Annotated in this window: 55 protein-coding genes (2 of these 55 only partly in view); 27 read left to right on the top strand and 28 right to left on the bottom strand. The window is 68.7% G+C overall.

The genetic code is table 11. From position 1 onward, the window contains the following. Positions 1-2186, top strand: the 3' portion of a protein-coding gene (locus ACRWNM_RS29050) for a tetratricopeptide repeat protein (protein WP_431971297.1). The gene continues 451 nt to the left of window position 1, outside the view; 2186 of the gene's 2637 nt are visible here — the last part of the coding sequence; the start codon falls outside the window, past its left edge; it ends in the stop codon at positions 2184-2186. 329 nt (positions 2187-2515) lie between these two features. Further along, the gene (locus tag ACRWNM_RS29045) at positions 2516-2893 is read left to right on the top strand and encodes a hypothetical protein (RefSeq protein WP_431971296.1); all 378 of its coding nucleotides are present in this window, start codon (positions 2516-2518) and stop codon (positions 2891-2893) included. Positions 2894-2920: 27 nt separating this feature from the next. Here the strand turns inward: ACRWNM_RS29045 and ACRWNM_RS29040 are convergent, their stop codons facing one another. From ACRWNM_RS29040 to uraD, 4 genes are all read right to left on the bottom strand, one after another. After that, the gene (locus ACRWNM_RS29040; protein WP_431971295.1) at positions 2921-4291 is read right to left on the bottom strand and encodes an 8-oxoguanine deaminase; all 1371 of its coding nucleotides are present in this window, start codon (positions 4289-4291) and stop codon (positions 2921-2923) included. Beyond that, positions 4279-5184 (bottom strand): factor-independent urate hydroxylase, encoded by a 906-nt coding sequence (gene pucL, locus ACRWNM_RS29035; RefSeq protein ID WP_431971294.1) that lies wholly within the window; start codon positions 5182-5184, stop codon positions 4279-4281. The genes ACRWNM_RS29040 and pucL overlap by 13 nt, the downstream gene beginning before the upstream one ends. A gap of 2 nt (positions 5185-5186) precedes the next feature. Continuing rightward, on the bottom strand, positions 5187-5504 hold the full coding sequence (uraH, locus tag ACRWNM_RS29030) for a hydroxyisourate hydrolase (protein ID WP_431971293.1): 318 nt from the start codon (positions 5502-5504) through the stop codon (positions 5187-5189). 73 nt (positions 5505-5577) lie between these two features. After that, positions 5578-6081, bottom strand: coding sequence for a 2-oxo-4-hydroxy-4-carboxy-5-ureidoimidazoline decarboxylase (gene uraD / locus ACRWNM_RS29025; protein WP_431971292.1), 504 nt, complete (start codon positions 6079-6081; stop codon positions 5578-5580). Positions 6082-6285: 204 nt separating this feature from the next. On the opposite strand from uraD, the gene ACRWNM_RS29020 reads away from it, so the two are divergent. After that, a complete protein-coding gene (locus ACRWNM_RS29020; RefSeq protein ID WP_431971291.1) occupies positions 6286-6897 on the top strand; it encodes a nucleotidyltransferase family protein in 612 nt (203 codons plus the stop codon). A gap of 15 nt (positions 6898-6912) precedes the next feature. Further along, complete coding sequence (locus tag ACRWNM_RS29015; protein WP_431971290.1) at positions 6913-7953, top strand: XdhC family protein; 1041 nt, start codon at positions 6913-6915, stop codon at positions 7951-7953. A gap of 13 nt (positions 7954-7966) precedes the next feature. On the opposite strand, the gene ACRWNM_RS29010 is transcribed toward ACRWNM_RS29015, so the two are convergent. The 4 genes from ACRWNM_RS29010 to ACRWNM_RS28995 all read right to left on the bottom strand — a co-directional run bounded on the left by ACRWNM_RS29010 (position 7967) and on the right by ACRWNM_RS28995 (position 11512). After that, the gene (locus ACRWNM_RS29010) at positions 7967-9061 is read right to left on the bottom strand and encodes an ABC transporter substrate-binding protein (RefSeq protein ID WP_431971289.1); all 1095 of its coding nucleotides are present in this window, start codon (positions 9059-9061) and stop codon (positions 7967-7969) included. A gap of 68 nt (positions 9062-9129) precedes the next feature. Further along, complete coding sequence (locus ACRWNM_RS29005) at positions 9130-9927, bottom strand: ABC transporter permease (RefSeq protein WP_431971288.1); 798 nt, start codon at positions 9925-9927, stop codon at positions 9130-9132. Next, positions 9924-10670, bottom strand: coding sequence for an ABC transporter permease (locus tag ACRWNM_RS29000; RefSeq protein WP_431971287.1), 747 nt, complete (start codon positions 10668-10670; stop codon positions 9924-9926). Before ACRWNM_RS29000 ends, ACRWNM_RS29005 begins: the two co-directional genes overlap by 4 nt. Further along, positions 10667-11512 (bottom strand): ABC transporter ATP-binding protein, encoded by an 846-nt coding sequence (locus tag ACRWNM_RS28995; RefSeq protein ID WP_431971286.1) that lies wholly within the window; start codon positions 11510-11512, stop codon positions 10667-10669. Before ACRWNM_RS28995 ends, ACRWNM_RS29000 begins: the two co-directional genes overlap by 4 nt. A gap of 189 nt (positions 11513-11701) precedes the next feature. Here ACRWNM_RS28995 and pnuC point away from each other — a divergent pair, with 189 nt between their 5' ends. After that, entirely contained in the window at positions 11702-12442 is a 741-nt protein-coding gene (pnuC, locus tag ACRWNM_RS28990; RefSeq protein ID WP_431971285.1) for a nicotinamide riboside transporter PnuC, read from the top strand. Positions 12443-12481: 39 nt separating this feature from the next. Here pnuC and ACRWNM_RS28985 read toward each other — a convergent pair whose 3' ends face one another. From ACRWNM_RS28985 to ACRWNM_RS28960, 6 genes are all read right to left on the bottom strand, one after another. Then, complete coding sequence (locus tag ACRWNM_RS28985) at positions 12482-13273, bottom strand: DeoR/GlpR family DNA-binding transcription regulator (RefSeq protein WP_431971284.1); 792 nt, start codon at positions 13271-13273, stop codon at positions 12482-12484. A 284-nt stretch (positions 13274-13557) separates the two neighbouring features. Continuing rightward, the gene (locus ACRWNM_RS28980) at positions 13558-14211 is read right to left on the bottom strand and encodes a TetR/AcrR family transcriptional regulator (protein WP_431971283.1); all 654 of its coding nucleotides are present in this window, start codon (positions 14209-14211) and stop codon (positions 13558-13560) included. A 245-nt stretch (positions 14212-14456) separates the two neighbouring features. After that, a complete protein-coding gene (locus ACRWNM_RS28975; RefSeq protein WP_431971282.1) occupies positions 14457-15395 on the bottom strand; it encodes an extracellular catalytic domain type 1 short-chain-length polyhydroxyalkanoate depolymerase in 939 nt (312 codons plus the stop codon). Between the two features lie 35 nt (positions 15396-15430). Continuing rightward, positions 15431-16330, bottom strand: coding sequence for a carbohydrate ABC transporter permease (locus ACRWNM_RS28970; RefSeq protein WP_431971281.1), 900 nt, complete (start codon positions 16328-16330; stop codon positions 15431-15433). Next, positions 16327-17193 carry a carbohydrate ABC transporter permease gene (locus tag ACRWNM_RS28965; protein ID WP_431971280.1) on the bottom strand — a complete coding sequence of 289 codons (867 nt, stop codon included), beginning with the start codon at positions 17191-17193 and terminating at the stop codon, positions 16327-16329. The genes ACRWNM_RS28970 and ACRWNM_RS28965 overlap by 4 nt, the downstream gene beginning before the upstream one ends. A 16-nt stretch (positions 17194-17209) precedes the next feature. Further along, positions 17210-18454 (bottom strand): extracellular solute-binding protein, encoded by a 1245-nt coding sequence (locus tag ACRWNM_RS28960; protein WP_431971279.1) that lies wholly within the window; start codon positions 18452-18454, stop codon positions 17210-17212. A 126-nt stretch (positions 18455-18580) separates the two neighbouring features. Here ACRWNM_RS28960 and ACRWNM_RS28955 point away from each other — a divergent pair, with 126 nt between their 5' ends. From ACRWNM_RS28955 to ACRWNM_RS28935, 5 genes are all read left to right on the top strand, one after another. Then, complete coding sequence (locus ACRWNM_RS28955) at positions 18581-19525, top strand: SIS domain-containing protein (RefSeq protein WP_431971278.1); 945 nt, start codon at positions 18581-18583, stop codon at positions 19523-19525. Between the two features lie 85 nt (positions 19526-19610). Next, the gene (locus tag ACRWNM_RS28950; protein ID WP_431971277.1) at positions 19611-20588 is read left to right on the top strand and encodes an ROK family protein; all 978 of its coding nucleotides are present in this window, start codon (positions 19611-19613) and stop codon (positions 20586-20588) included. A 73-nt stretch (positions 20589-20661) separates the two neighbouring features. Continuing rightward, complete coding sequence (locus ACRWNM_RS28945) at positions 20662-21825, top strand: N-acetylglucosamine-6-phosphate deacetylase (protein ID WP_431971276.1); 1164 nt, start codon at positions 20662-20664, stop codon at positions 21823-21825. Further along, positions 21822-22775, top strand: a complete 954-nt coding sequence (locus ACRWNM_RS28940; RefSeq protein WP_431971275.1) for a 1-phosphofructokinase — start codon at positions 21822-21824, stop codon at positions 22773-22775. The genes ACRWNM_RS28945 and ACRWNM_RS28940 overlap by 4 nt, the downstream gene beginning before the upstream one ends. A 16-nt stretch (positions 22776-22791) precedes the next feature. After that, complete coding sequence (locus ACRWNM_RS28935; RefSeq protein WP_431971274.1) at positions 22792-23616, top strand: class II fructose-bisphosphate aldolase; 825 nt, start codon at positions 22792-22794, stop codon at positions 23614-23616. A 14-nt stretch (positions 23617-23630) separates the two neighbouring features. On the opposite strand, the gene ACRWNM_RS28930 is transcribed toward ACRWNM_RS28935, so the two are convergent. Then, on the bottom strand, positions 23631-24038 hold the full coding sequence (locus ACRWNM_RS28930; RefSeq protein WP_431971273.1) for a DUF4254 domain-containing protein: 408 nt from the start codon (positions 24036-24038) through the stop codon (positions 23631-23633). Between the two features lie 166 nt (positions 24039-24204). Then, complete coding sequence (locus ACRWNM_RS28925) at positions 24205-24495, bottom strand: hypothetical protein (protein ID WP_431971272.1); 291 nt, start codon at positions 24493-24495, stop codon at positions 24205-24207. Between the two features lie 190 nt (positions 24496-24685). Between ACRWNM_RS28925 and ACRWNM_RS28920 the strand changes: the two genes are divergently transcribed. Both ACRWNM_RS28920 and ACRWNM_RS28915 read left to right on the top strand, forming a co-directional pair. Continuing rightward, positions 24686-25546, top strand: coding sequence for a helix-turn-helix domain-containing protein (locus ACRWNM_RS28920; protein ID WP_431971271.1), 861 nt, complete (start codon positions 24686-24688; stop codon positions 25544-25546). 163 nt (positions 25547-25709) lie between these two features. Further along, positions 25710-25934, top strand: a complete 225-nt coding sequence (locus ACRWNM_RS28915; RefSeq protein ID WP_431971270.1) for a DUF397 domain-containing protein — start codon at positions 25710-25712, stop codon at positions 25932-25934. A gap of 241 nt (positions 25935-26175) precedes the next feature. Here ACRWNM_RS28915 and ACRWNM_RS28910 read toward each other — a convergent pair whose 3' ends face one another. From ACRWNM_RS28910 to ACRWNM_RS28890, 5 genes are all read right to left on the bottom strand, one after another. Then, positions 26176-26505 carry a DUF3349 domain-containing protein gene (locus tag ACRWNM_RS28910; protein ID WP_431971269.1) on the bottom strand — a complete coding sequence of 110 codons (330 nt, stop codon included), beginning with the start codon at positions 26503-26505 and terminating at the stop codon, positions 26176-26178. An 11-nt stretch (positions 26506-26516) separates the two neighbouring features. Then, a complete protein-coding gene (locus ACRWNM_RS28905; RefSeq protein ID WP_431971268.1) occupies positions 26517-26801 on the bottom strand; it encodes a hypothetical protein in 285 nt (94 codons plus the stop codon). 10 nt (positions 26802-26811) lie between these two features. Beyond that, positions 26812-28161, bottom strand: a complete 1350-nt coding sequence (locus tag ACRWNM_RS28900) for an inorganic phosphate transporter (protein ID WP_431971267.1) — start codon at positions 28159-28161, stop codon at positions 26812-26814. Between the two features lie 106 nt (positions 28162-28267). After that, complete coding sequence (locus ACRWNM_RS28895; RefSeq protein WP_431971266.1) at positions 28268-29503, bottom strand: lipase family protein; 1236 nt, start codon at positions 29501-29503, stop codon at positions 28268-28270. Between the two features lie 260 nt (positions 29504-29763). Continuing rightward, the gene (locus ACRWNM_RS28890; protein ID WP_431971265.1) at positions 29764-31338 is read right to left on the bottom strand and encodes an ATP-dependent DNA ligase; all 1575 of its coding nucleotides are present in this window, start codon (positions 31336-31338) and stop codon (positions 29764-29766) included. 92 nt (positions 31339-31430) lie between these two features. On the opposite strand from ACRWNM_RS28890, the gene ramB reads away from it, so the two are divergent. Next, positions 31431-32837: an acetate metabolism transcriptional regulator RamB gene (ramB, locus tag ACRWNM_RS28885; protein WP_431971264.1), complete on the top strand. Its 1407-nt coding sequence runs from the start codon at positions 31431-31433 to the stop codon at positions 32835-32837. A 180-nt stretch (positions 32838-33017) separates the two neighbouring features. Beyond that, the gene (locus tag ACRWNM_RS28880) at positions 33018-33647 is read left to right on the top strand and encodes a hypothetical protein (protein ID WP_431971263.1); all 630 of its coding nucleotides are present in this window, start codon (positions 33018-33020) and stop codon (positions 33645-33647) included. A 1406-nt stretch (positions 33648-35053) separates the two neighbouring features. Here the strand turns inward: ACRWNM_RS28880 and ACRWNM_RS28875 are convergent. After that, on the bottom strand, positions 35054-36880 hold the full coding sequence (locus ACRWNM_RS28875) for an acyl-CoA dehydrogenase (protein WP_431971262.1): 1827 nt from the start codon (positions 36878-36880) through the stop codon (positions 35054-35056). 484 nt (positions 36881-37364) lie between these two features. On the opposite strand from ACRWNM_RS28875, the gene urtA reads away from it, so the two are divergent. The 5 genes from urtA to urtE all read left to right on the top strand — a co-directional run bounded on the left by urtA (position 37365) and on the right by urtE (position 42287). Next, positions 37365-38636, top strand: a complete 1272-nt coding sequence (urtA, locus tag ACRWNM_RS28870) for an urea ABC transporter substrate-binding protein (RefSeq protein ID WP_431971261.1) — start codon at positions 37365-37367, stop codon at positions 38634-38636. A 76-nt stretch (positions 38637-38712) separates the two neighbouring features. Further along, a complete protein-coding gene (urtB, locus tag ACRWNM_RS28865; protein ID WP_431971260.1) occupies positions 38713-39597 on the top strand; it encodes an urea ABC transporter permease subunit UrtB in 885 nt (294 codons plus the stop codon). Next, positions 39594-40766 (top strand): urea ABC transporter permease subunit UrtC, encoded by a 1173-nt coding sequence (urtC, locus tag ACRWNM_RS28860; protein ID WP_431971259.1) that lies wholly within the window; start codon positions 39594-39596, stop codon positions 40764-40766. The genes urtB and urtC overlap by 4 nt, the downstream gene beginning before the upstream one ends. Beyond that, a complete protein-coding gene (gene urtD / locus ACRWNM_RS28855) occupies positions 40763-41602 on the top strand; it encodes an urea ABC transporter ATP-binding protein UrtD (RefSeq protein WP_431971258.1) in 840 nt (279 codons plus the stop codon). Before urtC ends, urtD begins: the two co-directional genes overlap by 4 nt. Next, a complete protein-coding gene (gene urtE / locus ACRWNM_RS28850) occupies positions 41595-42287 on the top strand; it encodes an urea ABC transporter ATP-binding subunit UrtE (protein WP_431971257.1) in 693 nt (230 codons plus the stop codon). The genes urtD and urtE overlap by 8 nt, the downstream gene beginning before the upstream one ends. Before the next feature lie 7 nt (positions 42288-42294). Here urtE and ACRWNM_RS28845 read toward each other — a convergent pair whose 3' ends face one another. Further along, positions 42295-43248: a nuclease-related domain-containing protein gene (locus ACRWNM_RS28845; RefSeq protein ID WP_431971256.1), complete on the bottom strand. Its 954-nt coding sequence runs from the start codon at positions 43246-43248 to the stop codon at positions 42295-42297. A 140-nt stretch (positions 43249-43388) separates the two neighbouring features. Here ACRWNM_RS28845 and ACRWNM_RS28840 point away from each other — a divergent pair, with 140 nt between their 5' ends. Next, positions 43389-43934: a carboxymuconolactone decarboxylase family protein gene (locus ACRWNM_RS28840; RefSeq protein WP_431971255.1), complete on the top strand. Its 546-nt coding sequence runs from the start codon at positions 43389-43391 to the stop codon at positions 43932-43934. Positions 43935-44254: 320 nt separating this feature from the next. After that, complete coding sequence (locus ACRWNM_RS28835; protein ID WP_431971254.1) at positions 44255-44632, top strand: VOC family protein; 378 nt, start codon at positions 44255-44257, stop codon at positions 44630-44632. A 61-nt stretch (positions 44633-44693) separates the two neighbouring features. Here the strand turns inward: ACRWNM_RS28835 and ACRWNM_RS28830 are convergent, their stop codons facing one another. Further along, positions 44694-45545, bottom strand: a complete 852-nt coding sequence (locus tag ACRWNM_RS28830; RefSeq protein WP_431971253.1) for an SDR family oxidoreductase — start codon at positions 45543-45545, stop codon at positions 44694-44696. Between the two features lie 99 nt (positions 45546-45644). Here ACRWNM_RS28830 and ACRWNM_RS28825 point away from each other — a divergent pair, with 99 nt between their 5' ends. Together ACRWNM_RS28825 and ACRWNM_RS28820 are read left to right on the top strand one after the other, a co-directional pair. Further along, a complete protein-coding gene (locus tag ACRWNM_RS28825) occupies positions 45645-46043 on the top strand; it encodes a winged helix-turn-helix transcriptional regulator (RefSeq protein ID WP_431971252.1) in 399 nt (132 codons plus the stop codon). Positions 46044-46090: 47 nt separating this feature from the next. Then, entirely contained in the window at positions 46091-46507 is a 417-nt protein-coding gene (locus ACRWNM_RS28820; protein WP_431971251.1) for a PPOX class F420-dependent oxidoreductase, read from the top strand. Between the two features lie 75 nt (positions 46508-46582). Here ACRWNM_RS28820 and ACRWNM_RS28815 read toward each other — a convergent pair whose 3' ends face one another. After that, positions 46583-47281 carry a polysaccharide deacetylase family protein gene (locus ACRWNM_RS28815; protein ID WP_431971250.1) on the bottom strand — a complete coding sequence of 233 codons (699 nt, stop codon included), beginning with the start codon at positions 47279-47281 and terminating at the stop codon, positions 46583-46585. A 236-nt stretch (positions 47282-47517) separates the two neighbouring features. After that, positions 47518-48918 (bottom strand): dihydrolipoyl dehydrogenase, encoded by a 1401-nt coding sequence (gene lpdA, locus ACRWNM_RS28810; RefSeq protein ID WP_431957818.1) that lies wholly within the window; start codon positions 48916-48918, stop codon positions 47518-47520. A 154-nt stretch (positions 48919-49072) separates the two neighbouring features. Here lpdA and ACRWNM_RS28805 point away from each other — a divergent pair, with 154 nt between their 5' ends. Both ACRWNM_RS28805 and ACRWNM_RS28800 read left to right on the top strand, forming a co-directional pair. Next, positions 49073-50122 carry an AraC family transcriptional regulator ligand-binding domain-containing protein gene (locus tag ACRWNM_RS28805; RefSeq protein ID WP_431971249.1) on the top strand — a complete coding sequence of 350 codons (1050 nt, stop codon included), beginning with the start codon at positions 49073-49075 and terminating at the stop codon, positions 50120-50122. A 289-nt stretch (positions 50123-50411) separates the two neighbouring features. Beyond that, complete coding sequence (locus ACRWNM_RS28800) at positions 50412-51446, top strand: NADP-dependent oxidoreductase (protein WP_431971248.1); 1035 nt, start codon at positions 50412-50414, stop codon at positions 51444-51446. Between the two features lie 56 nt (positions 51447-51502). Here the strand turns inward: ACRWNM_RS28800 and ACRWNM_RS28795 are convergent, their stop codons facing one another. Then, the gene (locus ACRWNM_RS28795) at positions 51503-52477 is read right to left on the bottom strand and encodes a dipeptidase (protein WP_431971247.1); all 975 of its coding nucleotides are present in this window, start codon (positions 52475-52477) and stop codon (positions 51503-51505) included. A 208-nt stretch (positions 52478-52685) separates the two neighbouring features. On the opposite strand from ACRWNM_RS28795, the gene ACRWNM_RS28790 reads away from it, so the two are divergent. Together ACRWNM_RS28790 and ACRWNM_RS28785 are read left to right on the top strand one after the other, a co-directional pair. Beyond that, the gene (locus ACRWNM_RS28790; protein ID WP_431971246.1) at positions 52686-53231 is read left to right on the top strand and encodes an AMIN-like domain-containing (lipo)protein; all 546 of its coding nucleotides are present in this window, start codon (positions 52686-52688) and stop codon (positions 53229-53231) included. A gap of 118 nt (positions 53232-53349) precedes the next feature. Beyond that, positions 53350-55419, top strand: a complete 2070-nt coding sequence (locus ACRWNM_RS28785) for a prolyl oligopeptidase family serine peptidase (protein ID WP_431971245.1) — start codon at positions 53350-53352, stop codon at positions 55417-55419. 123 nt (positions 55420-55542) lie between these two features. Here the strand turns inward: ACRWNM_RS28785 and ACRWNM_RS28780 are convergent, their stop codons facing one another. After that, positions 55543-56171, bottom strand: the 3' portion of a protein-coding gene (locus tag ACRWNM_RS28780; RefSeq protein WP_431971244.1) for an alpha/beta hydrolase family protein. 232 nt of this gene lie beyond the right edge of the window; only the last 629 of its 861 coding nucleotides appear in the window; the start codon falls outside the window, past its right edge; it ends in the stop codon at positions 55543-55545.

Genomic DNA, 56171 nt, shown 5'->3' with positions numbered 1-56171 from the left:
GGACCCCGGTGAGCGCAGGTCTGCCACCCGAAGTGCCGCATTTCACCGGCCGCGTCCTACCGAAGAAGGAACTGCACGAACGTGTGCACCGGCACCTGAACGGCGACGGACCCGCTGTCCACGTCATCGACGGACTGACCGGAATCGGCAAGTCGGCGCTCGCGAGATACGCGGTGGCCGCCTTCGCCAAGCACTATCCGGACGGCACGATCTGGGCCGACCTACACGGGCACACCGTCGGGCGGGACCCGCGCCCGCCCACCGACGTGCTGGAACAGCTGTTGCTCCAGATCGAGGTGCCGCGCGAGCGCATCGTCGACGATCTGACCGGCCGCGCCGCGCAGTGGCGCACCGCCATGCGCCAGCGCCGCATGCTCATCGTCTTCGACAACGTGCTCGACACCGCGCACGTCCGATGGCTGCTGCCGCAGGCCCCCGGCTGTCTGGTCCTGATCACCAGCCGTGGCAAGCTCACCGGTCTGGCCGAGGCCGCGCCGCTGCACTTGGACGTGATGGATTGGCGCGAAGCCGAGGAATTGCTGGTGAAGCTGGGCAATCTGCCGTCCGGGTACGACCGCGGCGCGGTGCGCCAGATCCTGGAGACCTCGGGACGGCTGCCGCTGGCGATCCGGCTGATCGGCGGCCAGATCGCCCACCACGGCGTCGATCTGCTCGCCGAGAGCGCCGCCGAGTTCGCCACCAGGGCTGAGGAGCTCAGGGGCGCACCGGGCGCGGACGCCTTCGGCGAATCGGTGGCCGCCTACATCCTCGATCGGTTCGCTGCCGAGGACGAGTCCCTTCGCGCCGCCTTCGAGACCTCGTACCAGCGATTGCAGACTCCGGCGCAGCGTCGCGCGGTGCGGATGCTCGGCTGGTTCCCCGGCCCCGAGATCACCGCCGAGTCGCTGGCCACGATGGCGAAGACAACACTCGGCGAAGCCAAGACGCTGATCCGTCAGATGTTCGAAGCGGGCTTTCTCGACCCAGCCGAGGGCGGTCCCGGCGGCTCGCGATACCGGATGCACGATGTGACCCGGCTGCTCGCCCGGTTGTACGCCGAGCGCGACGCCGCGCCGGGTGAGCACGCGAGGACCCTCGAACGCCTCATCGCGGCGGGGCTCGCGGTCGCCCGCCGGGCCGGACCACACCGCCCGCACGTCTCGACCAGAAGCGTCAGGCATCCCGCAGTCGAGGCGAACGGCAGCGAGGCAGAGCAGGCGGTGGCTTGGCTGCGCAGGGAACGGGAGATGCTGCTCGGGTGCATCGCCGCGACCGGTTCCACTGTCGCCGCAGCCGAACTCGCGATCCTCCTCGGAGCCGATGTGTTCGGTGAGGGACGCTGGTCGGACGCGCACTGGCTCTATCTCCGCGCGCTGGAGACGGCCACCGTCCTTCCGGATCCGGCCATCGAATGCGACGCGCTGAACGGCCTCGGCCACGTGGCGCGAATGGCATGCGCGTATCGCACCGCGCACGAGCACTTCGAGCGAGCCTTGGTGATCGCGCGCGACCTCGGCGACCCGGAGCGCCTGGCAACGACGATCTGGGGCTACGCCGAGGTGATCCGCCGCACGGGGGACTTCGAGAAGGCCATGCAGCACTACACCGATGCCGCCGCCCTCGCGCTGCGCACCGCCAACGACAAGCTGCGCGGCGATGCTCTGCGGGGCCAGGGCCACATCGCGCGGATGACCGGCGATCACGCCGCGGCGCAGCGGCACTATCAGGAGGCATTGCGTATCGCGCGCCGGATCGGTGACCCCACCGGCGAATGCTGGTCGCTGTGGGGCATCGGCAATATCACGCGGAAGTCCGGCGACTTCGATGCCGCGCGTCGCCGTTTCGTCGATGCGTACCGCATCGCCGCAGACATCGACGATTTCCTCTGCCAGGTCGACACGCTGCGCGGGCTCGGCCACGTCGAGCGCCGCTTCGGCGAATATGCTGCCGCGCAAGACTATTACGCGAAGTCGCGCGACCTCGCGCAACGAATCAGAGACCCGCACGGCGAGGCTGACGCCTTGCAAAGCCTCGGAAACGTCTTCGCCGATATGGGCCGCGATGCCGACGCGCGCGAGAATCTCTGTGCCGCTCTGGCGCTGTACGAACATCTGGGCGTACAGCTGACCGATCGAACACGCGCCGATATCGGGAGATTCGACTGCGGTTCGCAGCTCACCGAATAGGACGGACGCAAAGACCGCACGCGTCGTTCTCGAGACCGGCGCCGCATCCCTGCGCCCAATCGTGCGACAAGCAGCAGCGCGGCATCGATACCGAGGAGACCCACGCATTAGACCGGCGCCGAACGGCGGTCTCACACGCTGGACGGCAGACTCGCGCCGCCGATTGTGATGTTTTCCCCGTATCCCTGCCGTTTCAGCAGGTAACGCGCCCGCGGACGGCGAAGAAATCGGCTCGGGCCGTGGGATCGCGAACGGTGGACCGCGGCTGTCACCCTGATATCACCTCCCGAATGCGGCGAGCGCCGTCCCGGACGAAAGGGGTTCGTGCCATGGCGATTACGGCCTCGGAATGGCTGATGACCAGCGATGTGGCGCAGGAGGTCGCGTTCCGCGTCGACCTGCCGGAGACCGGGCGTGGGCGATGGGTTCTCTCCTACCTGCCGACCCACCGCAGGCTCACCCGCGCGCAAGCGCTCACCGGTCTGGCCCTCGCGGAACAGGTCCTGCTGGACCAGGATTCGGACACGCCGCCGTTCGACACCGAGATCGCCACGCTGCATGCCGCCGAGCTCGGCCTGACCCTGTACGAGGTGATGTGCCTGCTGGCGCTGCGCGCCGGACCGCAAATCGTCGATCGCCCCGGATCGACGGCCGACCAGGAGACCGCGAACACTGTCGCAGAGGGGACGACAGTGTTCGCGGCCTGACCGCGAAACCCGGTGTCCCCCAGCGATTCACCGCGCCCCGGCCACCAGCACCGCTTGCGCTCGCGCCACGTCGCGGCCGACCGATTCCTCGTCCACCGTGCGCACCTCCCCGTCGCGGACCACCTCGCGGCCGTTCACGAGCAAGGCGGCCAGTGGGGGCGGGGAGCCGAGGATCAGGGCGGTGACGGGGTCGTCTATGCCCGCGTGCGCCGGGGTGTCGAGCCGCCACAGTGCCAGGTCGGCGAGCTTTCCCGGTTCGATGGAGCCGATCTCGGCGGCGCGGCCGAGTACCCTGGCGCCGCCCATGGTGGCCAGCTCGAGTGCGGTGCGCACGGTCATCGCGCGCGGGCCACGGGCGGCGCGGGCGTAGAGCAGGGCGTTGCGGGGTTCCTCGATCATCGAGCCTGCCTCGTTGCTCGCGGCGCCGTCGACGCCGAGCCCGACCGTCGCGCCCGCGACGAGCAGGTCGGGGATCCGGGCGATACCGGCGCCGAGGCGTCCGTTGGAGGTCGGGCAGTGCGCGATGCCGGCGCCCGCCTCCGCGATGGTGGCGATCGCGGCGTCGTCGAGGTGGACGGCGTGGGCGTACCAGACGTCAGGGCCGATCCAGCCCAGCCGCTCCAGATACCGCGCGGGCGTGCAGCCGTAGGTGGCGAGGCAGTAGTCCTGCTCGTCGAGGGTTTCGGCGAGATGGGTGTGCAGCCGCACGCCCTCGGCCCTGGCCAGGGCGGCGGACTCGCGCAACAGGTCCGCCGTCACCGAGAACGGGGAGCAGGGCGCCAGCGCGATGCGGACCATGGCGTCGAAGGACGGGTCGTGCCAGCGGGCGATCGCGTCGGCGCTCGCGGCGAGGACGGCGTCCAGCGACTCCACCACGGAGTCGGGCGGCAGACCGCCCGCGCTCACGCCGAGGTCCATCGCGCCGCGGCAGGGATGGAAGCGCAAGCCGACCGTCGCGGCCGCGGCGATCTCCGCGGCGAGCAGATCGCCGCCGCCGCGCGGGAACACGTAGTGGTGGTCGGCGGTCGTGCTGCAACCCGTGCGCGCGAGGGCGGCGAGCGCGCCGGTGGCGGCGATCCGCACCGACTCCTCGTCGATGCCCGCCCAGATCGGGTACAGCGTGGTCAGCCAGTCGAACAGGCTCGCGTCGGCGGCGAGACCCCTGGTGATCCACTGATAGAGGTGGTGGTGGGTGTTGACCAGCCCCGGGGTGAGCAGGCAGCCGCGCCCGTCGATGCGCGGCACGTCCAGGTCGGGCGCCTCACCCGGCCCCACCGCGCCGATTCGATTACCGTGCAGCACGACGTGGCCGCGGGGATACTCGGTGCCCGCCGCGTCGACGGTGACCACCGCGCAGCCGTCGATCACCAGCGTCGGTGCCTGGCTCACTGCTCCCACGCCTGCCCCGCGTCCGGCGCGTCCGCGCGCGCCACCGTGGCCTCGATGAGGCCGTACGGCCGGTCGGCCGCGTAGTACACCTCGCCGCGGTTCTCGATGCCGAATCTGCCGAGGTCGTAGTCGAAGTGGTGCTTGTTGGGCGCGGCCAGTCGGATCTCGGCGAGCACCGGGAACGACTCGAGCGCGGCCTTGCCCATCTCGAACAGCGTCTGCTGCAAGGCTTTCGAATGCTGGGTCGCGAAGACCGCCACCAGCCGGGCGCGGATGCCCGCGTAGATCGCGTCCCAGTCGACCCCTTCGGTGTCGGCGAAGCGCCACCGTGCGACCAGCGAGGTGGCCAGCATCCGGTCGCGGGTCGGCTCGAGCACGGTGAACTCGTCGGTGAGAAAGTCGGCGAACTCCGAACCGGTCGACTTCAGGATCACCAGGTCGCGCACGCCGCCGAGCACCCAGGCGCGCTGGGCGTCTCCCTTGCCCGCGACCGTCACCCGCGCCGTGCGCACCTCGGGCCCCTGCCGCGTCCAGGTGAAGTCGTGCTCCGCGCCGTTCACCGAAACCCGTTGCCAGGCATACTCCTCCACCTCGACGCCCGCGCTGGTGACCGGCTCGATGTCGTCGACGAAATGCCGAGCCAGCGCCAGCGCGTAGTCCTCCACGGGCTGCAAGCCGGGCTTCTTCGCGTAGGCGTACGCGGTCTGCTTCTGGCTGTCGGTGGGCAGCACCTTGGACTGGTCGCCCGCGGTGTAGGCGTCGGCGAAATCCCCGCGCAGCACCGTGGAGACGTTCACGTCGCGGATCTCGTGGCGCGGGCCGTCGCGGTAGATCCGGACGATCCGGTTCTCCGCCTTGCCGTATCGGTTGTCGGACAGCACGATCGGGCCGGACAGGGTCATGCTCAGCTCCCTCGGTAGGTGGAGAAGGCGTACGGCGACAGCAGCAGCGGGACGTGGTAGTGGCGCTCGCGGCCGACCACGAACGCGATGGAGACCTCCGGATAGAACGTCTCGATGTGCTGCCGCCCGAAGTAGGTGCTCGTGTCGAAGACGATCCGGTAGACGCCGGGCGTGAGGTCGGCTCCCAGGCCGTCGATCCGGCCGTCGGCATCGGTCGCGCCCGCACCGACGACCGCGTCACCCGCGAACAGGGTGACCGCCATTTCCGCGGCGGGCGCGCCGCGCACGGCGTCGAGGACGTGTGTGCTGAGTGTGCTCATGCCTCCGCCTCGCTGACGCTCGGCTCCGGCATGCGCACCGCGCGCAGGCACACGATTCGCTCACTGCGTTCGCTCATGCCGACTCTCCGAGCAACCGCCGCAAGCGGATTCGATTGATCTTCGCCAATTCGGTTCGCATCACAGCCCTTTCGGTCGACGGATCGTTGTGCAGCCGGGTGTTGAGCAGGTCGAGTAGTTCCGCGCCGGATCTGCCGGTCGCGCAGACCAGATAGCGGTGGCCGAACCGCTGCTCGTAGGCGCGGTTGCCCTCGGCGAGCGCGGCGCGCACCGCGTCGGTCGACGCTGCCACCCCGGACTGTTCCCGGGCCGAGGCCGCGCTGTCGGTCCGGTCGCCGATGCGCGGATGCCCGGCCAGTGCGCGGTCGATCTCGTCCTCGGGGAGTGCGGCGAGCACGGTGTCGGCGGTCTCGTACAGATCGTCGGCGCTGCGGTACGGCCGTCCGGCGAGCACCCCGCGCGCCAAGGCGGGCGACGCGCAACAGGCGAGCAACACGGCGGTGGCCGCCGCGTCCGACAATGCGTTGAATCCGGTGATGCCGGCCGCCTCGTCCGTCATCGAACCAGCATCGAATACGGCGCGGCTGCGCGCCACCAGAAGGGCGGAGATCACCCTCGGCGTGTCGGACGACGCGCCCGCCGCCGGACAACCACCGTCCGCACCCAACGTGGGAAGCGCACCCCTCGCGGTTCATCGCAAACCACGCTTATCCGGCACTTTCAGGTAACCCCCCGGCAACGCGAGCGGTCTAGCGTGGGACACGTGGCTGCATCGCATCGCGCCGGGAACGCTCCGGCCGCCCGCACGGGTTGTGCGGGCATAGTGCTCGCCGCCGGCGCGGGCACCCGCTACGGCCGCCCCAAGGCGCTCGCCGAGGGCGGCGCTTGGCTGCGCGCCGCGGTGGACGCCCTGCGTGGCGGCGGCTGCGCGCCGGTCATCGTGGTGCTCGGCGCCACCGGACCGGCGCCGGAGACGGTCGGGCTGCCCGCGGGCGCGGTGCCCGTCTGGGCGGCCGACTGGGCGACCGGCATCGGCGCCTCGCTCCGGGCCGGGCTGCGCGCGGCCGCGCGGACCCCGGCGCGGGCCGTCGCGATCATGCCGGTGGACACCCCCGACGTCGGCGCCGCGGTCGTCGCACGGGTACTCGCCGCGGAGCAGAAGGCGCCGAGCGGGCTGGCCCGCGCTGTGTTCCATAACACACCCGGCCACCCCGTTGTGATCGACCACAAGCACTGGACCTCGGTGAGCGCCGAGGCGACAGGAGATTCGGGAGCGCGTACCTATTTGTCCAGTAGGGACGATATGGTGTGCGTCACGTGCGACGATTTGGCTACGGGAAGGGATCATGACTTCCCGGCCTCGACCGCACGCTGATCGGAGCGGAAACTGATGCGCGACATCGTCGACGACCTCATGCGGATATGGCACTCGGGCCGGATGGGTGGCCTGGCCACCGTCGTGCGGACGGTGGGTTCGGGGCGGCTGCCGGTGGGCACCGCGATGCTGGTCGACACCAACGGCGCCGTCTACGGCGCCGGGATGGGCGGCTCGGTGGAGACCGCGATGCACGAGGCGGCGGTGACCGCGGCGCGCACCGGGCGGCGGGCCATGCACCGCCTACCCGTGCCGCCCGGTGAGCCAGGAATGGACGCGGGCGGCATGATCGACGTCTTCGCCGAACCCTTCTCCCGCCATGATTTCCCCGAATTCCCCACTGTCGCATCCGAAATCGCCGCGCATCGGCGGGTTACCGTGTTCACCGTGGTATGGAACTCGGACCCCGATGTGATCGGCCAGCACCTGATCACCGGTCAGCCGCACAACACCGAACTGGTCGCGCTGCCCGAATCGGATGTATTCATCTCGTCCTTCGCCCCGCCGCCGCGACTGATCATCTTCGGCGCCAACTCCTACGCCGCGGCGCTGACCGTGCAGGCCGGGCTGCTCGGCTACCGCGTCACCATCTGCGATTCGCGCCAGGAGTTCGCCACGCCCGAGGCCTTCCCCGGCGCCGAAGTGGTGGTGGACTGGCCGCACCGCTACCTGAACACCCTCTCCGCCGCGGGCGAAATCGATTCCACCACAGGCATTGTGGTACTCGCGCACGACCCGAAGTTCGAAATCCCTTTGCTCACGGTCGCTTTGCGCTTACCGGAGCTCGGCTACCTCGGCGCGACCGGTTCGTACTCGGCGCACACACGGCGCCTGGACGACCTGCGGGCGGGCGGTTTCGACGAAGCGACGCTCTCGCGCATGCACTCACCCGCGGGCTTGGACGTCGGCGCGCACACGGCGGCCGAAACCGCCGTGGCCATCGCCGCCGAACTGCTGGCCGCCCGGTCGGGGCGGTCAGGGCGTCAGCAGTCCGAGAGCGCCGAGGTGATCCACGCGGAACAGGCGTTCAGCGCGCGGGCCACCGTCGGGTTGTGATCGCGGCGAGCGCTCAGCCCTTCAGGCCGGGGTTCTCCGCGTAGACCTCTTTCAGCACCGAGAGGTCGAACAATTGGTCGGCCTTGATGTCGATCTGCGCGGTGCGCAGCGCGGCGATGTTCTGTTCGATCAGCGCGTCGGTCATCGTGAGCAGACCGTTGACCTTGGTGTCAGCGGAGACGACGAGGTCGTTCTGCGCGATGGCTTCCTTGGTCTGTTCGGCCAGATCCAGCTTCTGGTCTTTGCCGTAGATCTCGACGGCGAGCCGCGCCGATTCGGCGGGTGCGGCGACCGCGTCCTTCCAGCCCCTGATCTCCGCCGCGAGGAACGCCTTGAGCTTCTCGCGTTCGTTGTCGATGGTGGACTGCGTCACCGTCAGCGTTTCCGCGACCAGCGGTAGATCGAAGTCCGCGAACAAGAAGTGCGTGTTCTGGAAACCCTTGGCGGCCAGCGTGATCGGTTCGTTCGTCACGTAGCTGACCCAGCCGTCCACCTCGCCGTTGGCCAGCGGCGTCGGGTCGAATTGCGCGGGCACGATGGTCACGTCGCTCGGCTTCATGCCGTTGGCGGTCAGCAGCGCGTTGAAGATCAGCTGATTGGTGTCCTGCACCCCGATCTTTCGGCCCTTCATGTCCTGCGGCGAGTTGATGGGCTTGGCCGCGGAGCTGACGATCGCGAACGGGTTCTTCTGGTAGGTGGTCGCGACGATCTTGGCGGGCAGTCCCTCGAGGATCGCGGGGGCGGTGGTCTGCGGCGCGGAGAGCCCGAGCCACACCTTTCCGGTGTCGAGTCCGGCCTCCACCGAGGTGCTCGCCGCGCCGCCCGCCACCAGATTCACCGAGCCGAACCCGGCCTCCCGGAAATAGCCGCGGGAATCGGCGAAATACTCGCCCGCGAATTCGATGTTCTTGATCCAGGACAGCTGGATCGCGACGGTGCCGTAGCGGGAGCCGTCCGGGGTCGAACCGCCCGAGGAGCTGCCCGCATCGTCGCCGCAGGCGGCCAATGCGCCGGCGCCGCCGAGCGCGGCGCCCGTGAGCGCCGAATAACGGAGAAAGGACCGACGGTTCAGGTTCGCCCCGAACGAAGAGCGTTGCGCGGGTGTCATGGGCCGAATTTAGGTGTAATCGGTTTCGATTTCTTTACTTTCAGGTTCCCAATACCGAATCGCGACGATCACTCGCGGCCCGCGTCGGGACCGAACCGGGCGAGCACCAGGTTCTCGACGACGCCGACGATCGCGTACAGCAGCACCGACACCAGCGTGACGATCACGATGGACGCCCACAGCTCGTTGTAGCGGAACGTCGGGATCGCGCGAATCAGGCTGGCGCCCAGCCCCGTTCCACTGCCGAGCCATTCGCCGATCAGCGCGCCGATGAGCGCGCCGGGCACCGAGATCCGCGCCGCCGCGAACACCGCGGGCAGCGCCGCGGGCACGGCGACCATCCGCAGCGCCGTCCAGCGCGAACCGCCGTACGCCGCAATCAATTCCATGGCCTGCCGCGGTGCGCTGCGCAGTCCGGTCATGATCATCACCAGGGCCGGGAACAGCACCACGATCGCGGCCATCACGGCCACCCCGCCCAGCCCGCGGCCGAACACCAGCACGATGATCGGCGTGAGCGCCACCAGCGGCACCGAACGCAGCAGCATGGCGACCGGCATGAAGGTGTGCTCCACGGTGCGAAACGACACGAACAGGGCGGCCAGCGCCATGGCCGCCGCCATGCCTACCCCGAAGCCGAGCGTCGCGTCGCGCAGCGTGACCTGAAGATTGTCGAGGATGGCCGCGCGCGCTCGCGGCGCTCCGGGCGAGGTGACCAGATAGCGCCACACGTCGCCGGGACTCTTGCCCACCCGGGGACCCACCTGCGGGAAGGCCCACAGGAAGACCCACCAGATCACCAACATGAGCAGCAGCGAGGTGATCAGCGGAAACAGGAAAGCGCCGACGCGGCGCAGCACGATCATCGCGACGCCTCCGCGGTCCACGGCGTGACCAATCTGGCCACCAGCGCCACGATCGCGTAGCCGAGGCCGGCGAGCGCCGCCGCGGCGATCGCCATGCCCCAGGTGCGCGGCACGTTGTACGCGGTCTGCGCGGCGGTCAGCGCGACGCCGATCCCGCTGTCCACACCGCCCAGATACTCCCCGATGATCGCGCCGAGCACGGCCGAGGGCGCGGCGATCTTCAACGCCGCGAACGTATTCGGCAGCGCGGCGATCAACCGGACCTGGTACAGCTGTTGCCAGCGACCGCCGCCGTAGGCGCGCACCAGATCGAGGCTCGCCGGATCGGCCGAGCGCAGACCCGCGACGGTGCCGACCATGGTGGTGAAGAAGCAGTACATCGCGGCGAGGAACACCGTCGGCGTACGTCCGCCGAAGACCACCAGGATGATCGGGCCCAGCGCGAGCAACGGGGTGCAGTACGACAGGATCGCCAGCTGGGTGGCCAGCGATTCGATGGGCGGAATCAGCATCACCAGCACGGCGAGGCCGATGGCGAGGGCGTTGCCCCAGAGGAAACCCTTCAGCGCGCCGATCGCGGTGATCTCGAAGTTCGGGCCGTAGAGCTGCCAGCCGTCGGTGTACATGGTGTGCAGCACCCGCCACGGGCTCGGGATGGTGCCGCCCGCGAGATCGAGCGCCGCCGCGAGCCACCACACTCCGAGCAGTCCGAGGACGCCGAGCAGTCCGCCGAGCCGCTTCACGGCGCATCACCCTCGTCCGGCGCGCGATCGCCGCCGCGTTCGAAGGCGACACCGCCCGTGCCGGTCTTGCCGAACAGCAACTCGGAGAGATAGTCGTGCAGCTTGTGGAACTCGGGGGTGCGCATCATCTCCGGCAGCCGTGGCCGCGGCAGATCGATCTCGACGAGCTCGAGCACCCGGCCCGGTCGCGGGCTCATCACCGCGACGACGTCGGAGAGGAAGACCGCCTCGGCGATGCCGTGGGTGACCATCAGCGTGGTCGCGGGCTTCTCGGTCCAGATGCGCAGCAGTTCCAGGTTCAGCTTCTGCCTCGTCATGTCGTCCAGCGCGCCGAACGGCTCGTCGAGCAGCAGCACGGTCGGCTGCACCACCAGCGCACGTGCGATGGAGACGCGCTGGCGCATGCCACCGGAGAGCTGCGCCGGTTTGGCCTTCTCGAACCCCTGCAACCCGACCAGCTCGATCAGGTCGGCGATCTGGCCCGGCTCCGGTTTCACCCCGGCCACCTGCAACGGCAGCTTGATATTCGACTCCACCGAGCGCCATGGCAGCAGCGCCGAATCCTGGAACGCGATGCCGAACTGGTGGCTGCCGCGCAATTGCGCGGGCGTCTTACCGTCGATCAGCGCGGTGCCCGAGGTCGGTTGCTCCAGCCCGGCCAGTATCCGCAGCACGGTGGACTTGCCGCAGCCGGACGGACCGAGCAGCGAGAGGAACGCGCCCTGTTCGGTATGCAGATCCACCGAATCCAGCGCGTGCACCGTGCGGCGCCCGGCGCGGAAGGCCTTGGTCAGCCCGCTGATCTGGATACCGGTTCCCCCGGCGGCGCGCTCCGAACTCATGGGGTCACGATAGAAGGGCTCGGTTGCACCGACATTGCGATTCGCGCGCCCAGATTGCGCAATCGTTACGCGCCGTGGACTTTTCGCTGGACGCCGCCGCGGGAGGTCCACGCCGTGCATCCTGCGCCGTTTCCGCCGCGACGTCCGCGGATATTTGGCATCACGCCGAGCGGAACCCGCCGTCCATGGATGAGATCGCAGATCCGTGGGGTTGCACACCAGGTGGACCCGCTCAGCACCCTGCTCGACGCCGAACTGCACATCGCGGGCTCGGCGATCCTCTGGCGCGAGATCATCGGCAACGGGTTCGGCCTGGCCGCCGCGGTGGGCGGCATGCGGCGGCGCGTGTGGGCGTGGCCGGTGGGCATCGCGGGCAACGCGCTGCTGTTCACCGTGTTCGTCGGCGGCATCTTCAACACACCGCAGCAGCTGAACATGGCCGGGCAGGCCGGGCGGCAGCTGATGTTCGTCGCGGTCAGCGTGTTCGGCTGGTGGCAGTGGCACCGGCACGCGCGCGTCGACACCGGATTGGAGCACCGCGGCGTGGATCCGCGCTTGGCCACCACCCGCGAACGCCTGCTGCTGGTCGTCGCCATGCTCGTCGGCACGGCGGCCTTCGCGCAGTTGTTCGCCTGGATCGGTTCCTACGGCCCGTGGGCGGAGGCCTGGATCTTCACCGGTTCGGTGCTCGCCACCTACGGCATGGCCCGCGGCCTCGCCGAATTCTGGCTGATCTGGATCGCGGTCGACATCGTCGGCGTCCCGCTCCTGCTGAAGGCGGGCTACTACCCGTCGGCCACGCTGTACCTGATCTACGCGGGCTTCGTCGCCTGGGGTTTCGCCGTCTGGGTCCGCACCATGCGCACCGAATCGGCGACCACCGACACCCCACGGATCGTGGCGGTACCGGGCCCCGGCGCGACCGACTGATCACGCGGGCGCGGAGTCGGCCGCGCTCCCGAGCGGGAACTACACCAGATCCACCCGGACCCCCGCCGCGCGGATGGCCGCGACAGCGGCGGGGTCGGCCTTGGTGTCGGTGACGAGGACGTGCACCTGGTCGATGCCGCAGATGCGGGCCAGGGCCGAGCGTTCGAGTTTGTCGGACGTGGCGACCACCATGACGTAGCCGGAGCGACGCACCATCTCCGTGGTGACCCCGGCCTCGTCGATGTGCCTGCACTGCGCTCCGCCCTCGGCGGAGATCGCGTTCACGCCCAGAATCACGGTGTCCAAACGCAATTCGGCGAGCGCGCGCTCGGCGAGCGGCCCGTGCAGTTCGTAGGATTCCCGGCGCGCCACGCCGCCGAGGCAGATGGTGCGCAGGTGCGGGCGCAGCACCATCTCGCCCGCGATGTTGAGCGCGTTGGTGACGATGGTCAGCTGGTCGTCGCCGGAACTGGCCAGATCGGTGCGGCCTGCCAGCGCCCTCGCCACCGCGGTGGTGGTGGTGCCGCCGTTCATGCCGACCACCGCGGCGGGGTCGACCAGCGCCGCGGCGTGCTCCGCGATGCGCTGTTTGGCCTCGCCGCCGGTCTGCCGGTAGCGGGCGGGCAGGTCGTAGGCGACCGTGGTGGCCACGACCCCGCCGTGCGTCCGAGTGGCCAGCTGCTGTTCGGCGAGCGCGGTGAAATCGCGGCGCACCGTCGCAGGCGACACCTGTAGCCGCTCGGCGGCCTCCTCCACCGAGAGCCGCCCCGATTCGGCGAGCAGCTCGAGCAGTCGGTTCCACCGCTGCGGACGATCCGTCGGTCCGGTCATCTCACACCACCCCGCCCCGGACGACGTGCTGTTTCTCCATGCACGCAAACAATCTGACCACAGCCACGCTGCCAAACCGTAGAGATTCCCCGCGCCTGTTGCCAAAGCGGGGCGCGCGCGGACCAGGCCCTGTGTCGAAGTCCGGCCGGATGCATCCGTGGCTCAGATCGTCGCCTGGCAAGGCGGAGGAGGAGCCGATACCGGGGTTGTATCGGTGACGACGACAACGCGGCCAGGCGGCGATCTGGGCCGCGGAGGCGCCGGATCGGACTTCGACGCAGGGCCTACCCCGCGGCGAGCCCGGAATTGACCACGTAGGCGATCTCCTCGCAGATGTCGTCCAGCGAGATTCGCACGTCGGGCTGGGTGCTCTGCACCAGTTCCTGCGCCAACGAGTTCACCGCACCGAGCACCGCGAGGGCGAACAGATCGAAGCGGCGGGGCTTGGTCTCGCCGCGTTCGACGGCGCGCTCGGCCTCGCCGATCAGCAGCGCCGAGAGCAGCCCGCGCTGTTTTCTGCGCCATTCCTCGACCGCCGGGCTGACTCCCACCACCTCGACGTAGCAGACTCGCGCGGACCGCTGGTCGGCGCAGGTCACCTCGAGGTAGGCGCGGAACCCCGCGGCCACCCTGTTCGCCAACGGCTCGTTTTCGGTGTGCGCCAACATTTCCGAAGCCCGCGCCACGGCCCGCGTGGTGATCCGGTCCACCAGGGCGATCAGCAACGCCTCCCGGCTGCCCACGTCCTCGTAGAAGCTACGGGTGGAGACGTTCGCGACGGTGCACAGGCGCTCGATGGACGTGGTCGCGTACCCCTGGGTGCCGAACAGTTCCAGTGCGGCGTCGATGAGCCGGGTCCGCCGCTGCGCCACGCGCTGTTCCTTGGACAGTCCCGCGTAATTGCGCCCGTCCGTGGATCCGCCGTCGTGCCGTGCCACGGGCTCGATGCTACCCGTCTTCGGTGCGCTATCCCGGCCGCCGGAGGCAGCGGAGACGGGCTCGCGCAGATCATCCGACGATCTCTTCGGCGCATGCGATCCACCGGATGATGAACGCTTGTAGCATTGGGTAGCAACAGATTTCGACATTTCTCGCTCGTTCGGAGCGGGCGGGATCGCTGATCGCAGGGTCGAGCGCGGCGGCTCGTCGGAACGCCGCGCATCGGGCTGTGCAGGCAGCGCGATCAGTGGGCGGCGAAGAACTTCCAGATGGTCTCCGACGCGTCGAACTGGTGGCTGACGGGGCCGACCAGAGCCTCGGGCAGACGCCCCTCGCTCCCTGGCCAGGTGTGCCCGCCGTTGACGATCGTGTAGAGAACGACCTCGGCATTTCCCGGGCACCGCGACGTGTCGATCGTGACGGACGTGCCGTCGTCGGTGCGCGCGGGCAGCTGGCTGCTGACCGGCGGCGGGCAGTTGTTCTTCGCCCGCCACAGCTGCTGAGTGGCCGCCACCGAGAGGACGGGCTGGGTACCCGCGCCGCCGCGATTACCCGACGTGACCCGCACGACCCCGCCTTCGTACGGCACGATCCCGTCCGCTGTCCCGTGCATCTGGAGCACCGGAAGTGGTTGGGCCAGGGTGCAATCGGGCTCGTTCGCGACGGCGAGCGAACCGGCCACCGGCGCGATCGCGGCGAGCTCGGCGCTCAGGCGGCAACCCAGATACTGGGTGAGCATGCCGCCGTTGGACATCCCGGTGGCGTAGACCCGGGCCGGGTCGACGTCGTAGGCGGCGATCAGGTGGTCGATCAGCGCCGCCACGAAGCCGACGTCATCGACACCGGCCGCGCCCGCCCGGGTGTCGGCGCCCCTGCCGTCGTTCCACGACCTGTCGACGCCATCGGGATAGACCGCGAGGAAGCCGTTGGCGTCGGCCACCCGGTTGAAACCGCTCGTCTCCGCCATCTGCGCGGCGCTGCCTCCTCCGCCGTGGAAGACCAGGACCGCCGCGGGACGCCCCTGAGCGGGCGCCGCGGGGCGATGCACGAGGTAGTGGCGTTGGACGCCCGCGTGGTCGAGGGTGAGGTAGGGATCGTCGGGACTCTTCGCGACCGAACGCCCACAGGCGGCGGTCAGGACCAAGGCCGCGCAGACGGCGGCGCAGGCCAACGTTTTCAGCACGGTGTCGATGGTAGGAGCCCGGCACGCGCATCGCCTCACTTCACGCTGCCCGCGGTCAATCCCGAGACCAAGCGCTTCTCGATGAGGGCGAACAGGACGACCACCGGAACGATGCCCACTGTGGAGATCGCGAACACGTACTGCCACGCGGTGTCGTACTGGCCGACGAACTTGGTCAACGCCACCGACAGCGGCTGATTCTCCGGCGTGGTGAGCACGACCAGGCTCGCCGCGAATTCGTTCCAGCAGGCGACGATCGTGAAGATGGTCGCGGTGACGATGCCCGGCCATACCAGCGGCAGACTGACTTTGGTCAGGATCTGCCAGCGGTTCAGCCCGTCCAACTGGGCCGCTTCCTCGATCTCCACCGGGATGGCGGCGAAGAAGCTGTGCAGGATCCACACCGCGAAGGACAGATTGAACGCGGCGTTCACCAGGATCATGGCCAGCCAGGTGTCGTTGACGCCGAGCGCGAAGAACTGCCGGATCAGCCCGGTCACCAGCACCGTCGGCTGCAACATCTGCGTGATCAGCACCAAGCCGAGGAACGCGGCGCGTCCCGGAAAGCGATGCCGCGCCGTGTGATACGCCGCGGGCACCGCGACGACCAGCACGAGAAGCGTGGCGCTGACCGCGATGACGACGGTGCTGACCATGTTGAACGGCAGTGGTGTCTCCGGGGTGTCCCACATCGTCGCGTAGTTGTCCGGATGCCAGGACTGCGGCAGGTAAGTCGGTGGGATGCGCAGGATCTCGGCCTTGCTCTTCAACGAGCCGAGCACCATCACGACGAACGGCGTCAGGAAGATCGCCGCGATCACGACGCCGATCGCCGTCAGGTCCCAGCGACGACGCTTCGCTCGCGCGGGCGCGTCGCTCGATGCGGCGGTGGGCTTTTCGGCAGCGCCCACCCGGATGTCGATCCCGGCGGTCATGCGTCGACCTGCCGTGTCGGTCGCACCAGTCGCACGTAGATCGCGATGATCACCACGATCAGCGCGAAGTTCAGCACGCTCATCGCGGCGGCGGTGTCGACCTGCTGGTTCTGCCGGATCAGCTTGAACGTCAGCGTCGTCGTGGTGTCGGCCGAGAAGCCCGCGATGCTGCCGGTGATCACCTGGAGGATCGGCAGCGAATTGAACACGTTGATGATGTTGATGACCGTGGCGACGGCGATGGCCGGACGCAGCTGCGGCAACGTGAGATAGCGGTACCGCTGCCACGGTCCCGCCCCGTCGACTCGTCCAGCTTCCTCGATCTCGGCCGGAATCGATTGCAGCCCTGCCAGAATCGTGTAGGTGGTGAACGGGATCGAGACGAACACCGCGACCCCGATCGCCACCAGGAACGCGGGCGTCGGCTGCTTGGTGAATCCGTAACCCCGGTCGAGCAGGCCGATGTCGACGAGGAAGCGGTTGGCGATGCCGACATCGGGATCGAGCATGTAGTAGAAGATCGTCGTCGTCATCACCACCGAGGCCGCCCACGGCACCAGGATCGCCAACCGCACGGCGGTGCGGCCGGGAAAGTCCTTGTTCAGGAACTGGGCCAGCGCCGCGGAGAGCACCAGGGTGATCAGCACGACACCGACCACCCAGACCACGGTGTGCGCGATCACCGTGCCGAGTTCGCCGATGTCGAACAGGGCACGGTAGTTCGCCAGTCCGGCGGACCCGCGATCCTGACCGTAGGCGCTGAGGTCCCTGGTGCTGGTCCACAGCATGTAGCCGACGGGGAACGCGACGATCGCCGCGATCAGCAGCAAGGCGGGCCCGAGCCACGGGACCGCCGCGAGCATCGCTCTGCGCCGCACGCTATTTCGCGGCTTCCTGAATGCGGGCGAGCACCTGCGCCGGGTCGGCGCCCTGCGCGATGGTGCCCATCTGCTGCCGGATAGCGCCCTGCGCCGCCGCCCATTTCGGGTTGTTGCTCGGGTAGAACTTGGCCACCGGCAGCGTCGCCGCGAAGGCCTTGGTGACCGGATCCTGCGCGAGTTCGGCTGCGCCGCTCTGGGTGATCGGGATGAAGCCCTCGTGCTTCACGAAATTCGCGTACACGCTCGCGGCGTAGAAGTGGTCGAGGAACTTCTTGATCGTCTCGGTCTTCCTGCCGTCCTTTTCGAAAGCCATGAGATGGTCGGCGACACCCAGGGTCACCGGTTCGCCGGACTTGGTCGGTGAGGACGCGGTGGCGTACTTCAGCGCAGGATTCTTGGCGGCGATCTGGCCGATGGTGGGCGGCAGGCCCTCGATCATGCCGACCTTGCCCTGGATGAACGCGTTGATCACGTCCTTCCGGTCGGTCGCGCCCGGATTCGGCTGTGCCGCACTGGCATCGATGAGCGAGCGCATGGCGCGCACACCCTCCAGGTTGGCCGGGGTGTCGACGGTGATCTCAGCACCCTGCGACCAGTCGCCGCCCGCGCCGAAGGTCCAGATCGAGGTCTCGCCCTGCGCCTCCTCGCTGCCGAGCGGCAGACCGTAGCCGGATACGCCGTCGCCGAGCGCCTGGATCTTCGCCGCGGTCTCGGTGAGCTCTGCCCAAGTCTTGGGCGGTGCGGTCACCCCGGCCCGGGCGAACAGCTCGGTGTTGTAGAAAAGCGTGCGCGTGGAGGCGAACAGCGGCAGCGCGTACTGGGTTCCGTCGAGCGAGGCGTTCTTCGCGAAACCGGGCTGGATGTCGGCGAGCACCTGCGGGGAGACGATTTCTGCTGCCGGATAGAGCATTCCGTCGCCCGCGAAACTGGCGTACGCGTCGATGTTCAGTACGTCGGGGGTGGTGGACTTCGACTGGAGCTTGGTCCGCACCACGTCGTTGATCGAGTTCCAGGACTCCAGCTGGAGATTCACCTTCAGGCCCGGGTTCTGCCGCTCGAAATCGGCGATGATCCCGTCCCACAGCGCTTTGGTTCCGGTGGCGCCGTCGCTGTAGACCGGGGCGAGGAAGTTGATCGTGGTGTCGGAGTCGGCGGAATCGTCGGAGCCGAAGCCGCACGAGGCGACCGCGAGGGCGGCGGCCAGCGCGGCGCCCGTGAGCAGGCGGCGGAGTGGTCGTTTCACGAAGTGAACCTTTCAAATCTGCACCTCCGGCGCCTACCGACCGCCGATGATGAAGCGAAACGTGTCGATTGGTCGAATCTAGCGTGACTGATGATCGAATGTGACTGTTTTGCACGTTACGTTGACATGAACGATCATCCGACCGATGCTGTTCTCGTGCCGATCTCCGCGAACTCAGACCCCGCCACCCACCTGGCCACCGAGGTCGCCACCCAGCCCGACGACTGGGCGCGCGCCGCGAACACCGCCACCGAACACCGCGCCGCGCTACCCCGACCGGGCGAGCGGGTGGCCGTGATCGGCTGCGGTACTTCGCTGTTCATGTCGCGCGCGATCGCCGCGCTGCGCGAGGACGCGGGCCAGGGCCTCACCGACGCCTGGCCTGCCAGCCAAGTGCGCGGCGGCCGCGACTACGACCGCTACCTCGTCATCTGCCGCTCGGGCACCACCACCGAGGTGATCTCGGCGATGCGCGAGATCCCGGCGCACATCCCGCGCACGGTGATCTGCAGCAGCCCGGGCACCCCGGTGCTGGAGTTGGGCGATCCGATCCTCATCGAGGAGGTCGACGAACACTCGGTGGTGCAGACCCGCTTCGCCACCACCACCCTGGCGATCCTGCGCTGGCACCTCGGCGAGGACCTTGGCCGGGCCGTCGAGCAGGCGCGCGCCGTGCTCGCCGAGGATCCCGCGCGGTCGCTGGCCGCCGTGCGCGCCGCCGAGCAGATCACCTTCGTCGGCATGGGATTCGCTGGCGCGCTGGCCGAGGAGGCCGGGCTCAAGCTGCGCGAGTCCTGCCAGTCCTGGGCCGAGTCCTACCTCGCGACGGAGTACCGGCACGGTCCGATCAGCATCGCCGCTCCCGGCCGCGCGGTCTGGGCGCTCGGCCCGCTGGTCCCGGACTTCGCCGCCGATGTCGCCGCCACCGGAGCCCATCTGGAACACCGCGATATCGATCCGATGGCGGAACTGGTCCGGGTGCACCGGCTCTGCGTCCTCCGCGCCGCCGACCTCGGCCTGGATCCCGACCATCCCCGCAGCTTGAATCGGTCAGTCGTCCTGGACCAATGACCGGTATACCGCCGTGTTCGCGCCCCCGCCCCGGTTCCCGGAGTCGCCGACGACAAGATTGCTGACGGTAACTACGCTCCCGAAGATGAACACGCACCGCGTCGGCAGCAGCGCACTCGCGCCGGCTTCGAGCGCGGACTCGTCCCTCGCCTCGGATGCGCTCACCCTGGGCTTGGACGTCGGCGGCACCACCATCAAGGGCGAGATCGCCGACGCCTCCGGCACGGTCCTCGCGGCGGACGCGGTGCCGACCCCGCGCGGCGCGGCGGCGTTCGAGGCGATGGAGGCCCTGGGCGACAGCCTGCTCGACAAGGTGCCCGCGAACCGCCGCGGCAAGCTCGGCCGGGCGGCCGTCCTGCTGCCCGGCATCGTCGACACGGCGCGATCGATCGCCGTCTTCAGCGGGAACGTCGGCTGGCGCGATGTGCACGTCGGCGATCGGTTCACCCGGCGCTGGGGCGTCCCGGTGCTGATCGAACACGATGTGGCCGTGGCGGGCTGGGCCGAATGGCGTTTCGGCGCGGGCCGCGATCACGACGACGTGCTGGTGATCATCCTCGGCACCGGCGTCAGCGGCACGCTCGCCGTCGGCGGGCGCTTGGTGCGCAGCGGGTTCGGCCAAGCGGGCGAATACGGACACATCCCGGTCCGCCGCATCGACGGGTTGACCTGCCCCTGTGGGAATGTCGGCTGTGTGGAGACGCTCGCCTCCGGAGCGGCCATCGCACGCAACTACACCCGGTTGTCCGGACGCCGAGTGAACAGCGCGGCGCGGGTTTTCGCGCGCATACCGGACGACCCGGACGCGGTGCGCGCGGTGGACGACGCTGTCGACGCGCTCGCGGACGGACTGCTCGGCGTCATCCACGCGGCCTGCCCCGAGCTCGTCGTGCTCGGCGGCGGCCTGGCCGGTGCGGGCGCCGCGCTCAGCGAGCCCTTGCAGGCGGCGTTGGCGCAGCGCCTGCGCGTGGTCCCGGCGCCGAAGGTCGTGCTCGGCGAATTCGGCGCGCGCGCCGGACTCGCGGGCGCGACACTCTTTGCCAGGCACGGAGCCCTCCGATGAGCGTGCGGCGGGATCCACAGCGCTCGACGGAGACTCGATTCCCCGGTGCCGGCGCACGGCGAAAGGGGGCGCGATGACGGGTACCTCGACCGAGCTGGAAATCCGCGGCCGGATCGTCTCCGCGTCGTTCGACCTGACCGACGGCGTGGTCACGGTGCACGGCGACCGGATCGTCGCGGTCCGCCCGATGACCGAATGGCTTGCGTTCCACCCGGATTCGGCCCCGCCCAAGTTCTCCGGCCTGATCCTGCCCGGCCTCGTGGACATCCACAACCACGGCGGCTCGGGCCACCGATTCGACACCGTCGACGCGGAGGAGGCGCGGTCGGCCGCCCAGTTCCACCACGCGCACGGTTCGACGACGGTGCTCGCCAGCGTGGTCACCGGACCGGCGGACGACATGGTCGCGCAGATCGCGACGCTGCGCGGGCTCGCCGCCGACGGCACTCTCGGCGGCATCCACGCGGAGGGCCCGTTCCTCGCGGCGGCCCGCTGCGGCGCCCAGGATGCCCGCTACCTGCGCGATCCCGACCCGGCCCTGATCGATCGACTGCTGGCCGCCGCGGACGGCCACCTGCGGGTGTGCACCATCGCGCCGGAGCTGCCCGGGTACGACGCGGTCGCCCGACGGCTCACCGACAACGACGTGGCGATCTCGCTCGGCCACAGCGACACCGATTTCGCCCGCTTCCGTCAGGCGCTCGCGCCCAGCGGCTCCGCCCGTCTGGTGACCCACCTCGCCAACGGCATGCCGCCGCTGCACCATCGCGAACCGGGTCCGGTCGCGGCCGCGCTCATCGCCGCCGCATCGGGCCACGCGGTGGTCGAGCTGATCGGCGACGGTGTGCACGTCGACGCCGGTTTCGGCGCACTGGTTTTCGCGACAGCGCCGCGCCAGGTCGCGCTGATCACCGACGCGATGCAGGCCGCCGGCATGCCGGACGGCGAATATCGGCTGGGACCGCAGGCCGTCCGGGTGGTCGACGGCGTGGCCAGGGTGGCCAACGGGTCGATCGCCGGCGGCACGGCGACTCTGGCGCAATGCCTTTCGTGGGCGGTCCGGGACTGCGGCGTGCCGCTGCCCGACGCGGTGCGCGCCGCGACCGCCGTGCCAGCCGCCGCCGCCGGCCTCACCGGCGTGGGCGACCTCCGGACCGACCAGTACGCCGACCTGCTGGTTGTCGAGGACGACCTGCAGTTGCGCCGGGTGCTCAGACATGGACAGTGGTTGACGTGATCCTCACTGTGACAATGAATCCCGCCTACGACATGACCTATCGCGTGGAGCGCTTCGAACGCGGGCAGGCGCATCGCGTGCGCTCCGTCGAGCAGCGGATCGGCGGCAAGGGCATCAACGTGACGCGGGTGCTGAACCAGCTCGGCAAGTACGCGCGGGCGACCGGGTTCTCCGACCACGCCTTCGCCGCCGCCGCCGAACTGGAGATGCCGGTCGATTTCGTGCACGCGCTGCCGTGGGTCCGGCGGACAGTGGTGATCAGCGAATCCCGCGACGGCACCGCGACGGCGCTGTGGGAGCCCGGCGCCCGCGTCTCCAACCCGCACGCCGCCGAGCAACTCGCCATCCGGGTCTCGGGTCTGCTTCCCGATATCAACGGCCTCGTGATCTCTGGATCGCTGCCGGGCGGGATAGATCCCGGCCTACCCGCCGAACTCGCCCGCTCCGCGGTCGCCGCGGGCGTGCCGACCATCTGCGACGTGGACGGCGAGGCGCTTCGCCTGGCCTGCGCGGTCCCCGGCGTGGTACTGATGCCGAATACCGAAGAGCTGGAACGCATTTCCGGCCGCTCGCCGAGCACGCCGGAGGAGGTGGTTGCGGCCGCCCGCCCGCTGATCGATCGCGGCGTGCGAGCCGTCGTCGCCACCCGCGGCGTGGACGGCATGATCGCGGTCACCGAGGAGGGCGCCTGGTTCGCCACGCTGCCCGAGCCGCTGGCCGGAAACCCCACCGGTGCGGGCGATTCCGCCGCAGCGGCGGTGATCGCGGCGCTGTCGGCCCGCACCGAGCCCGACTGGTCCGCCATCCTCACCGATGCCGTGGCCACCGCGGCGGCGGCCGTGGTCATCCCGGTGGCCGGGGAGATCGACCGCTGTCTGCGCACCCGTCTCGCACCGACCGTCCGGGTCGACAAGCTCGCCGCCCCGGAGTCCGAAGAGACCACGCCATGATCGCGGAGGCCCGCCGATGCCCCTGACTCCCGTACCCGATCTCATCGCGGCCGCGAGACCGGGCGGACTCGGCGCCTTCAACGTCATCACCCTCGAACACGCCGAGGCCATCGCGGGCGCCGCCGAGGCCGCGAAACGCCCCGTGGTCCTTCAACTTTCCGAGAACACCGTCCGCTATCACGGAGCTCTCGCCCCGCTGGCGCTGGCCTGCCTGCGGATCGCCGCGGACAGCTCCGCCCCGGTCGCGGTGCACCTCGACCACGCCACCTCCTTCGACCTGTTGGCCGCCGCGGTCGAGCTCGGCATCCGGTCGATCATGTTCGACGCGTCGACCCTCGACTACGCGGGCAATGTCGCCGCCACCGCCGAAGTCGCACAATGGTGCCGCGACCGCGGGGTGTTCGTCGAGGCCGAACTCGGCGAGGTGGGCGGCAAGGACGGCGCGCACGCGCCCGGCGTCCGCACCGATCCGGACGAGGCGGTCGAGTTCGTCACCGCCACCGGCGTGGACGCGCTGGCGGTCGCGGTCGGTTCCGCACACGCCATGCACGCCCGCGTCGCCGAGCTCGATGTCGAACTCATCGCGAGGCTTTCCGCGAAAGTCCCTGTGCCCCTGGTACTGCACGGTTCCTCCGGCGTGCCCGACGCGGGTCTGCGCGCCGCCGTCGAGCACGGCATGACCAAGGTCAACATCGCGACGCGGCTCAATGTCCTGCTGTCCGAAGCGGTCCGCGCCGTCCTGGACGGCGACGGTGACCTCTCCGATCCGCGCAAATACCTCGCTCCCGGCCGCGCCGCGATAGGCGCGGAGGTCGAGCGTTTCCTGCACCTGCTCGCCTGAAAGCCGCACGGCGCTCATCGGCACGGACCGCCGAGGTAGGGCAGCCTGCGGATGCCCGCCGAGACCTCCAGGGCCAGATCCTGGTAGCCGAGCGCCAATTCGGCCAGACGCTCCCAGTCGTCGTGCACCACCCAATCCGGTTCCGACGCCAGGGAGGCGAAGGCGCGGGCGGAGAACTGGGCGAGACGATCGATCACCATCCCGACGGATTCGGTGTGCATGTGCGCGCCGCCGTGCGCGGGCGGCAGCTCGGTGGCGACCCAGCGGTCGATGCCGAGCACCAGGCGCACCCGGTCCTGATCGATGTCGCCGGTCGAGTCGGATTCGGCGTTCAGCCGCCGCACGTGCAGTCCGCCGAGTGTGAAGGCGGCTTGCAGTACCGGGTGTTCGTCGCTCGGTTCGGCGCGAAAGGCCCTGAGCACTTGCTTTTTCGATGGCAGTGGTTCCACCGCGCATCCCCCTTGTTCGGATCATGGTGCAGGACAATGCTCTTACGAGGGGCGAGACGCCCGAACCGGCCGACAGGGCGGCCGGAAAACATGCACGGACCGGAGCGCGCGGCAGCGAGCCGCGCTGACCGGCCGGAAGTCAGCGGCGAGCGCCGCGATCGCCGAAGAAGCGGCGCGGTAGCGCCTTCTCCCAAGGCCTTTCGTTGACCGCGAGGCCGATGGCCTCCAGCGCGGTGAGTCCCACGTGCGCGGCCAGATCGTCCATCAGCGCGACGGTGTCGGCCGCCTGCATCGCGGCGGCCGCCTGCTCGGTGGTCAGCATCCGGCCGCGCAGGTAGGACACCACCCAGGCGTCGTCGCTGACCCGCCGCGCCTGGTGCGGCGTCCGATCGCCGACCATCCAGAAATTACCCACAACATGCACAGACATCCGACCCCTCGATCCCGCCGGGCGGGACCGGCCGGAGAACACCCGCGATGTGACATGAGACATACTGAGGCTAGGTGAGCATCGCGTTGCGAGTCAAGTTGACCAAAGGACCGGCGTTGTGCGGGCCGGTCAGCGCGGGGAGTACGGTTCTCTGCACGCATCGCTAGAGCTGGAAGGACACCATCCAACGATGGCACCACTCTCGCCGACAGTCGCGCGTCGGGAACTGATGCTCCGCATCGGGCGGAGGCGAAAGCAGAACGATGTCAGCGTGTCCGCGATCGCCAAGGAACTAGGCTTCTCGATCTCCTACTGGTCGAAGGTGGAGAAAGAGCGCGTCCTCGCCGAATCGAAACTCGACGAGCTGATGAAGCTTCTCGATTTCGACGAGGCGGAACGCGAAGAGCTGCACGAGCTTCGCGACGTCGCCAGGCAGCGCGGGTGGTGGACGAACTACTCCGGACTGCTGTCCGACGAGATCAGCAGGTTGTACGGCCTCGAACACGGCGCGGACAGCGTGCGCACCTACGAAAGCATCCTGATTCCAGGGCTTTTGCAGACCGCAGGCTACGCACGCGCGCTCATCGCGAACGATCGCGCGCGGATCCGCCAGGTCGAGGTCGACCGGCTGGTGGAGATCCGGCTGCGCCGCCAGCAACGGCTGAAGGGCGCGGAACCGTTGCGGCTCACCGCGATCGTCAACGAGGCGGCCCTCACTCAGCAGATCGGCGGCCCCGAGGTCATGTCGGACCAGGTGCGCCACCTCGCCGCGCTGATCGAGGAGCACGTCGAGACTCTCGACCTGCGCGTCATCCCGTTCGAGGCGACCGGCGGCGGATTGCTCGGCGGCGCAACGTTCCACCTGCTCGGCTTCGACAAGTCGGTGATCCCCGATGTCGCGTGGACCGAGACGCTGGTCCATCACGCCGTCATCGAGGAGACCGAGCCGGTGCGGCACCTCGACACGTTGTTCGCGAACGCTCTGGCGGAACAAGCACTTTCGCGCGAAGAGTCGCTGTCGACGCTGGAACGCAAGATTTCCGGCACGTAGCATCGCGTTATGAGCGAGCGTAGCGAGCGAATCTTGTGCCAGCGCGCATCGCGCATGTCGAAGCCGAGCGCCAGCGAGGCGAAGGCATGAGCGAGCGTAGCGAGCGAATCTTGTGCCAGCGCGCATCGCGCATGTCGAAGCCGAGCGCCAGCGAGGCGAAGGCATGAGCGAGCGAATCATGTCGTCAGCCGAGACGGGCTGGTTCAAGTCGTCGTATTCCAGCGATTCCGTGGCCTGCGTGCAGGTCAAGTTCGAGCCGGGCCGGGTGCTGATCCGGGACACCAAGTACCGGGGCGCGCCGGACGAGCGGCCGATGCTCGCGTGCTCGCCCGCGGACTGGGCGGCGCTCACCGCGGGCATTCGCGCGGGCGAATTCGACCGCTGCTGAGCCCGGTTCACAGCCGACTCCCAGCCTCCCCACCGCCGCGCTCGAGGGAAGTGGCCGAGGATCGACACCGTCGACGAACGGAAGGCCTCGCGGCACTCCACGCGGGGGCTCCGCTTCCCTTCGCGACATGGTGGCTCACTGCCCTGAGCACCACACCGCCGGACCGGCGGCGTCACTCCCTCGCAGGCGCCGCCGGACCGCACCCCGCGAGTCAGCGTTCGGGAGCGATCCAGGCGTTGGCTCAGTCGCTGTCGGGCAGCGGTTCGGACAGCGGCCAACCGCCCGCCGCGAGATGCGTGGCGACCCGGTCCACGTCGAGCTGATCCGGCTGCTCCTTGGCGATCCTGGCGATCGCGGCCACGATGTCGTCGCGGCCGATCTCGGAGTCGGGATTGCTGCTCGCCAGCTCCTCGGCGATGGCGGCCACCTCGTAGTCGGTGAGGTGGCGGTGCAGCACGGCGAACAGCGCGACGTAATCCGACTGCGGGATGCCCTGCGGGTATCCGGCGCGCAGCCAGCCGATGACGCGGCCCAACACCTTGGGCCGGGAGGTTTGCGTGTGATCGGTCAATGCAGCGCCCTTCAGGACTGTCCGAACAGGTGAATGCCGAACTTGGCGGCGAGGAACGCCTTCGCGGTGTAGAGGATCCCGGTGACGATCGCGACGACGATCAGCGCGAAACAGGAGTAGGCGCCGGCCAGCGCCGGATAGTTCCGGCGGGCGACGCTGCCGTCCCGGCCAACGGTATCGGCCGAGGACCACAGCCGCACCCCGACCGCGAACACGATCGGCAGCCCGGCCCCGAGCACCAGGGACACCGCGACGACCTTCCACAGCGAGTTCAGGTTCGTGACGAGCGTGTGCACTGCTGCTCCTCTAGAGCTGGGCGGATCGGGTGGGCGGATGCGCGGGCGCGGCGGGGCCGCCGTTGCGTGGTTGGACTTCGTGCGGGTGGTCGCTCCTCTGATGGCCGTCGCGCGGTTGGCCGTCGCGTGGGTGGTCGTCGCGCGGTTGATCGTCTCCGCGCGGTTCGTCGACGGGCTTCGCGACGCCGGAAGCGGCCACCGGCATGTCGGACGGCCCTGCCGCGTCGCCGCCCGGCCACTCGTTGACATTGGTGGTGTCGACCGGGTTGCGACGAGACCGCAGCCACATCGCCGTGGCGAGCACGACGAGAATCCCGAACACCACCAGCACGCCGGGCAGGCCGCCGATGAAATGCGCGACGGCCCAGCAGATCGCGCCCGCCAGACCGGCCAGCGGCAGCGTGAGCAGCCACGCGACGACCATCCGTCCCATCACCGACCAGCGCACCTCGGCGCCCTTGCCGAGCCCGCTGCCCAGGATGGAACCGGTGGCCGTCTGGGTGGTCGAGAGCGGGAGCCCGAAGTGGGCGGAGGTGAGGATGATCGCGGCGGAGGAGGACTCGGCGGCCAGGCCCTGCGGCGAATCGATCTCCACCAGCCCCTTGCCGAGGGTGCGGATGATCCGCCAGCCGCCGAGATAGGTGCCCGCGGCGATGGCCACGGCGCACGCCGCCATCACCCACAGCGGCATCTCGTCGTTCTTGGTGAGCGTCCCGTGCGCGACCAACGCCAGGAAGATGACGCCCATCGTCTTCTGCGCGTCGTTGGTGCCGTGCGCGAGGGAGACCAGTGAGGCCGAACCGATCTGTCCCCAGCGGAAGCCCGCCTCGACCTTCTCCTCGTCGGACCGGGCGGTGATCCGGTAGACCGCTCGGGTGCCGACAGCCGACACCAGGGCGGCCACCACCGGGGCGAGCACGGCGGGCAGCACGATCTTGGTGAGCACGCCGTCGGAGCCGGACGCCCAGATCACCCCGCCCCAGCCGAGCGCGGCGATGGTGGCACCGATGAGGCCGCCGAACAGCGCGTGCGAGGAACTCGACGGCAGGCCGAACAGCCAGGTCAGCAGATTCCAGAGAATGCCGCCGACCAAACCGGCCAGGACGATGATCAGCAGATCGTGTCCGCTCACCGCGCCCAACTGCACGATGCCCTTGGCCACCGTGGCCGCCACCTCGACCGAGAGGAACGCGCCGATCAGGTTCAACACCGCCGATACCGCGACGGCGACCCGGGGTCGCAGCGCACCGGTCGCGATGGATGTCGCCATGGCATTGGCGGTGTCGTGGAAGCCGTTGGTGAAATCGAAAGCGAGCGCCGTGACGATCACGATCAGCAGAACCAGTAGTTCGACGGTCACGACTCCAGTGTGAGGCACCGCCGGTCACGATTGCCATGCGGTAACCGCCTGCCGGACAGCCGTCCGGATGCGCTAGCGTGGACGCCCGAGGTGGCGCCCGGCGCGGTCACGGACCCCCGAATCTGGAGCAGCCGCTCGGCGCGGGCCTGCCCGCGAGGCGATCGTCGATCCAGTCGTTGGCGCCCGGAATGCCGCTGCTTCCGACGATCACGTGCTCGCCGAGATAGACCTCGAATCGCACCGACGCCCCCCGCGCGCACCAGTCGTCGTAGAGATTCTGTGCACCCTCCAGCGGCACCCACACCTCGTGCGCACCGTGATACATGAACACCGGAATGCGCGGCGCTGCCGAGCCGAGCCGATTCTCGGTGAGGATGTGCTGGATCATCGGCGTCCCGATCGGATCGGGGACCTTGGCGAGCATCTCGACGGGCATCGGCGCGACCGCGCCGAGCAGCGCCTCGGCGGGATAGCACAGATCCCGAGCGAGCTTGGCCAGCCGCCAGCCGTTGTCGTTGAACAGCCACATCATCTCCGGGTATTCGCGGGCCACGCCCAGCGCCGCGGCGAGGAACACACCGCCCGCGGCGTTGCGTCCGTTCATCGTCTCCAGCAGCATCTCGAAGTCGGCGGGGACGCCGCCGAACACGGCCCCGGCCAGATTCAACTCCGGCGCGTACTCGGGCGCCAGTTCGGCGGCCCAGCCCGAGGCGATCGCGCCGCCGGAGTACCCGGTCACGATGGTCGGCGCCGCGGGGGCGAGGCCGAGCTGCGGCGTGCCGACCGCCGCGCGCACCGCATCGAGCACCGCGTGTCCGGCCATCCGGCCCGCCGCGTAGGCCTGCCGCGGGCCCTGGTGGTCGGGTATCAGCACGGCGTAGTTCTTCGCGAGGGGGATCTGCGCGGCGAGCAGGTCTACGACATGGCCGTTCCGCAACATGTGCGACGGCGCGCAGCTGTGGCCGAGCGAGTCGATGGCCATGTTGTAGGAGATCAGCGGCCGCGGGCCGGGCCCCGTCCAGATCGCGGAGGGCACGAGCAGAGTGGCGATCACCGCCGCCGGCCTGCCTTTCGCGTCGGTGGACCGGATCAGCATCTCGGTGGAGATCACGGGCCTGAGGGCCGGTCCGGTGCCGCCGCGCCGGCTGGCGAGCACGGTGCCTGGCTCGGTGCGCTCGTATCCGGGCGGGGGCAGATAGAACGGATCGTCGATGGAGGTCGGCAGCACCGTCGCCGGATCGCGCGAGGGGCGCAGCAGGTCGGCGAGCACGTCGGCGCGCGCCGAACCCGCGCCGGGCAGTGCACCGGCGTTCAGCGCGCCGCAGAGGCACACGACGATCATGAGCAACGTGGCCCGCAGTGCCGAGCGAGCGCCGTTCGAGGCCGACCGCGTCCACCGTTTCCGTTTCGAATTCGAACCGCGCATCGACGTGGCTCCCATCCGAGGCTGTACCGGACCATTCGGACACCAAGTCTGGCCCACCGGCGCGGCGCCGCACGGGAACCTCGATACGCGCGTCGGACCCGTTCAGATGCTCAGTGCCCGCCGGTGGGCAGGTCGAATCGGCGCGGGCGCGGCGGGCTCAGCCATCCCGCGCACGCTCAGGGCAGCAGCGCGCGGACGGCGTCGATGGTGTCGGCGTCGATGGGCTCCTTGTCCGGGCGATACCGGACGACGCGGGCGAAGCGCAGTGCGACACCGCCGGGATAGCGTGGACTCACCTGGACGCCGTCGAGGGCGATCTCCACCACGAGCTCCGGCCAGAGGTAGACGGTGTGCTCGTCGCGGGAGCGTTCGTGGCGCGGGAATTCGGCGGTCTGCCACTGCAACAGCGCGTCGGTGAGGCCCTTGAAGGTCTTGCCGACCATGACGGGCTCGCCGGTCATCGGATCGCGTGCACCGAGGTGCAGATTCGACAGATAACCGGTCCGGCGGCCGTATCCCCACTCCGCGCCGAGCACGATCAGGTCCATGGTGTGCGTCGGCTTGATCTTCAGCCAGGCGCGGCCACGGCGACCCGCGGCGTACGGCGCGGCCAGCGATTTGACCATCACGCCCTCGTGCCCGGCGGCCAGCGCGCCGTCGAAGTATTCGGCGGCGGACTCCGCGTCGGGGCGGATCAGCGCGGGGATGGTGTGCTCGCGCGCCACGCGCAGCAGCGCGGCGCGCCGTTCCGAGAGCGGGGCGTCGAGCAGGTCCTGCCCGTCCAGGTGCAGGCAGTCGAAGAAGTACGGGTGCAGCAACAGCTCCCTGGTCGAGCTCACCGCGGGAACCAGCGGTCCGGCGGCGGCGCCGGGCGGCAGCTTCGCCTCCCCGCTCGGATCGGCGGTGGCGAAGCGGCTCATGGTCTCCTGGAACGGCCGTGGCCGCCCGGAATCGGTGAGCGCCAATGTCTCCCCGTCCAGCACGACGCTGGTGCACGCCAGCCCCGAGACGAGCCGCACCAATTCGGGCACGCCCGCGGTGATGTCGCGCAGGGTCCTGGTGAAGACGCGCACCTCGTCGCCGTCGCGGTGCACTTGGATTCGCGCGCCGTCGAGCTTGTGCTCGACACTGACCTCGCCCTCGAACTCGGCCATCGCCTCGTCGAGCGCCGCGCCCGGCGAAGCGAGCATCGGCTGGATCGGCCTGCCCACCTCGAGCCGGAACGCGGCGAGCGCCTCCGACCCGCCGGTGAGCGCCGCGGCGGCGGTGACCGGCAGCTGCCCGGAGAGCATGTACGCGCGCCGGACCTGATCGACCGGCACCGCGGCGGCCACCGCGACCGCCTCGGCGACGAGCGCGGTCAGCGCGCCCTGCCGGATCTCCCCGGTGAGCAAGCGCAACAGGAACGTCTGCTCGGCCGCGGTGGCCGCGGCCCACAGCATGGTCAGCAGCTCCTTGCGCCGGTTCGCCGAGCCCTTTCCCGCGACCGTCGCCAGTTCGACGAACACCTTGTCGACCGCCGAAACCGACAGTGTCGCAACCGAGGACGGCGAGCCGCCCAGCCCCGTGAGGGTGCGCCAACCGGTGCCGATGCGGCCCTGGCGCAACTCGCCGGAGACCCACGCCACCACGGGGGCGAGCTCGTCCGGCGCCGCGGCGCCGAGCAGCTCGGCCAGCGCGGCGATTTTCGTTTTCCGGGACCGGGTCGCACGAACGGTCTCCGACGTCTGCACGACTTCCGAGAACAGCACCCAACGACGGTAACCCGAGGCTGTGACATATAGCTCAGCTCCGCTGTTAATTTCCATTGGCAAGGCTGCGAAACACCCCATAAACTGGACATATGGCCAAAACGTACGTCGGCGCACGGCTCCGCCAGCTGCGCACCGAGCGGGGGTTGAGCCAGGTCTCGCTGGCCCAGAAGCTGGAGATCTCGGGCAGCTACCTGAACCAGATCGAACACGATGTGCGCCCGCTCACCGTGCCCGTGCTGCTGAAGATCAGCGAAGTCTTCGGCGTGGACGCGACCTTCTTCTCCTCCGCCGACGACACCCGGCTCATCGCGGAGCTGCAAGAGGTCGTCATGGATCAGGAGCTCGGCATCGAGGCCGACACGCAGGAGATCGCCGACATGGTCTCGGCGCACCCGAGCCTCGCCCGCGCGATGGTCGCCATGCACAACCGCTACCGCAACACCAGCGCCCAGCTCGCGGCCGCCACCGAGGACCGCTTCGCCGACGGCGCGGGCAGCGCCACCATCAGCAAGCCGCACGAGGAAGTGCGCGACTACTTCTACCAGCGGCAGAACTACATCCACGAATTGGACACCGCCGCAGAGGAACTCACCGCCCGCATCCGCTTCCACGGCGGCGACGTGCCGAGCGAGATCGCGCGCAGGCTGCGCTCGCACGACGTGAAGATCACCGAGCGCATCGATCTCGGCGAGGGCGTGCTGCACCGCTACGACACCGAGTCCAGGGTGCTGGAGATCGCTCCACATCTGTCCGGCGGGCAGCGCACCTTCAAGCTCGCCGCCGAACTCGCCTACTTCGAATGCGGCGATCTGCTCGAAAAGCTGGTGGAAGAGGGCAATTTCGCGTCCGAGGACACCCGCAAGCTGGCGATGCTCGGCTTGGCGAATTACTTCGCCGCGGCGACCGTCCTGCCCTACACGCACTTTCACGAGGTGGCCGAGGACTTCCGCTACGACATCGAGCGGCTCTCGGCGTACTTCACCCAGAGCTACGAGACCATCTGCCACCGGCTGTCCACCCTGCAACGGCCCAGGCTGCGCGGCGTTCCGTTCTCGTTCGTCCGTGTCGATCGGGCGGGCAACATGTCGAAGCGCCAGTCCGCCACCGGTTTCCACTTCTCCTCCAGCGGCGGCACCTGTCCGCTGTGGAACGTCTACGAGACCTTCGCCTACCCCGGCAAGATCATGACCCAGATCGCGCAGATGCCCGACGGGCGCAAGTACCTCTGGATCGCCCGCACCGTCGAGCGGCGCGCGACCCGCTACGGCCAGCCGAGCAAGACCTTCGCGATCGGCCTCGGCTGCGAACTGCGCCATGCGGGCCGGGTCGTCTACGCAGACGGCATCGACCTCGACGAGGTACAGGCGACCCCGATCGGCGCGGGCTGCCGCGTCTGCGAGCGCGCCAACTGCCCGCAGCGCGCCTTCCCCCCGCTCGGCAAGGTGCTCGACATCAGCGAGCACCGCAGTTCGGTGTCGCCTTACGTGCTGAAATGAATTCCGCCGCTTTGATCTGAAAGCTTTCATTTCGAAGCGATGTGCGTCGATTACTGCATGTTTGCGCTGTACGCCTTACAAATCCCTGGTGCGCCAAAGAAATTGCGTTTCTGTCGGCGGCCGGTGTTAGTGTCGCCGCCGAGAATGCGATGATGCGTTCCGTACACAAGGGGAATTCTGTTGATTATCAAGAAGTTCGCGGTTACTGCCATGCTCGCGATCGCGGCGACCGGCATCGCGAGCAGCGTCACGTACGCCGCGCCCACGCCGGAGAAAACCAACCAGTCTGGCACCGAAAGCGGTGTGGCGTATCAGATTTCACGATCCGAGGACGGAAAGACCCTGACCGCGCAACTGGATGGCGGCACCTTCGCCCTCACCCAGACCGCGCTCACCGTGAAAGACAAGTCAGGCACGGTCGTCGCGGCCGTCCCGCTGAAGGTGACGATCGACGGCGCCGACAGCGTGGAATTGCGTCCGCAACTGAGCACCGACGGCACGAACCTCACCGCGTCGCCGATCGGTTACTGGAGCAAGACTTCGCCCAAGCAGCGGAATATCGAGGCGGGCATAGGCATCGGCGCGGCGCTCGGCGTCTTCGGCGGACTCTTCCTCGGCGTCGCCCTCACCCTGGTGACCATGGGCCTGCTCGCTCCGATCGCGCTGCCGGTCGGCGTCATCGCGGGCGTGATCGTGGGCGGGGCGATCGGCGCGGGGATCGCCGCCTCCATCCCGGCGTCGGATCGGCCGGATCAGTGGGAGTACACGCCCGAGTGCTGGCAGGGTTACCACCACACCTACTGCTGGTAATCACGCGACTGTGGGTGCTCGATTTGGTGCTTGGCCGAGTTTTGCGGCGGGTGCTTGTAGTCGACAGCTCACAGATCGAAGCGGCACTCGGTGTTCGGATGGGTGCGTAGCTGGGTTTTCGGGCGGCGGGTCCTGTTGGTCGACCGTGGCCAGTGCACACCGTTCCCAGTGGCTTCGCCTACTCAGCGTCTCCATTTGGTGCTTGGGTTTTCGGGCGGCAGCTACGGGTGGTCGACGGTTTCCACGGCTGCCTCTTCAGTGTTGCTGCGCCGACCCAGGTATTCGCCTGGAGCCCTGCTTGGTTTTGTGCGGCTCCGTGCGTGCGGTTGACGGTTCCCAGTGCCCACCCTTCGCAGTGCGTCCGCCTACCCAGGTATTCCTCGAACGGTGCTGGGCACGTCGCCTGCCGTACCCGGCTTACCTCCCGCAGTCAGGTGCGCGAGGCAGGCTTCCGGCCAGGTCGACGGGTTCTGGTTGCGTCCAGAAAGCGGCACCTGAAAGAGAGCCCTCCCCGCGTCAACCCCGCAACCACCATTTCTCTCCCGTCGATAGAGAAATGGTGGTCGATGCGGATCGACGGTAGTCAAATGGTGGCATTCGAAGATCAACTAGCAACCATATGACTCCCGTCGATTTCCACCACCATTCGACTACCGTCGATTCGGCCACCAACCGGTCCTGCACGAACACCTGGGCGCATCAAACCCCGCCCCACCAGCACCACAACCCCCAACAACCCCACCATTGGCCATTCCACACACCGTCTGCACGCCTCGCATAGGCACCGCCTGTGTGAGGCGTACGGAAAGTGTGTGTCGCGGCAATGACGTGCATCCCCAACTCGCACATCCAAAGAACGCAACCACAGCCGGTCGACCACGCCGGAAGCCGAACACCGCGCACCCGACGGCGGGAGGTAAGCCGGGTACGGCTCTCAACGCCACCAGCACCGTTAGAGGCAAACCCGGGTAGCCGAACATAACTCGCAGGCGCGCAACCGGAACCACGTCACCCAACCCACCCCAACACCCCACCGAACGAAACCACCCAACGCCACCTCCCCCAAACGCAACCACAGCCAGCCGACCCGCCCGAAACCGCAACAACACGGCACCCAACAGCGGGAGGTAAACCGGGTACCCCACCCCACGCGCCCAGCACCGATCGAGGAAAACCTGGGCAGCCGAACGTGACTCGCAGGCCCACCACCGGAGCCACGTCCACCAACGCGCCCACAGGACCGACCGGACGCAACCCCCTGTCACAGCGACACCGGGCCACAGCGAAGTCCGACCGCGCCGCCGCCGGAGCGGGCGCTGCCTACCCACACCAGCGAAGGGCTCGAACCGACCGAGTACCGGAACGGCCGGGCACCCACAACTTCGGAGTGCCCGCAACCGCCCGCCTCAGAACGCCGCTTCGTCCATCTCCATGATGTCGTTGTCGATCGCCGCGAGAACATTCCTGGTCGCCGTCAGCTGCGGCAGCACGTTCTTGGCGAAAAAGCTTGCCACCGCGACCTTTCCGGCATAGAACGATCGATCCTTGGCGTCCGCGTCGCCTGCCAGCGCGGCGGCGGCGATCTCGGCCTGGACGAGCAGTCGCCAGCCGATGAGCAGGTCGCCGACGGAGAGCAGGAAGCGCACCGAGCCGAGGCCGACTTTGTACAGCTCGGCGGGTGACTGCTGGGCCGCCATCACGAATCCGGTGAGCGTCGCGGCCATCGCCTGCACATCGGCCTGCGCGGTGCGCAGCAGTCCGCGCTCGGTCTCGAAGCGCCCGCTCGGGGTGTCGAGGAAGGCGCTGATACGGCCGTCCACGTGGGCGAGCGCGGCGCCCTTGTCCCGAATGATCTTGCGGAAGAAGAAGTCCTGCGCCTGGATGGCCGTCGTGCCCTCGTACAACGAGTCGATCTTGGCGTCGCGGATGTACTGCTCGATCGGGTAGTCCTGCAAGTACCCCGAACCACCGAGCGTCTGAAGGGATTCCGTCAGGTACTGGTAGGCCCGTTCCGAGCCGACGCCCTTCACGATGGGCAGCAGCAGATCGTCCACCCGATGCGCCATTTCGGCGTCCGCGCCCGAAACCAGCTGCGCCACATCGGCGTTCTGATGGGCGGCGGTGTAGAGGTACACCGCACGCAGCCCCTCGGCGTACGCCTTCTGCAGCGCCAGCGAGCGGCGCACGTCCGGGTGGTGGGTGATGGCGACGCGCGGCGCCGCCTTGTCCGCCATCTGGGTCAGGTCCGAGCCCTGCACGCGCTGCTTGGCGTAGGCCAGCGCGTTCAGGTATCCGGTCGAGAGGGTGCCGGAGGACTTGACGCCGACCATCATGCGGGCGTTCTCGATCACCTGGAACATCTGGGCGATGCCGTTGTGCACGTCGCCGACCAGCCAGCCCTTGGCCGGGACCGCGCCGCCGAAGGTCAGCTCGCAGGTCGGCGAGGACTTCAGGCCCATCTTGTGTTCGACGCCGGTCACGTAGACGCCGTTGCGGTCACCCAGCTCGAGCGTCTCGTGGTCGAACAGGAACTTCGGCACGTAGAACAGTGACAGCCCCTTGGTGCCGGGCCCCGCGCCTTCCGGACGGGCCAGCACCAGGTGGAAGACGTTGTCGGCCGTAGCGCCGACGTCGCCGCCGGAGATGAAGCGCTTGACGCCCTCGATGTGCCAGGAGCCGTCCTCCTGCGGGATGGCCTTGGTGCGGCCCGCGCCGACATCCGAGCCGGCGTCCGGCTCGGTCAGCACCATGGTGCCCTGCCAGCCCTTCTCGTAGCCGAGGGTGGCCCAGTGCCGCTGCTGCTCGGTGCCGACGTTGTACAGCACCGACGACATCACCGTGCCCATGCTGAAGAAGCTGGCCGACGGATTGGCGCAGGTGATCATCTCGTTGACCGCCCAGACCACCGCGTTGGGAGCGGCCGTGCCGCCCATGCCCTCCGGCATGCCGAGCCTGCCCCAGTCGGCCTCGCGCACCGCGGCGACCGTCTTGCGCAACGGCTCGGGTACGGAGATCTCGAAGGTGGTCGGGTCGTAGACCACGGGCTCACGGTCGGCCGCGACGAAGGAATCCGCGACCGGACCCTCGGCGAGGCGCTTCACCTCGGCGAGGATCTCGCGCACTGTGTCGGAGTCGAGGTCGCCGTAGGCGCCGGTATCGAGGAGTTTGTCGAGTGCGAGCACCTCGAAAAGGTTGAATTCGATGTCACGTACGTTCGCCCTGTAGTGCCCCACCTGGTCCTCCTCGACTCGTGCGCCGTGGTCCGCCCACGCCATGCTCCGGCGCTTCTGACGATGTACAAAACGCAGCCTGCCGCAACGGGAATCGGCTACGCAACCGTAGGGAAAACCGGACCGGACGCAGCCTGGCGAAGTGGCGCCGATGACCTGCGGCGGCCACAGCAAAACCTGCGGCGGCCACAGCAAAGGCGACGCAGCCGCGCACGGATGCGAAGCGAACCCGGGTGTATTACGGTCCGGCTACGGACCTCACGCCGGTTGACCGGATGGTTGCGAAAAGGTTTCACACGGGCGAAACATCGGCAACGGACTCGTCACCGAGAGATATTCCGGCGCAACAACTCCTGTCTACTCTTCGCACCACGAATACGCGTTGTATACACCCCGGTCGACAGCCGTGACCGGGGCAAATGCGGCGTATTCGGCGTGGCGCAGCCAGCGCCGCCACACACCGGACGAAGTGAGAGGGTTCCGCCCGATGTCAGATTCCCCTGCCGCTCATCGGCATCGTTCCCGCCTGATCAGAGCACTGGTCGCCCCGACCGCGGTGGCGCTCGCCGGCCTGTTGCTGACCGCCTGCGGCGCCAAGGACGACGCCGCGACCGGCTCCAACGCAGCATCCTGCGTCGACACCTCGGCGAGCACCATCAAGGTCGGTTCGCTGCACTCGCTGTCGGGGACCATGGCCATCTCCGAGGTCACCGTCGCCAACTCCACCAAGCTGGCCGTCGACCAGATCAACGCCGCAGGCGGCGTGCTGGGCAAGAAGATCGAGCTGGTGCTCGAGGACGGCGCTTCGGACCCGAAGACCTTCGCGGAGAAGGCCGAGAAGCTCATCAGCTCCGACTGTGTCGCCGCGGTATTCGGCGGCTGGACCTCGTCGAGCCGAAAGGCCATGAAGCCCAAGTTCGAAAGCCTCAACTCGCTGCTCTACTACCCGGTCCAGTACGAGGGCCTGGAGGACAGCAAGAACATCTTCTACACTGGCGCCACCACCAACCAGCAGATCGTGCCCGCGCTGGATTACCTGAAGCAGAAGGGCATCAAGTCCCTGTACCTGGTCGGCTCCGACTACGTCTTCCCGCAGACGGCCAACCGCGAGATCAAGGCGTACGCCGCGGCCAACGGCATCGAGATCAAGGGCGAGGACTACACGCCGCTGGGCTCCACGGACTTCTCGACCATCGTGAACAAGGTGCGAAACGCCAAGGCGGGCGCGGTCTTCAACACCCTCAACGGTGACTCGAACGTGGCGTTCTTCCGCGAGTACACCAACGCGGGCCTGAAAGCCGCCGATATGCCGGTGGTTTCGGTGTCCATCGCCGAGGAAGAGGTCGCGGGCATCGGCGCGCAGAACATCGCGGGCCAGCTGACGGCGTGGAACTACTACCAGACGGTCGACACCCCGCAGAACAAGGCGTTCGTCGACGCGTACAAGGCCGCCTTCGGCGCTGACAAGCCCACCTCGGACCCGATGGAAGCCGCCTACGCCTCGGTCTACCTGTGGAAGAACACCGTCGAGAAGGCCAACTCGTTCAAGGTCGAGGACATCCAGGCCGCGGCCGACGGCGTCAGCTTCGAGGCCCCGGAGGGCCTGGTCACCATCGACGGCTCCAACCACCACATCACCAAGACCGCCCGCATCGGCGAGATCCGCGCCGACGGCCTGATCTACACGGTGTGGGACTCCGGCAAGCCGATCCAGCCGGACCCGTACCTGAAGTCCTACGACTGGGCCAAGGGCCTGTGACAACTGTCGTCCGTTCGGTGCGGGGCGGCCGGTTCGCCGGTCGTCCCGCACCGGCCTGATTCCGAGGTGACCACAAATGGACGTGTTGATCGGCCAGCTCTTCACGGGGTTGAGCCTGGGATCGATTCTGCTGCTCGCCGCCCTCGGCCTTTCGCTCACCTTCGGTCAGATGGGCGTGATCAACATGGCCCACGGCGAATTCATCATGGCCGGCTGCTACACCACCTACGTCGTGCAGAAGGTGATCTCCTCGGTCGGGGTCTCGCTGCTGGTGTCGCTGGTGGTCGGGTTCCTGGTCGGCGGCGCGCTGGGGGCGGCGCTGGAGATGGGCCTGATCCGATGGATGTACGACCGCCCGCTGGACACCCTGCTCGTCACCTTCGGCGTCGGCCTGGTGTTGCAGCAGTTCGCGCGTGACCTCTTCGGCGCGCCCGCCAAGAACGTGCTGGCCCCCGAATGGCTCAGTGGCGGGGTCACCATCATGGGCGCGGTCGTGCCCAAGACGCGCATCTTCATCCTGGTCCTCGCGGTGCTCGCGGTGACCGTGCTGGCCGCGGTGCTGAAGGCGACACCCCTCGGCAGGCGCATTCGCGCCGTGGTACAGAACCGCGGCCTGGCCGAAACCAGCGGCGTCTCCAGCCGTTTCACCGATATCAGCACTTTCTTCATCGGCTCCGGCCTGGCCGGCGTCGCGGGCGTCGCACTGACCCTGATCGGCTCGACCAGCCCCACCATCGGCCAGAGCTATCTGATCGACGCGTTCCTCGTGGTGGTGATCGGCGGACTCGGTCAGATCAAGGGCACGGTGATCGCGGCGTTCGCGCTCGGGCTGCTCAACTCCTACATCGAATACGAGACCACCGCGTCCATCGCCAAGGTCATCGTGTTCGTACTGATCGTCATCTTCCTGCAGGTCCGCCCGCAGGGCCTGTTCACCGTCCGGACAAGGAGTTTGGCATGACCACGCTGACCAGACACTGGCGTGAGCGCTCCTCGCTGACCGTGCTCGGCGGTTTCGCACTCGCGGCGATTCTGCTGTTCGCGGTGGCCCCCGCGGTGCTCAGCGACTTCCGGCTGAACCTGCTCGCGAAGTTCCTGTGCTTCGCGATCGTGGCCGCGGGCATCGGCCTGGCGTGGGGCCGCGGCGGCATGCTGACCCTCGGTCAAGGCGTGTTCTTCGGCATCGGCGCGTATCTCATGGCGATGCACCTACAGATGACCGACGCCGCGCGGCTCGGCAACGACGTGCCGGAGTTCATGGAGATCGCGGGTATCCGCGAATTGCCGGGATTCTGGCAACCTTTCGCGTCCGCGCCGGTCGCGATCATCGGCATTCTCGTGCTGCCCGCCGCGGTCGCGGCGCTGCTCGGCTACGGCGTGTTCAAGCGACGGGTCAAGGGCGCCTACTTCGCCATCCTGAGCCAGGCGCTGGCCGCCGCGCTGGCCATCCTGCTCACCGGGCAGCAGGCGCTCGGCGGTTTCACCGGGCTCTCGGATTTCCGCGCCTTCTTCGGTTTCAAGCTCTCCGACCCGGTCAACCGGCAGATGCTGTTCTTCATCGCGGCGGGCACGCTGCTGGTGGTGGTGGCACTGGTCCGCCAGCTGATGCACAGCCGTTACGGCGAATTGCTCGTCGCGGTGCGCGATCAGGAGGAGCGGGTGCGCTTCCTCGGCTACGACCCGGCCAACATCAAGATCGTCGCGTACGTGGTCGCCGCCTTCTTCGCCGGCATCGCGGGCGCGCTGTTCACGCCGATCGTCGGCATCATCTCCCCCGCCGACATCGGCGTGGTGCCCTCCATCGCCTTCCTGATCGGCGTCGCCATCGGCGGGCGCACGACACTGCTCGGTCCGGTGCTCGGCGCGATCGGCGTCGCCTGGGCGCAGACCGCGTTCTCCGAACAGTTCCCGTCCGGTTGGACCTACCTGCAAGGTGTGTTGTTCATCGTCGTCGTCGGATTCGTCCCGGCGGGTCTCGCGGGCGTCTGGCCGATGCTGAAGGGCTTGCTGGAGAGCAGGTTCCGACGCCCGGGCTCGGGCACGCCCGCCACGGTGCGCGCGAGCGCGCCGCCGGACGACGCCGTGCCTGCCGAGGAGAAGATCGCCGAGGAGAAGGTGGAATCCCGATGACGACATCGACGAGTGAACCCAAGCTCGGCGGCAACGCGGGCATGGACAGCGAGTACCTCGAAATCCGCGGTCTCTCGGTGAGTTTCGACGGCTTCAAAGCCGTCACCGACGTGGATCTGACCGTGCTGCAAGGCGATCTGCGCTTCCTGATCGGACCCAACGGCGCGGGCAAGACGACGCTCATCGACGCGATCACCGGCCTCGTCCCCGCGACGGGTTCGGCGCAGAAATCCGGCACCGAACTGCTCGGCAAGAAGGTGCACCAGATCGCCCGCCTCGGCGTCGGGCGCACCTTCCAGACGGCCAGCGTGTTCGAGCAGCTCAGCGTGCTGCAGAACCTGGACATCGCGGCGGGCGCGGGCCGTTCGCCGCTGACACTGTTGCGCAGGCGCAAGTCGGTGCTGCCGAGTATCGAAGAGGCGCTGGAGATCACCGGTCTCGCCGCCCTGCGCGACCAACAGGCGGGCGTGCTCGCGCACGGCCAGAAGCAGTGGCTGGAGATCGGCATGCTGCTGGTGCAGAACGCCGCCGTGCTGCTGCTCGACGAACCGGTCGCGGGCATGAGCGCCGAAGAGCGCGAGGAGACTGGAAACCTGTTGCGCCGCATCGGAGCCGAGCGCGTCGTGGTGGTGGTCGAGCACGACATGGACTTCATGCGCTCGTTCGCCACCTCGGTGACCGTCCTCGCGGGCGGCCGGGTGCTCAGCGAAGGCACCGTCGAGCAGGTGCAAGCCGATCCGCGGGTGCAGGAGGTCTACCTCGGCACCGCAGCGGCCATCGGCACCGAGCTCGAAGACGAAACCACCGTGCAGAACAAGGAGTCCGCCGATGCTTGAACTGGTCGACGTCCACTCCGGCTACGGCCGGACCGAGGTGATTCACGGTGTGTCGGTGACGGTTCCGGACGACAGCGTGGTGGCGATCATGGGCCACAACGGCGCCGGCAAGACCACGCTGTTGCGCACCGCGGTCGGATTGGTCGCCACCAGGTCCGGGCGGATCACCTTCGACGGCGAGGCGATCACCAAACTCTCGCCCTCGCGCCGGGTCAAGCGCGGCATCGCGTACGTGCCGCAGGGCCAGCAGAGTTTTCCACAGCTCACCACCGCGGAGAACCTCCAGGTGGTGGCCGACGGGCGCAAGCGCGGCAAAGCGCTGATCGACGAGTCGCTCGATCTGTTCCCCGCGCTGCGAGAACTGCTGAGCCGCAAGGCCGGTCTGCTCTCCGGCGGTCAGCGGCAGCAGCTGGCCATCGCACGCGCCCTCATCACCGAACCCAAGCTGCTCATTCTCGACGAGCCCACCGAGGGCATCCAGCCGTCGGTGGTGGCCGAGATCGAGCGCACCATCATTGAATTGACGGCGCGGGGCGGGTTGAGCGTGCTGCTGGTCGAGCAGCACATCGGTTTCGCTCTGCAAGCGGCGCAACGGTATTACGTGCTGCAATCCGGCCGGGTCACCTCCACCGGCGACGGCGGAGCGGGCGCGGAGACCGAAGTCCGCTCGGCGATGGCGATCTGAGGGCCGTTCAGCAGTCGGTCTGGAACGGGTAGCAGTCGCGCGGCTGATACGGCGGCGGGGACGGGGCCACCGTAGCGGACGTGGTCTCGGGCCCCGAACCGGTATGCGGCTCGTCGCGCGCCACCGCCGTGGCGACGACGCCGAGCACCACGAGCATGCCGATCACGGCCGCCGCGACGACCGCCCAGGTCGCCGCGTGCTGGGTGCGGGTCGGCGGCCTCGGCGGCGGCGGGGCGGGCGGCGGGGGCGCGACGTCGGCGACGGGCAGGTGCGAATGCACCGCCAACTCGTCGAAACCGTCGGCGATCAGCTCGGCCCGCGAGGGCGCGGTCGCGCCGAGCGCCGTGGCCGCCGAGATTACCCGGTCCGCGCTCCAGCTGCGCGGCCCGGCCGCGAAACCGTCCAGGTAGATACGCAATTCGGTGGCATCAGGCACATTCGCCACGACGACGTCGATACCGGAGCGCAGATTCGTCCGCGCGGGGCGCACCACCACGCCACGGAACGGAATCAGCGCGACCACGCCGCACACGTGGCCCGGATCGATCAGCGCCCGTTCGAGTTTGCTCTTGACCGCGTACACGGCCTGCTCCAGGCGTTCGACCGGGTTCGCGGCGCTCTCGTCGTCGAAATCGGCGGGGTTGTCGCTGATGGTCCACGACTCGTCGTCCGACACGCCGAGAATGCCGCTCTGGCGCCGCCGGAACCCTCTGACCTCGACCACGGTGATCCCGCGCGGCGTGATCACCACCGCATCGATCTGACGAGTTCCGTTGTCTCCCACCTGCGCGTCGACCGCGGCGAACGCGGTCGACGGATTGGCCCGCAGGCAGTCCACGAATTCCTGCTCGGCACCGGAGAGCTGCGCTCCGGGCCTGATCTTCACCAGCATGTGCCTCGACCCCTGATCGACCTGTTCGCACTCGCGGCGCAGCCCGCCCACGGCCCCGACGGTCCGCACCGGTACTGATGATGCCGGTCCGCACCCGCGAAAACCACTGGAAAGCGGAAAGCCCGGGTAGGCTCGACTCTCGGTCCGGCGCTGGGCGACCGGGCCGACCACGATGGCGGGGAGGCCCTCACCGCGCGGAAGGCGGAAGCATGGTTTCGATGTCGCAACCACGAATCGCACCGGGACGTCTCAAGGAACTCGGGCCGGTGAATTGGGCTGTCTGGCAGGTGCTCTCGCGCGCCGCGGGCACCTCCGACGCGCACCTGTTCAGCACGCTGGGCCGCACCAAGGGACTGTTCCGCGGCTGGCTGCACTACTCCGGGCGGCTGATGCCGGGCGGACGGCTGCCGCGACACGAATCCGAGCTGGTCATCATTCGGGTCGCCCACCAGCGCGGCTGCGAGTACGAGATGGACCATCACATCCGGCTCGGCCGCCGCGCGGGCGTCACGCCCGAGATCCTGGAGCGGCTGCGTACCGGGCCCGCCGATCCCTACTGGACGGACAAGCACCGCACGCTGCTCGAGGCGGTCGACCAGCTCGTGGCGACCCGCGACATCGACGACGCCACCTGGGCTCGGCTGGCCGCGTACTACGACGAGCGCAGCCTCATCGAGATCGTGCTGCTGGTCAATCAGTACGAGGGGCTGGCCTCGACCATCACCGCCCTGCGCATCCAGCGCGACGGACTGTGAGCGCGCACCGATTCTCGATCGGTCGCGCCGGAACGGCCAGTCCGTAGGTGTAGTTCACCATCGGCTGAGGCCGAGTTCGGTCGCGACGGCACACACGGTGACTGCGTTCACATCGGCGATGCGGAGGGCGGCTGCCACTACGGCGTCGAGCTCTTGTCGACCGTTGGGCTGCCGCCACGACGGGCGGGACGCGCCACAGCGCTCCGGGGTTCGCGCTGGGTCGCGCGCGTGATCCAGCTCATAGTGCACCCCTCGGGAAATTTACCTACAACGTACAGCGTACTAAGTATAGAGTTGTTTCGCGTCCCCGAGGAGGACCCATGCGTATCACCGCTTCCGCCATCTCGCTCAACGTCGCCGACCCGCAGGCCTCGGCGAAGTTCGTCATCGACCACCTCGGGTTCACCGAGAAGATGTCCGCCGACGGGTTCGTCTCGCTGGAGCGACCGGACGCCGGGATGAACCTCATCTACCTGCGCACCGGGCTGCCGACCTTCAAGCCCACGAGCGCGGCGGGCAGCGCGGGCGACGGGTTGCTCGTGGTGTTCGTGGTCGACGACATCGACGCCGAGTACGCGCGCCTCCGGGGCGAGGGGGCGCCGATCGTGACGCCCATCGAGACCGAGGAGTGGGGCGAGCGGTACTTCCAGATGTCGGACCCGAACGGGATCGTCATCCAGCTCGTGCAGTGGGTATGACGACGAACGCCGGTGCGCGGTCCACGAGCGTGGATCGCGCACCGGCGCAAGAATTCTCAGGTCAGGAGAGGGCGGCGCGGAAGACCTCGACCGCCGGGGTCGACGGACGGCCGAGCAGCTTCTGCAGGTCGCCGGAGTCGACGTCGAGCACGCCGGCGGCGATGCCGGTGTCGGCGTCGGCCAGCGCCTTCGCGTACACGGCGGGCAGGCCGACCTGTTCGAGCACGGCCGCGTAGTCCGCCTCGGCGAGGTTCTCGTACCGCACCGTCTTACCGGCGGCCTCCGAAATGGACTGCGCCAGTTCGGCGTAGGTCAGCCGCTCGTCACCACCGAGCTCGTAGACCCGGCCCTCGTGACCGTCGGTGGTGAGCACGCGCGCGGCGGCGGCCGCGTAGTCCGCGCGGGACGCACCGGCCACCCGGCCCTGCCCCGCCGCGCCGTGCAGCACGCCGGATTCCACCGCGTGCGCGAGACCGCCGAGGTAGTTCTCCCAGTACCAGCTGTTGCGCAGCAGCGTGTACGGCACGGTGGACTCGGCCAATACCGCCTCGGTGCCGCGGTGCTCCTGCGCCAGGATCAGCGGGTTCTCGGTGGCGCCGGGAATGCTCGTGTAGGCGAGCAGCTGTACGCCCGCGCGCTCGGCGGCGCGAATCACGGTGGTGTGCTGCGCGACTCGCTCACCGAACTCGGTGCCGGAGATCAGCAGCAGCCGGTCCACGCCCGCCAGCGCACGGTCCAGCGCGGCGGCGTCACCGTAGTCGGCCCGACGCACGTCGACGCCACGCTCGGCCAGGTCGGCGACCTTCTGCGGATCGCGCACGATCGCGACGACGGGCGCTTCGCCCGCGCGCAGCAGTTCCTCGACGACGAGCCGGCCCAGCTGTCCGCTTGCCCCTGCGATGGCGACGGTCATGACTTCCTCCAGAGTTCTGTACTGATCTGCTCGTACTAACTATTAGTAAGCACTATGCATTCCGCAGACACTTTGGTCAAGGCGGGTACTATCGAGGACATGGACACCCAGCGCATTCCGTCGGCGGACACCGACGACCCCACGCTGGAAGCCGACGTCTTCGCGCGAAACTGCACGTCGCGGCCAGTTTTGCAGAATGTGACCAGCCGCTGGGGCATCCTCGCCATGGTGGCGCTGCGGGAGGGGCCGTACCGATTCAGCGCGCTGCGCAGGCGCGTCGACGGTGTGAGCGAACGCATGCTCTCGCAGACATTGCAGGCCCTGGAGCGCGACGGCATGGTGCATCGCGAGGTGCAGGAGACCATCCCGCCGCGCGTCGAATACACCCTCACCGAACTCGGCGCCGAGGTGGCCGACCAGCTCGACGCGCTCATTCAGGTGGTGGAGACGAACATGCCACGGGTCCACGAGGCCCAGGCCGCCTATCACCGCGATTGATCGCGCCCGCCGGGAACGACCGCGCCCGGCGATCGGTTGCAGGTGACATGGAACTCTCCGAAGCCGTCGATTTCGCTCGCTCCGCTCGCCGTTCCGTGCTGACCACCATCCGCCGCAACGGCAGGCCGCAGCTGTCCAACGTGCTGCACGTCGTCGGAGACGACGACGTCATCCGCATCTCCATCACCGCCGACCGCGCCAAGTACCACAATCTGCGGCGCGACCCCTGGGCCGCGCTGCACGTCACCCGCGACGACTTCTTCGCCTATGCCGTCCTCGAAGGCACCGTCGAACTCACGCCCGTCGCCGCCGAACCCGATGACCCCACCGTCGAGGAACTCGTCGCCTACTACCGCTCGGTCTCCGGCGAACACCCCGACTGGTCCGATTACCGGCGCGCCATGGTCGAAGAACGCCGCGTCCTCGCCCTCTTCACCCCCACCAACGCCTACGGCATGCTCTGATCCACTCGCTCGCACATCGTCACCGGCCGAGCGCATTCGCCCTGCGGCGGCTCGTTCCGCCCGATAGACCCCGGCTCAGCGGGTGAGGAGTTGCGAGACGGGGAGGAAGGTGTAGCCGTCGGCGCGCAGTTCGGCGACTATGCGCGGGATCGCGGCGAGGGAGTCGGGGTTGCTCATGACGTGCAGCAGGACGATGGAGCCGGGGCGGACCTCGGCGACGGTTTCGCGGACGACGTCGTCGGTGCCGGCCACTGTGCCGGAGTCGGGTTCGACGTCCCACATGACGGTGGTGCGGTCGTGGTCGGCGAGATATTCGGGCAGCGACCAGAGTTTCTTGCCGTAGGGCGGGCGGAAGGTGATGGGGCCGAGGTAGCCGGTCTTCGCGATCTCGGCGTCGGTGTCCTCGATCTCGGCGCGCACGGTCCTGTCGGAGACGAACACCATCCGCCGGTGGTTGTAGGTGTGGTTACCGATCTCGTGGCCCGCGGCGGCGATCGCCCTGCCCGCCTCCGGCCGCGCCGCGAGATCCCGCCCGTTCAGGTAGAAGGTGGCGGTAATGCCCGCGTCGGCAAGGACTTTCAGCACTTCGGGCGCGCGGTCGGAAGGTCCGTCGTCGAGCGTCAGCGCGACCACCTTGTCCGCGGTGTCGACCCGATCCACCAGCCGCCCCGCCACCTGATAGGTGCGCGAGTTCATCAGGAAATAAGTGCCGGCCCCCACCAGCACGACGAGCACGAGAGCGAGCGCGAACCCGATCGACCACCGGCGAAGCATCTTCGCTGTATATCAGAAAATCGCGCCGAACCACTGCGCGCCAACCGCATTCGGCCGACCGGAGCGCAACATCCCCGCTCTACCCAACCACCCCCGGGGCGAGTCTTACGAGCCCGTTCGCGGCCCGTCTCGCTTCCGAGCGGTCGAGACGCACGCGACGAAGTCGCAAGTCTTGACCGCTCGGAAAGCGAGACACTAGTGGGCCGCGAACACGCGCGCGCCAGCGCGCCAATGATTCAGAAGTTGATCATGTGGCCCGCGAGGCCGTGGATGGCCTCCTGCAGCGCCTCGCTGAGCGTCGGGTGGGTGTGCACGTTGCGGGCGAGCTCGTTGACCGTGAGGTCCCACTTCTGGGCCAGGGTCAGCTCGGGCAGCAGCTCCGAGACGTCGGGCCCGATCAGGTGGCCGCCGATCAGTTCGCCGTACTTGGCGTCGGAGATCAGCTTCACGAAACCGGTCGCGTCGCCGAGACCGTGCGCCTTGCCGTTGGCGGTGAACGGGAAGGTCGCGACCTTCACGTCGTAGCCCTCGGCGCGCGCCTGCTCCTCGGTGAGACCGAAGCTGGCCACCTGCGGCTGGCAGAAGGTGGCGCGCGGCATCATCCGGTAGTCGCCGAGGGTGAGGGTCTCCGCGCCGCCGATGGTCTCGGACGCGACCACGCCCTGCGCCTCCGCGACGTGCGCGAGCTGCAGCTTGCCGGTGACGTCACCGATGGCGTAGATGTGCGGCACGTTGGTGCGCATGTAGTCGTCGATGGCGATGGCGCCGCGCTCGAGCTGCACGCCGGTGTTCTCCAGGCCGTAGCCCTCCACCCGCGGCGCGAAGCCGACAGCCTGCAGCACCTTGTCGACGGTGACGGTCTCCACCGCGCCGGTCTTGTTGTCCTTGATCGAGACGGTGACCTTGGATCCGTCGTCGTTCATGGACTGCACGGCCGCACCGGTGGTGATGGTGATGCCGAGCTTCTTGTACGCCTTGGTGATCTCCTTGGAGACGTCGGCGTCCTCGTTGGGCAGCGCGCGGTCCAGGAACTCCACGATGCGCACGTCGACGCCGTAGTTCTTCAGGACGTAGCCGAACTCCATGCCGATCGCGCCCGCGCCGACGATGAGGATCGAACCGGGCAGGTCCCTGGTCAGGATCTGCTCTTCGTAGGTGACGACGTTGGCGCTGAGCTGGGTGCCGGGCAGCAGCTTGGTGACGGTGCCCGTCGCGATGATCACGTTGTCGAACGTGACGGTCTCGGTGCCGCCCTTGGACAGCTCCACCGCGAGCGTGTTCGCGTCGACGAAGGTGCCCTTGCCGTCGAACTCGTCGATCTTGTTCTTCTTCATCAGGAAGTGGACGCCCTTGACCCGGCCGTCCGCCACCTTGCGGCTGCGGTCGAACGCCGCGCCGAAGTCGAAGCTCGCCTCACCGGAAATACCGAAGGTCTTGGCTTCTTTGGTGAAAATGTGCGCGAGCTCGGCATTGCGCAGCAACGCCTTCGACGGGATGCAGCCCACGTTCAGGCACACACCGCCCCAGTATTTCTGCTCGACGATCGCTGTTCGCAGGCCGAGTTGAGCGGCACGGATCGCGGCGACATAACCGCCGGGACCAGCGCCGAGAACGACGACATCGTAGTGGGAAGTCACGTCACCGAGCCTAACTCCGCCGTGCGAAGTTCACCCACCGTGCCCCCGCTTCGGTGAGATGACGAACACGCGCGGTCGAATCGGCGCCGGACGGGCGCCGACGAGGCCGCGCCGAGCCGGGCGTGCGCGGCCTCGACCGCACTACTGTTGGCTCGTGACGAACAGCGGATCGAGCGGTGCGGGCCCGGCCCGGCCGCTCGATCCGATCGACGGCACCACCTCGACTCATCTCGTTCGCCTGGTCCGTGATGTCGTCCTGCTATCGAAGCCGGACCCCGCGCGGCTGGCCCGCATTCCCGCGATCGACGACGCCGCGCTGGCCGGTGAACTCAACCGGATTCCGCTGCGCTCGCTGGTCGATCTGTGGGAGCTGCTCGCGCAGAGCAGGCCGGAGCCGGGCACCGGTCTCGCGGTGGCGGCGGCTGCGCCCCTCGGCACCCTGACGACCTGGGACTACCTCGTCACCAACGGACCGACGCTGGCCGACGCACTGCGTTCCGCTCAGCCCTATCACCGGCTGGTGACCGCCGCCGAGGAGGGCTTCGAGCTGGACCATCCCGGCGAACTCACCGTCGGCTACCGCACCTCGGCGGGCGACCCCGCGGTCGCCGCGGTGGTCAACGAGTACGTCCTCGCCTACTACCTGCGGCGCGCCCGCGAGGCGACCGGACGCCCGGTGATCCCTGTCCGCCTCACCTTCAGCCGGTCCGCTCCCGCCGGCCACGGCGCGCTGACCGCCGCCTTCGGCACGGATCGCATCGAGTTCGACGCACCGGCCGACACCATCACCTTCTCCGCGGCCGACGCCGCCGCGCCGCTCCCACGCGCCGACCCGATGCTCGCCGACCTGCTCCGCAGCCACGCCGACCTGGTGCTGGCGGCGGCCAAGCCGGTCCCCGGCCCGCTGGAGTCCTTCCGCCTCGCCCTGAACGCGACCCTCGACGACGGCCAACCATCACTCGCCGCGGTCGCCCGCCGCCTGGCCGTGAGCCCACGCACCTTGCAGCGTCAGCTCGCCGAACACGACACCGGCTGGCGCCACGAGGTCGACCTCGCCCGCTACGAACGCGCGAAATCCCTTCTGGACCAGGGGTTCACCACCGCCACCGTGGCCCAACGTCTCGGCTTCACCGACGACCGCGCCCTCCGCAAAGCCTTCCACCGCTGGACCGGCACACCCCCAACCGCCCGGCGGCACACCTGACGCGCCGCCCCCACACGCCTCGCAGAGCAATCAGCCCTGCAGGCGCGATGGCGTCCTCACACACCTTCGTCCTCACACACCTTGCACACGCCTCACAGAGCGCTCAGCCCCTGCGAGGCGTGTGAAGTCTTTGCGAGGCTGCGGCCAGCGGGGCACATCGTTGAGCAGGGTTGGCGCGTGGGGACCGGGTGGTGGCGCCGCGGGACCTGGGAAGGCCTTGGGGGTGGTCATAACGTCGGAGGCACCGGATCGAATGGTTCGGAATGTTCTCGGAGAAAGCGCGAAACAGATGAGCAATCAACCGATTTCAACCGCGGTGGTGCCGGTGAGCACTCGCGAGATCCAGCTGGCGTCGCGTCCCGATGGTGCGCCGACCGCGGCGAACTTCGCGTTGGTGACCCGCCCGATTCCCGAACTCGCGGACGGCCAGATTCTGGTGCGCAACACCTGGATGTCGGTCGATCCGTACATGCGCGGGCGGATGGACGATCGCCCGTCCTACATCGCTCCGTTCCAGGTCGGCGAGGCCATGGAGGGCTCGGCGGTCGGGGAGGTGATCGCCTCGCGGGCGGCGCGGATCGCCGTGGGCGATCAGGTGACCCACTTCGGGGGCTGGCGCGAGCACGCGGTGCTCGACGCGGAGCTGGCGACGCCGATCGACACGACCGCGGCCGCGCCGCAGCACTTCCTCGGCGCGCTCGGGACCACCGGCCTCACCGCGTACGCGGCGCTGACCGACGTGGCGCCGGTCCGGCCCGGCGACACCGTCTTCGTTTCGGCGGCGGCGGGCGCGGTGGGCAGCGTCGCCGGGCAGATCGCCAAGGCGCTGGGGGCGGGACGCGTCATCGGCTCGGCGGGCGGACCCGCGAAAACGAGCCTGCTGCTGGACGAATTCGGGTTCGACGCCGCCATCGACTACCGCGCGGGCGATCTGGCCGGACAACTCGCGGCGGCCGCCCCGGAGGGTATCGATGTCTACCTGGACAGCGTCGGCGGCGAGCACCTGCGCGTCGCCGTGGCGGCCATGCGACCGAAGGGACGCGTGGCGCTGGTCGGCGCGATCAGCGGCTACAACGGCGCGACCGGCGAGCCGGGCCCGGACCTGTATCTGGCCGCCACCAAGGAGGTTTCGCTGCGCGGCATGCTGGTGACCAGCTACTTCCCGGTCTTCGGCGAGTACATCGCCAAGGCCGCCGCCTGGCTCGCCGACGGCACCCTGCGCACCAGGGAAACCGTCTACGAAGGGCTCGATCAGGCGCCCGCCGCGTTCCTCGGCGTGCTGTCCGGCGTCAACACCGGAAAAATGCTCGTGCGACTGGGGTGAGGGCGAACTCGAGGTCCCGCCGGACACCACCGTCCGCTCCTACCGGCTGAGCCGGGTCAACTCCGCCACACCTGCTCGGCAACCCGACGGAAATTCCCACCGAACACCGCGGCTCGCTCCTCCTCGGTGAACCCGCGCGCGGCGAGTTCCGCGTCCAACCCCGCCCCCACGCCGACGCCGAGCAGGTCCTCCGGCGGAACCCATTGCAGTGGGCCCCATTTGGTGTATGTCTCGGAGAACGCCGTGGGGTTCGCGAGCAGTTCGGCGTTGAAGTCGGCGGCGTCGAAGGAGTAGTCGGAGCCGACGCCGATGTGCTCGATGCCGACCAGGTCCGCGCCGTAGCGGATGTGGTCGGCCATCGCCGCGACGCGCTCGGCTCGCTCGTCGGCCGCATTGCGGCCCAGGAAGATTCCCACTCCGTTGATGCCGATGACGCCGCCGGTCTCGGCGCAGGCCCTGGCTTGTTCGTCGGTGATATTGCGCGGGTGATCCCACAGCGCGGCGAAATTGGCGTGGCTGTAGATCATCGGCACAGCGGTGCATGCGGCGAGGTCGAGCCCCGTGCGCCGGGAACAGTGCGAGCCGTCGACGAACACGCCGACCTCGTTGAGCTTGCGCACCAGGTCCCTGCCGTAGGCGGTGAGGCCGGTGTCCTCGGTGTCCAGGCAACCGCAGCCTGCGGCGTTGGCGTGGTTGTAGGTCGGCAGCAGCGAGCGCACGCCGAGTTCGTGGAACACCTCGACGTTGTCCAAGTCGCCGCCGAGTGGACCGGCGTCCTCGAGATCGAAGGAGAGCGCGATCCGCTCCGGATCGCCGATATCGTCCAGACCGGCGACGAGCCGGAATCGCCCGTCCGCCAGCGCATCCCGGCGGAACTGCCGCACCAGTGCCAGCGCGTCGGCGGTGTTCTGCCGCGAGTATCCGATGTTCACCGACAGGTGGGAGCCGAGCGGATACCTGGCCAGCTCCGTGATGTCCGCGGAGGGCAGCAGCGGCAGACAGCAGTGCTGTTCCCACAGGAAGGGGGGCAAATCGGACTCCTGTCGCTCGGTACGGGATTCCGATCCTAGAAGCAGGGTCGAACGAAACCCGTCCGAGACTCGAGCGTGCGCACGGTGAAGGGCGGTACGCGAGGCGGCGAATTCGAGACTGATCCGCGACCCGACTGCGGCTAACGGATCATCCGATTCGACCGATTTCCAAGATGTTTCAATCCCCCACTGCCCAAGGCGGTGCGACGTGCGTCGCTTCCTCGTGCTGATTTCCGCGCTGGTCGCCGGAATCGGACTCCTGATCATCCCCGGCCCAGCGCTCGCGGCTCCCTCCTCCTGCGGAGTGGACTGGGGTTCGCTGGACAAGTCGAACCCGAGCCACTCGACCGCTCCGATCACGAATGTGCGTTCCGGTCGCCACCAGTGTTTCGACCGGCTCGTCATCGATGTCGCGGGCCCGGTCACCGGCTACCGGGCAGGCTACGTCGGCTCGGTGGCCATGGACGCGTCGGGCGCGCCCGTGCCGCTGCGCGGCGACGCGTTCCTCAGCGTGACGGTGCACGCGCCCGCCTACGACGACGCGGGCAACGGCACCTACCACCCGGACGATCGCGCCGAACTGGCCAGAGTCGGCGGCTATCAAACCCTCCGTCAGGTCGCCTGGGCGGGTTCCTTCGAAGGTCAGACCACCTTCGGCGTCGGCGTGCGCGCGCGGCTGCCGTTTCGGGTGTACACGCTGGACGGACCCGGCGCAGGATCGCGGGTCGTGCTCGACGTCGCACACTTCTGGTAACCGCGCACGCAGGGACGACGTCGCTCAGCAACAATGTTGGCATGAGGGAACGCAGTGAGCGAATCATGTGCCAGCGCGCTTCGCGCATGCCGGAGCCGAGCGCCAGCGAGGCGAAGGCATGAGCGGCGTTGAGCAGAATGTGACGGATCCTTACCTCTGGCTCGAAGAAGTGACCGGCGAGCGACCCCTGGAATGGGCGCGCGCACACAACGAGGTGGTCGGTCAGCGCTTCGCCTCGACCGAGCGGTTCACCGACCTGGAGCACCGCATCCTGGACATGCTCGATACCGACACCAAGATCGCCTATCCGGGCCGTCGCGGGCGCTGGCTGTACAACTTCTGGCGCGACGCCGAGCACCCGCGCGGCCTGTGGCGCCGCACCACGTTCGCCGAGTACGCCAAGGAATCGCCCGACTGGGACGTCCTGATCGACCTGGACGCCTTGGCCGACGCCGAGGACGAGAACTGGGTGTGGGGCGGCGCGGCGGTGCTGCGCCCCGAGCAGTCGCGCGCGCTCATCAGCCTGTCCCGAGGCGGCGCCGATGCCAAGGTCGTTCGCGAATTCGACATCGAGCGAAGAGAATTCATCGCCCCGGCGGACGGCGGCTACTTCCTGCCCGAGGCGAAGTCGGAGATCAGGTGGATCGACGTCGACTCGGTGTACGTCGGCACCGATTTCGGTCCTGGTTCGCTGACCGAATCCGGGTATCCGCGCATCGCCAAGCGCTGGCAGCGGGGCACCGAACTCGCCGAAGCCGAAACGGTTTTCGAGGGCACGGTGGACGACGTCGCCGTGTCGGCGGGCTATGACCGCACCCCCGGCTACGAACGCCACTTCGTCGGCCGCGCCACCGACTTCTTCAACGAAGAGGTGCACCTCATCGAGCCGGACGGGTCGCTACGCCACATCGACGTGCCCAGCGACGCCAGCGAATCCTGGTACAAGGACTGGCTGCTGGTCCGGCTGAAGTCGCCGTGGGAGGTGGGCGGCGTGGCCTATCCGGCCGGCGCCCTGCTCGCCACCGATTTCGAGAGTTTCCTCGCGGGCGCAAGGGAATTCGAGGCGCTCTTCACCCCCGACGCGCACACCTCGCTGCACGGCTACGGCTGGACCGAGAACCACCTGCTGCTCATCACCCTGCAAGACGTGCAGACCAAGCTGCACGTGCTGACCCCGGGGCCGGACGGCTGGACCACCGAGCCGCTGGCCGACACCCCGCCGATGGCGACGACCAGCGTCATGAACCTGGACCCGCTGGAGGGCGGCGACGAGTTCATGCTCACCACGAGCGGATTCACCACGCCCGCCACACTGTTGGCCAGCGCGGTCGGCGGCAGCACCGAGCAGCTCAAGCAGGAACCTGCCTTCTTCGACGCGGACGGCGTGGAGACCGAGCAGTTCTTCGCCCGTTCCGACGACGGAACGATGGTGCCGTACTTCGTGATTCGGCATCGCGACCGCAAGGACGTCCCCGGTCCCACCGTCATGTCGGGCTACGGCGGCTTCGAGGTCTCCCGCACGCCCGCCTACAGCGGCGCCTCCGGCATGGGCTGGCTGGAACGCGGCGGCACCTGGGTGATGACCAACATCCGCGGCGGCGGCGAGTACGGCCCGGAATGGCACACCTCGGTGCAGAAAGCCAACCGCCACAAGGTGTACGAGGATTTCGCGGCCATCGCCAGGGATCTGGTCGATCGCGGCATCACCACGCCCGGACAGCTCGGCGCGGTGGGCGGCAGCAATGGCGGTCTGCTGATGGGCGTGATGCTGACCAGGTACCCGGAGCTGTTCGGCGCCATCGTCTGCCAGGTCCCGCTGCTCGACATGAAGCGCTACCACCTGCTGCTGGCGGGCGCCTCGTGGATGGCGGAGTACGGCGACCCGGACAAGCCGGAGGAGTGGGAGTACATCGGCAAGTACTCGCCGTACCAGAACTCCCGGGCCGACGCCGACTACCCGCCGATCCTGATCACCACCTCCACCCGCGACGACCGCGTGCACCCCGGTCACGCCCGCAAGATGGCGGCGCTGCTCGAGGTGCAGGGCCACACGTTCTGGTACCACGAGAACATCGAGGGCGGGCACGGCGGCGCGGCGGACAACAAGCAGATGGCGTTCCAGGCCGCGCTCATCTACGAGTTCTTCACCCAGATGCTCATCGAGGGCGGCGAACGATCGGCCGACTGAACTACGCGCGGCTCGGCGTCTACCATGGCCGCACGGTAGACGCCGAGGACGGAACCGATTTCGACAGCGGCGTCGACGCCATGCTCTACGGATTCGCGGGCAGGCCGGCTACCCGCCGCGTGATCACCGGTCGCGCAGCCACTTCTCGATGCGGTCGACGGTGGAGTTCGGATCCGGGATCCAGCCGTTGTGTCCCAGCCGTTCCGGCTGATGCCACGCGGTCAGCTCGGCATCGGGCATCTTGCCGATCAGGTGCTCGGCCGACCCGCGCGGGGTGAGCTCGTCGCCCGCGATGGTGACCGACAGCACCGGGAGCTTCAGCCGGGCGATGCGTTCCTCGTAGTCGATATCGGCGCCGACCGGCGCGAACCGGCCGGTGCGCGCCAGCCGCGCCCAATCGGAGATGAGCACCTTCGACTGGGGACCGAAGCCGCCGACGGTGATCCGATCGCCCGGCCAGAAACCGGCGAGGCTGGCGGTCAGCGAGGCCGCCGCGGTGCCGAACAGCATGCCGGGACTGAACAACCCGGGATAGCCCCGGTAGTACGGCGTGCCGGAGGCGACGAGGATCAAACCGCCCAGCCTGCCGCGGATTCGCGCCGCGTACATGACGGCGAGCTGACCGCCCATGCTGTGCCCGAGCAGATACGGCGTGCTGGTCGGGAACCGGTCGCGCACCACCTGGAAGATCGCGGGGAAGTCCACCGACACCAGCTCGTGGTAGCCGTAGGTGCTGGTCGGGCTCGGCCGGG

The organism is Nocardia sp. bgisy134 (assembly GCF_965341865.1).
In the GTDB taxonomy this organism is placed as follows: domain Bacteria; phylum Actinomycetota; class Actinomycetes; order Mycobacteriales; family Mycobacteriaceae; genus Nocardia.
This window is presented reverse-complemented; position numbering and strand designations above follow the sequence as displayed.

What these genes read in the sequence shown, in the direction of transcription:
- urtB (WP_431971260.1), top strand. Translation starts at nt 38,713, where the DNA reads ATGGACGTGTTGATCGGCCAGCTCTTCACGGGGTTGAGCCTGGGATCG.
- ACRWNM_RS28970 (WP_431971281.1), bottom strand. Translation starts at nt 16,330, where the DNA reads ATGACCGCCGGGATCGACATCCGGGTGGGCGCTGCCGAAAAGCCCACC.
- ACRWNM_RS28935 (WP_431971274.1), top strand. Translation starts at nt 22,792, where the DNA reads ATGCCCCTGACTCCCGTACCCGATCTCATCGCGGCCGCGAGACCGGGC.
- uraD (WP_431971292.1), bottom strand. Translation starts at nt 6,081, where the DNA reads ATGACGGACGAGGCGGCCGGCATCACCGGATTCAACGCATTGTCGGAC.
- ACRWNM_RS28985 (WP_431971284.1), bottom strand. Translation starts at nt 13,273, where the DNA reads ATGACCGGACCGACGGATCGTCCGCAGCGGTGGAACCGACTGCTCGAG.
- ACRWNM_RS28945 (WP_431971276.1), top strand. Translation starts at nt 20,662, where the DNA reads ATGACGGGTACCTCGACCGAGCTGGAAATCCGCGGCCGGATCGTCTCC.
- ramB (WP_431971264.1), top strand. Translation starts at nt 31,431, where the DNA reads ATGGCCAAAACGTACGTCGGCGCACGGCTCCGCCAGCTGCGCACCGAG.
- ACRWNM_RS28925 (WP_431971272.1), bottom strand. Translation starts at nt 24,495, where the DNA reads ATGTCTGTGCATGTTGTGGGTAATTTCTGGATGGTCGGCGATCGGACG.
- ACRWNM_RS28915 (WP_431971270.1), top strand. Translation starts at nt 25,710, where the DNA reads ATGAGCGAGCGAATCATGTCGTCAGCCGAGACGGGCTGGTTCAAGTCG.
- urtC (WP_431971259.1), top strand. Translation starts at nt 39,594, where the DNA reads ATGACCACGCTGACCAGACACTGGCGTGAGCGCTCCTCGCTGACCGTG.
- ACRWNM_RS28815 (WP_431971250.1), bottom strand. Translation starts at nt 47,281, where the DNA reads ATGCTTCGCCGGTGGTCGATCGGGTTCGCGCTCGCTCTCGTGCTCGTC.
- ACRWNM_RS29005 (WP_431971288.1), bottom strand. Translation starts at nt 9,927, where the DNA reads ATGATCGTGCTGCGCCGCGTCGGCGCTTTCCTGTTTCCGCTGATCACC.
- ACRWNM_RS28820 (WP_431971251.1), top strand. Translation starts at nt 46,091, where the DNA reads ATGGAACTCTCCGAAGCCGTCGATTTCGCTCGCTCCGCTCGCCGTTCC.
- ACRWNM_RS28785 (WP_431971245.1), top strand. Translation starts at nt 53,350, where the DNA reads ATGAGCGGCGTTGAGCAGAATGTGACGGATCCTTACCTCTGGCTCGAA.
- ACRWNM_RS28965 (WP_431971280.1), bottom strand. Translation starts at nt 17,193, where the DNA reads ATGCTCGCGGCGGTCCCGTGGCTCGGGCCCGCCTTGCTGCTGATCGCG.
- urtA (WP_431971261.1), top strand. Translation starts at nt 37,365, where the DNA reads ATGTCAGATTCCCCTGCCGCTCATCGGCATCGTTCCCGCCTGATCAGA.
- urtD (WP_431971258.1), top strand. Translation starts at nt 40,763, where the DNA reads ATGACGACATCGACGAGTGAACCCAAGCTCGGCGGCAACGCGGGCATG.
- ACRWNM_RS29045 (WP_431971296.1), top strand. Translation starts at nt 2,516, where the DNA reads ATGGCGATTACGGCCTCGGAATGGCTGATGACCAGCGATGTGGCGCAG.
- ACRWNM_RS28830 (WP_431971253.1), bottom strand. Translation starts at nt 45,545, where the DNA reads ATGACCGTCGCCATCGCAGGGGCAAGCGGACAGCTGGGCCGGCTCGTC.
- ACRWNM_RS29010 (WP_431971289.1), bottom strand. Translation starts at nt 9,061, where the DNA reads ATGACACCCGCGCAACGCTCTTCGTTCGGGGCGAACCTGAACCGTCGG.
- urtE (WP_431971257.1), top strand. Translation starts at nt 41,595, where the DNA reads ATGCTTGAACTGGTCGACGTCCACTCCGGCTACGGCCGGACCGAGGTG.
- ACRWNM_RS28995 (WP_431971286.1), bottom strand. Translation starts at nt 11,512, where the DNA reads ATGAGTTCGGAGCGCGCCGCCGGGGGAACCGGTATCCAGATCAGCGGG.
- ACRWNM_RS28920 (WP_431971271.1), top strand. Translation starts at nt 24,686, where the DNA reads ATGGCACCACTCTCGCCGACAGTCGCGCGTCGGGAACTGATGCTCCGC.
- ACRWNM_RS28840 (WP_431971255.1), top strand. Translation starts at nt 43,389, where the DNA reads ATGGTTTCGATGTCGCAACCACGAATCGCACCGGGACGTCTCAAGGAA.
- ACRWNM_RS28835 (WP_431971254.1), top strand. Translation starts at nt 44,255, where the DNA reads ATGCGTATCACCGCTTCCGCCATCTCGCTCAACGTCGCCGACCCGCAG.
- ACRWNM_RS28950 (WP_431971277.1), top strand. Translation starts at nt 19,611, where the DNA reads ATGAACACGCACCGCGTCGGCAGCAGCGCACTCGCGCCGGCTTCGAGC.
- ACRWNM_RS28895 (WP_431971266.1), bottom strand. Translation starts at nt 29,503, where the DNA reads ATGATCGTCGTGTGCCTCTGCGGCGCGCTGAACGCCGGTGCACTGCCC.
- uraH (WP_431971293.1), bottom strand. Translation starts at nt 5,504, where the DNA reads ATGAGCACACTCAGCACACACGTCCTCGACGCCGTGCGCGGCGCGCCC.
- ACRWNM_RS28800 (WP_431971248.1), top strand. Translation starts at nt 50,412, where the DNA reads ATGAGCAATCAACCGATTTCAACCGCGGTGGTGCCGGTGAGCACTCGC.
- pnuC (WP_431971285.1), top strand. Translation starts at nt 11,702, where the DNA reads ATGAGATCGCAGATCCGTGGGGTTGCACACCAGGTGGACCCGCTCAGC.
- ACRWNM_RS28825 (WP_431971252.1), top strand. Translation starts at nt 45,645, where the DNA reads ATGGACACCCAGCGCATTCCGTCGGCGGACACCGACGACCCCACGCTG.
- ACRWNM_RS28955 (WP_431971278.1), top strand. Translation starts at nt 18,581, where the DNA reads ATGAACGATCATCCGACCGATGCTGTTCTCGTGCCGATCTCCGCGAAC.
- ACRWNM_RS29015 (WP_431971290.1), top strand. Translation starts at nt 6,913, where the DNA reads ATGCGCGACATCGTCGACGACCTCATGCGGATATGGCACTCGGGCCGG.
- pucL (WP_431971294.1), bottom strand. Translation starts at nt 5,184, where the DNA reads ATGACCCTGTCCGGCCCGATCGTGCTGTCCGACAACCGATACGGCAAG.